Annotated in this window: 46 protein-coding genes and 1 other RNA gene (2 of these 47 cut by a window edge); 24 read left to right on the plus strand and 23 right to left on the minus strand. The window is 42.6% G+C overall.

The genetic code is table 11. The annotated features are described in order from the left end of the window. From ACUNWA_RS05240 to ACUNWA_RS05280, 9 genes are all read left to right on the plus strand, one after another. On the plus strand, positions 1–393 hold the end of the coding sequence (locus tag ACUNWA_RS05240) for an AAA family ATPase (protein WP_445590834.1). The gene continues 603 nt to the left of window position 1, outside the view; only the last 393 of its 996 coding nucleotides appear in the window; its start codon lies off the left edge, out of view; it ends in the stop codon at positions 391–393. An 82-nt stretch (positions 394–475) separates the two neighbouring features. Continuing rightward, a complete protein-coding gene (locus ACUNWA_RS05245; RefSeq protein ID WP_445590835.1) occupies positions 476–1,357 on the plus strand; it encodes a DUF58 domain-containing protein in 882 nt (293 codons plus the stop codon). A 4-nt stretch (positions 1,358–1,361) separates the two neighbouring features. Continuing rightward, a complete protein-coding gene (locus ACUNWA_RS05250) occupies positions 1,362–2,354 on the plus strand; it encodes a hypothetical protein (protein WP_445590836.1) in 993 nt (330 codons plus the stop codon). A gap of 9 nt (positions 2,355–2,363) precedes the next feature. Further along, entirely contained in the window at positions 2,364–3,356 is a 993-nt protein-coding gene (locus ACUNWA_RS05255) for a vWA domain-containing protein (RefSeq protein ID WP_445590837.1), read from the plus strand. An 11-nt stretch (positions 3,357–3,367) separates the two neighbouring features. After that, positions 3,368–4,399 carry a vWA domain-containing protein gene (locus ACUNWA_RS05260; RefSeq protein ID WP_445590838.1) on the plus strand — a complete coding sequence of 344 codons (1,032 nt, stop codon included), beginning with the start codon at positions 3,368–3,370 and terminating at the stop codon, positions 4,397–4,399. Continuing rightward, a complete protein-coding gene (locus ACUNWA_RS05265) occupies positions 4,399–5,217 on the plus strand; it encodes a tetratricopeptide repeat protein (RefSeq protein ID WP_445590839.1) in 819 nt (272 codons plus the stop codon). The genes ACUNWA_RS05260 and ACUNWA_RS05265 overlap by 1 nt, the downstream gene beginning before the upstream one ends. A 53-nt stretch (positions 5,218–5,270) precedes the next feature. Then, on the plus strand, positions 5,271–7,085 hold the full coding sequence (locus tag ACUNWA_RS05270; RefSeq protein ID WP_445590840.1) for a BatD family protein: 1,815 nt from the start codon (positions 5,271–5,273) through the stop codon (positions 7,083–7,085). 11 nt (positions 7,086–7,096) lie between these two features. Continuing rightward, on the plus strand, positions 7,097–7,846 hold the full coding sequence (locus ACUNWA_RS05275; protein ID WP_445590841.1) for a tetratricopeptide repeat protein: 750 nt from the start codon (positions 7,097–7,099) through the stop codon (positions 7,844–7,846). A 91-nt stretch (positions 7,847–7,937) separates the two neighbouring features. Next, on the plus strand, positions 7,938–8,804 hold the full coding sequence (locus tag ACUNWA_RS05280) for an enoyl-ACP reductase FabI (protein WP_445590842.1): 867 nt from the start codon (positions 7,938–7,940) through the stop codon (positions 8,802–8,804). Between the two features lie 78 nt (positions 8,805–8,882). Here the strand turns inward: ACUNWA_RS05280 and ACUNWA_RS05285 are convergent, their stop codons facing one another. Both ACUNWA_RS05285 and ACUNWA_RS05290 read right to left on the minus strand, forming a co-directional pair. Then, positions 8,883–9,359: a hypothetical protein gene (locus ACUNWA_RS05285; protein ID WP_445590843.1), complete on the minus strand. Its 477-nt coding sequence runs from the start codon at positions 9,357–9,359 to the stop codon at positions 8,883–8,885. 56 nt (positions 9,360–9,415) lie between these two features. Beyond that, positions 9,416–10,411: a metallophosphoesterase family protein gene (locus ACUNWA_RS05290; protein WP_445590844.1), complete on the minus strand. Its 996-nt coding sequence runs from the start codon at positions 10,409–10,411 to the stop codon at positions 9,416–9,418. Positions 10,412–10,568: 157 nt separating this feature from the next. On the opposite strand from ACUNWA_RS05290, the gene ACUNWA_RS05295 reads away from it, so the two are divergent. Further along, positions 10,569–10,958: a VanZ family protein gene (locus tag ACUNWA_RS05295; RefSeq protein ID WP_445590845.1), complete on the plus strand. Its 390-nt coding sequence runs from the start codon at positions 10,569–10,571 to the stop codon at positions 10,956–10,958. On the opposite strand, the gene ACUNWA_RS05300 is transcribed toward ACUNWA_RS05295, so the two are convergent. Beyond that, complete coding sequence (locus tag ACUNWA_RS05300) at positions 10,955–11,479, minus strand: UpxY family transcription antiterminator (protein ID WP_445590846.1); 525 nt, start codon at positions 11,477–11,479, stop codon at positions 10,955–10,957. The genes ACUNWA_RS05295 and ACUNWA_RS05300 overlap by 4 nt on opposite strands. Before the next feature lie 327 nt (positions 11,480–11,806). Between ACUNWA_RS05300 and ACUNWA_RS05305 the strand changes: the two genes are divergently transcribed. Then, positions 11,807–12,976, plus strand: a complete 1,170-nt coding sequence (locus ACUNWA_RS05305) for a glycosyltransferase family 4 protein (protein WP_445590847.1) — start codon at positions 11,807–11,809, stop codon at positions 12,974–12,976. A 388-nt stretch (positions 12,977–13,364) separates the two neighbouring features. Here the strand turns inward: ACUNWA_RS05305 and ACUNWA_RS05310 are convergent, their stop codons facing one another. The 3 genes from ACUNWA_RS05310 to ACUNWA_RS05320 all read right to left on the minus strand — a co-directional run bounded on the left by ACUNWA_RS05310 (position 13,365) and on the right by ACUNWA_RS05320 (position 16,356). Beyond that, a complete protein-coding gene (locus ACUNWA_RS05310) occupies positions 13,365–14,783 on the minus strand; it encodes a capsule assembly Wzi family protein (RefSeq protein WP_445590848.1) in 1,419 nt (472 codons plus the stop codon). Positions 14,784–14,884: 101 nt separating this feature from the next. After that, positions 14,885–15,271, minus strand: an RNA gene (rnpB, locus tag ACUNWA_RS05315) — RNase P RNA component class A. 44 nt (positions 15,272–15,315) lie between these two features. Next, on the minus strand, positions 15,316–16,356 hold the full coding sequence (locus tag ACUNWA_RS05320) for a DUF2027 domain-containing protein (RefSeq protein ID WP_445590849.1): 1,041 nt from the start codon (positions 16,354–16,356) through the stop codon (positions 15,316–15,318). A gap of 71 nt (positions 16,357–16,427) precedes the next feature. On the opposite strand from ACUNWA_RS05320, the gene ACUNWA_RS05325 reads away from it, so the two are divergent. From ACUNWA_RS05325 to ACUNWA_RS05340, 4 genes are all read left to right on the plus strand, one after another. Next, positions 16,428–17,663, plus strand: coding sequence for an S-adenosylmethionine:tRNA ribosyltransferase-isomerase (locus ACUNWA_RS05325; RefSeq protein ID WP_445590850.1), 1,236 nt, complete (start codon positions 16,428–16,430; stop codon positions 17,661–17,663). A 930-nt stretch (positions 17,664–18,593) separates the two neighbouring features. After that, a complete protein-coding gene (locus ACUNWA_RS05330; RefSeq protein ID WP_445590851.1) occupies positions 18,594–19,061 on the plus strand; it encodes a hypothetical protein in 468 nt (155 codons plus the stop codon). A 795-nt stretch (positions 19,062–19,856) separates the two neighbouring features. Beyond that, positions 19,857–23,219 carry a TM0106 family RecB-like putative nuclease gene (locus ACUNWA_RS05335; protein WP_445590852.1) on the plus strand — a complete coding sequence of 1,121 codons (3,363 nt, stop codon included), beginning with the start codon at positions 19,857–19,859 and terminating at the stop codon, positions 23,217–23,219. 197 nt (positions 23,220–23,416) lie between these two features. After that, positions 23,417–24,721: a hypothetical protein gene (locus ACUNWA_RS05340; RefSeq protein WP_445590853.1), complete on the plus strand. Its 1,305-nt coding sequence runs from the start codon at positions 23,417–23,419 to the stop codon at positions 24,719–24,721. A 216-nt stretch (positions 24,722–24,937) separates the two neighbouring features. On the opposite strand, the gene ACUNWA_RS05345 is transcribed toward ACUNWA_RS05340, so the two are convergent. The 3 genes from ACUNWA_RS05345 to glyA all read right to left on the minus strand — a co-directional run bounded on the left by ACUNWA_RS05345 (position 24,938) and on the right by glyA (position 28,855). Beyond that, on the minus strand, positions 24,938–25,390 hold the full coding sequence (locus ACUNWA_RS05345) for an OsmC family protein (protein WP_445590854.1): 453 nt from the start codon (positions 25,388–25,390) through the stop codon (positions 24,938–24,940). A gap of 297 nt (positions 25,391–25,687) precedes the next feature. After that, complete coding sequence (locus ACUNWA_RS05350; protein ID WP_445590855.1) at positions 25,688–26,890, minus strand: metallophosphoesterase; 1,203 nt, start codon at positions 26,888–26,890, stop codon at positions 25,688–25,690. A gap of 684 nt (positions 26,891–27,574) precedes the next feature. Beyond that, positions 27,575–28,855: a serine hydroxymethyltransferase gene (gene glyA / locus ACUNWA_RS05355; protein ID WP_445590856.1), complete on the minus strand. Its 1,281-nt coding sequence runs from the start codon at positions 28,853–28,855 to the stop codon at positions 27,575–27,577. Positions 28,856–29,339: 484 nt separating this feature from the next. On the opposite strand from glyA, the gene ACUNWA_RS05360 reads away from it, so the two are divergent. Together ACUNWA_RS05360 and ACUNWA_RS05365 are read left to right on the plus strand one after the other, a co-directional pair. Further along, positions 29,340–29,813 (plus strand): aminoacyl-tRNA deacylase, encoded by a 474-nt coding sequence (locus ACUNWA_RS05360; protein WP_445590857.1) that lies wholly within the window; start codon positions 29,340–29,342, stop codon positions 29,811–29,813. A 185-nt stretch (positions 29,814–29,998) separates the two neighbouring features. Further along, the gene (locus ACUNWA_RS05365; RefSeq protein ID WP_445590858.1) at positions 29,999–30,397 is read left to right on the plus strand and encodes a hypothetical protein; all 399 of its coding nucleotides are present in this window, start codon (positions 29,999–30,001) and stop codon (positions 30,395–30,397) included. 66 nt (positions 30,398–30,463) lie between these two features. Here ACUNWA_RS05365 and ACUNWA_RS05370 read toward each other — a convergent pair whose 3' ends face one another. From ACUNWA_RS05370 to ACUNWA_RS05390, 5 genes are all read right to left on the minus strand, one after another. Beyond that, positions 30,464–31,549 carry a fatty acid desaturase family protein gene (locus tag ACUNWA_RS05370; protein ID WP_445590859.1) on the minus strand — a complete coding sequence of 362 codons (1,086 nt, stop codon included), beginning with the start codon at positions 31,547–31,549 and terminating at the stop codon, positions 30,464–30,466. 256 nt (positions 31,550–31,805) lie between these two features. Further along, positions 31,806–32,663 (minus strand): LytR/AlgR family response regulator transcription factor, encoded by an 858-nt coding sequence (locus ACUNWA_RS05375; RefSeq protein WP_445590860.1) that lies wholly within the window; start codon positions 32,661–32,663, stop codon positions 31,806–31,808. 144 nt (positions 32,664–32,807) lie between these two features. Next, complete coding sequence (locus ACUNWA_RS05380; RefSeq protein WP_445590861.1) at positions 32,808–34,577, minus strand: chloride channel protein; 1,770 nt, start codon at positions 34,575–34,577, stop codon at positions 32,808–32,810. A gap of 16 nt (positions 34,578–34,593) precedes the next feature. Beyond that, positions 34,594–36,375, minus strand: coding sequence for a chloride channel protein (locus ACUNWA_RS05385; RefSeq protein WP_445590862.1), 1,782 nt, complete (start codon positions 36,373–36,375; stop codon positions 34,594–34,596). 44 nt (positions 36,376–36,419) lie between these two features. Then, positions 36,420–38,813 (minus strand): penicillin-binding protein 1A, encoded by a 2,394-nt coding sequence (locus tag ACUNWA_RS05390; protein WP_445590863.1) that lies wholly within the window; start codon positions 38,811–38,813, stop codon positions 36,420–36,422. Between the two features lie 128 nt (positions 38,814–38,941). Here ACUNWA_RS05390 and ACUNWA_RS05395 point away from each other — a divergent pair, with 128 nt between their 5' ends. Next, the gene (locus ACUNWA_RS05395; RefSeq protein ID WP_445590864.1) at positions 38,942–39,805 is read left to right on the plus strand and encodes a TIGR01777 family oxidoreductase; all 864 of its coding nucleotides are present in this window, start codon (positions 38,942–38,944) and stop codon (positions 39,803–39,805) included. Positions 39,806–39,879: 74 nt separating this feature from the next. On the opposite strand, the gene pckA is transcribed toward ACUNWA_RS05395, so the two are convergent. Together pckA and xerD are read right to left on the minus strand one after the other, a co-directional pair. Then, a complete protein-coding gene (gene pckA, locus ACUNWA_RS05400) occupies positions 39,880–41,481 on the minus strand; it encodes a phosphoenolpyruvate carboxykinase (ATP) (protein WP_445590865.1) in 1,602 nt (533 codons plus the stop codon). A gap of 233 nt (positions 41,482–41,714) precedes the next feature. Then, on the minus strand, positions 41,715–42,614 hold the full coding sequence (gene xerD, locus ACUNWA_RS05405) for a site-specific tyrosine recombinase XerD (RefSeq protein WP_445590866.1): 900 nt from the start codon (positions 42,612–42,614) through the stop codon (positions 41,715–41,717). 166 nt (positions 42,615–42,780) lie between these two features. On the opposite strand from xerD, the gene aroQ reads away from it, so the two are divergent. From aroQ to ACUNWA_RS05435, 6 genes are all read left to right on the plus strand, one after another. After that, entirely contained in the window at positions 42,781–43,194 is a 414-nt protein-coding gene (gene aroQ, locus ACUNWA_RS05410; RefSeq protein ID WP_445590867.1) for a type II 3-dehydroquinate dehydratase, read from the plus strand. A 100-nt stretch (positions 43,195–43,294) separates the two neighbouring features. Further along, entirely contained in the window at positions 43,295–44,716 is a 1,422-nt protein-coding gene (gene pyk / locus ACUNWA_RS05415; RefSeq protein WP_445590868.1) for a pyruvate kinase, read from the plus strand. Positions 44,717–44,963: 247 nt separating this feature from the next. After that, complete coding sequence (porQ, locus tag ACUNWA_RS05420; protein ID WP_445590869.1) at positions 44,964–45,986, plus strand: type IX secretion system protein PorQ; 1,023 nt, start codon at positions 44,964–44,966, stop codon at positions 45,984–45,986. A 211-nt stretch (positions 45,987–46,197) separates the two neighbouring features. Continuing rightward, on the plus strand, positions 46,198–46,905 hold the full coding sequence (cmk, locus tag ACUNWA_RS05425) for a (d)CMP kinase (RefSeq protein WP_445590870.1): 708 nt from the start codon (positions 46,198–46,200) through the stop codon (positions 46,903–46,905). Between the two features lie 20 nt (positions 46,906–46,925). After that, positions 46,926–47,777, plus strand: coding sequence for a 4-hydroxy-3-methylbut-2-enyl diphosphate reductase (locus ACUNWA_RS05430; protein ID WP_445590871.1), 852 nt, complete (start codon positions 46,926–46,928; stop codon positions 47,775–47,777). Between the two features lie 230 nt (positions 47,778–48,007). Then, entirely contained in the window at positions 48,008–48,139 is a 132-nt protein-coding gene (locus tag ACUNWA_RS05435; RefSeq protein WP_445590872.1) for a 6-phosphofructokinase, read from the plus strand. 94 nt (positions 48,140–48,233) lie between these two features. Here the strand turns inward: ACUNWA_RS05435 and ACUNWA_RS05440 are convergent, their stop codons facing one another. The 7 genes from ACUNWA_RS05440 to ACUNWA_RS05470 all read right to left on the minus strand — a co-directional run. Next, positions 48,234–48,377: a hypothetical protein gene (locus ACUNWA_RS05440; RefSeq protein ID WP_445590873.1), complete on the minus strand. Its 144-nt coding sequence runs from the start codon at positions 48,375–48,377 to the stop codon at positions 48,234–48,236. A gap of 28 nt (positions 48,378–48,405) precedes the next feature. Continuing rightward, on the minus strand, positions 48,406–48,642 hold the full coding sequence (locus ACUNWA_RS05445; protein ID WP_445590874.1) for a DUF5110 domain-containing protein: 237 nt from the start codon (positions 48,640–48,642) through the stop codon (positions 48,406–48,408). A 150-nt stretch (positions 48,643–48,792) separates the two neighbouring features. After that, positions 48,793–50,145 carry an alpha-L-fucosidase gene (locus ACUNWA_RS05450; RefSeq protein ID WP_445590875.1) on the minus strand — a complete coding sequence of 451 codons (1,353 nt, stop codon included), beginning with the start codon at positions 50,143–50,145 and terminating at the stop codon, positions 48,793–48,795. A gap of 8 nt (positions 50,146–50,153) precedes the next feature. After that, a complete protein-coding gene (locus ACUNWA_RS05455; protein WP_445590876.1) occupies positions 50,154–52,298 on the minus strand; it encodes a TIM-barrel domain-containing protein in 2,145 nt (714 codons plus the stop codon). 234 nt (positions 52,299–52,532) lie between these two features. After that, complete coding sequence (locus tag ACUNWA_RS05460; protein ID WP_445590877.1) at positions 52,533–55,334, minus strand: ligand-binding sensor domain-containing protein; 2,802 nt, start codon at positions 55,332–55,334, stop codon at positions 52,533–52,535. A gap of 244 nt (positions 55,335–55,578) precedes the next feature. Continuing rightward, positions 55,579–57,348, minus strand: a complete 1,770-nt coding sequence (locus ACUNWA_RS05465; protein WP_445590878.1) for a SusD/RagB family nutrient-binding outer membrane lipoprotein — start codon at positions 57,346–57,348, stop codon at positions 55,579–55,581. Positions 57,349–57,378: 30 nt separating this feature from the next. Next, positions 57,379–57,671 carry the 3' portion of a SusC/RagA family TonB-linked outer membrane protein gene (locus ACUNWA_RS05470; RefSeq protein WP_445590879.1) on the minus strand. 2,998 nt of this gene lie beyond the right edge of the window, so only the last 293 of its 3,291 coding nucleotides appear in the window; its start codon lies off the right edge, out of view — the gene reads right to left on this strand; its stop codon occupies positions 57,379–57,381.

The raw sequence follows: 57,671 nt of genomic DNA on the forward strand, positions 1-57,671 counted from the left end.
CTGAAGCAGTTTCCGAAAGCAACAACCATTCTTCAGCCACAAGATATTCTAAATGCCCGCGACGTCGTGAAAGACGTTTACCTGGATGAAAAAATCAGCAAATACATTGTCGATATTGTTTTCGCGACCCGCGAACCCAAGGAATACAAGCTTGAAAAATATGCCGACATGATCTCGTATGGTGGTTCGCCACGTGCCAGTATCAGCCTAGCGCAAGCAGCCAAAGCTTATGCCTTCATTAAGCGCCGTGGCTATGTGGTTCCGGAAGATGTTCGTGCCGTTAGTCACGATGTGATGCGCCACCGAATTGGATTAAGCTACGAAGCCGAAGCCAACAACATCACCTCAGAAGAGATTATCACGGATATTTTAAATACGGTTGAAGTTCCCTAAAACGAGTTATGAGTTACGAGTTATGGGTTGCGAGTTGGGCAACTTGAAACGTTAAACTTTGAACTTTCACAAACTTGTAAATATGGAACATACAGAGCTATTAAAAAAGGTACGGAAGATTGAAATTAAGACACGGGGGCTGAGCCGGAATATTTTTGCCGGCGAGTACCACTCGGCGTTTAAAGGGCGTGGAATGGCTTTCAGCGAAGTGCGCGAGTACCAGTTTGGCGACGACATTCGAAGCATCGACTGGAACGTGACCGCCCGCTACAACAAACCGTACATCAAAGTTTTTGAGGAAGAGCGTGAGCTAACTGTCATGCTGCTGATTGATGTCAGTGGATCGCGTGATTTTGGCTCGCTGGATGTGTTTAAGAAAAATGTCATTACCGAAATTTCGGCTATCCTTTCATTTTCGGCCATTCAAAACAACGATAAAATTGGAGTCATTTTCTTTTCTGAAAAAATTGAAAAGTTTATTCCACCCAAAAAAGGAAAATCGCATATTCTGCGAATTATCCGGGAGCTGATTGATTTTGAACCGGAAAACAAAGGGACCAACATTACCGAAGCTATTCGCTACCTGACGAACGCTATCAAGAAGCGATGCACGAGTTTCATTATTTCCGACTTTCTGCATAACGAGCCGGACTTTGACAAAGCACTGAACATTGCCAACAACAAACACGATATTGTGGCCCTGCGCATTTACGATGAGCGGGAAACCCAATTGCCGCCGATTGGCATGATCAAGCTAAAAGATGCGGAAACCAACGAATACATTTGGGTAGACAGCAGCAGTAAAAAAGTGCGTGACACCTATGCTAAATGGTGGCGCGACACCAGTCAGGAGCTGGATACCTCCTTCAAAAAATGTGGAGTGGATTATGCAGACATCAATACCAATGAAGACTATGTGAAATCGTTGATGACACTTTTCAAAAAGCGAGGGTTAAAAGCATAACAGCATGAAAGGACTAAAAATTACTGGCATTGGATTGGCCCTGCTTTTATTTCAGGCTCCAATTGCTCAGGCACAAAAAATACAAGCACGCGCCGTGATCGATTCCACCAACATCTTGATTGGTGACCAGATTAACCTGCGCATAGAATTGGATCAACCCAACAATGTGAACATTGAATTTCCGGTGATCGGTGATTCTCTTTCAACAACTGTTGAAGTCGTTGAGCAATCACCGCTGGACACGTTTCAACTGGATGCAGAAAATCAAATCAAAATCATCCAAAACCTGACGATAACCTCTTTTGACAGTGGGCGGCAGGCGGTTCCCCCCTTCTATTTCCTATTGAAATATGATGAGTTGTACGACACCATTGAAACATTGCCTGCCGAGTTTTTTGTACACAGCATGCCCATCGACACCACCAAAGGGCCGGTTGACATCAAGAGCCCCTACGGCGCTCCGGTAACCTTAAAAGAAGTTTCGCCATACATTTTGGGGGTTATTCTGATTGGCGCCCTACTTTTCTTCTTGTTCTACTACATTGAGCGCAAACGCAAAAACAAACCAATTTTTGCTAAGCCCGAAAAGCCTAAAGAACCGGCGCACATTGTTGCCCTGCGTGAATTGGACCGGATCAAAGAAGAGAAATTGTGGCAAACCGAAGAGATTAAGAGCTATTACAGTTTGGTTTCAGATACGCTGCGAACCTACATTGAAGATCGTTTCCGTATTCAAGCCATGGAGTACACTACCGATGAAACCCTTCGGGCTTTTGAGAACCATAAAAACTTGGTTTCGCCCAAATCATTGGAAGAATTAAAAAACATTCTCAGTCTGTCGGATCTTGTGAAATTTGCCAAGTACCATCCACTGCCGGATGACCATAACCTGACCTTGATGAATGCATACTTTTTTGTGAATCAAACCAAACTGGAAGACAAAAAAAAGAGCCAACCGAAAGATGAACGGGAAGGCGAAGAAGTCGAGTTTAAATAAGGAGAAACAATGAACGGAGTAAGCTATAAAAATCCGGAGTTTTTTTACCTGCTGCTGGTACTGATCCCCATGATTGCATGGTATGTTTTCATGTACCGAAAAGCAGGAGCAAGCATCCGGTATTCAACCCTAAAAGGATTTCGAGGCTTATCAAGAAGCTGGAAACATTACCTGCGCCATTTGCCCTTTGTTTTGCAACTGGCAGGCATCGGATTGCTCACCGTGGCCTTGGCCCGCCCGCAATCGTCTAACAGCTGGCAGGATGTGACTACCGAAGGAATTGACATTGTCATTGCCCTCGATATTTCCAGTTCGATGCTGGCCCGCGACTTTCAGCCCAACCGCCTGGAAGCAGCAAAAAATGTAGCCACCGAGTTTATCTCAGGCCGCCGCGATGACAAAATGGGACTGGTTGTTTTTTCGGGCGAAAGTTTTACGCAATGTCCGCTAACTACTGACCATGCCGTGCTGATCAACCTTTTCAAAGACATTGAAAGTGGGATGATCGAAGATGGAACCGCCATCGGGAACGGGCTGGCCACCTCGGTAGCACGACTGAAAGAAAGCGACGCCATCAGTAAAGTCATCATTCTGCTAACGGATGGTGAAAATAACCGCGGAGAAATTGCACCGGAAACAGCTGCAGAGCTGGCCAAAACATTTGGCATACGTGTATACACCGTCGGCGTTGGAACCATCGGAACAGCCCCCTACCCGATGCAAACTCCTTTCGGAACGCAAATGCGCGATGTGGAAGTTAAGATTGACGAGGAAACCTTACAAAAAATTGCTGACATTACAGATGGGCGCTATTTCCGTGCTACCAACAACGATAAGCTGGTTCAGATTTATCAGGAAATTGATCAATTGGAGAAATCCAAAATGGAAGTGAAAGAATACAGCCGCAAAGATGAAGAATTTAGCCGGTATGCGATGCTGGCCGGAGTTATTCTCTTATTGGGCTTATTCTTAAAAACAACTTTATTTAGAAACATTCCTTAATGGAGCAGACTATGGAAATGTTCAGATTTGCACAGATAGAATACTTATACGCACTGGCAATTATTCCGGTGCTCATCCTGCTTTTTGTTATTACACGCCGAAGCCGACGAAAGGCACTGGAACGTTTTGGACAAAAAGAAACAGTCAGCCAACTGATGCCCAACGTGAGCAAATCACGACCAGTTATCAAGTTCATTATTTGGCTGTTGGCCATCAGCGCACTGATTGTAGCTCTTGCCCGCCCCCAATTTGGAAGTAAACTCAAAACGATCAAACGCGAAGGCGTCGAGTTGATTATTGGTTTGGATGTGTCCAACTCCATGTTAGCCGAAGATATTCAGCCAAATCGACTGGAACGAGCCAAGCGGGCTATTTCGCGTTTAATTGAAAACCTGAATGATGATAAAATCGGGCTGATTGTGTTTGCCGGCGATGCTTATACCCAATTGCCCATTACTACCGACTACCCATCAGCCAAATTGTTTCTGAATTCAGTTAGTACAGACATTGTTCCCCGGCAAGGAACGGCCATTGGCGCAGCCATTGAGCTGGCCCAGGTGTCTTTCAGTCCCCAGTTTGAAGGCAACAAAGCCATCATCATCATTACCGACGGTGAAAACCATGAAGATGACGCGATTGGAGCAGCTAAAGCAGCCGCTGAAAATGGCATCGTCGTGCATACCATTGGTATGGGATTGCCGCAGGGAGGCCCCATTCCGGTTTCCCGCAACGGACAAGGTGACTACCGAAAAGACAAGGAAGGCAACGTGGTTATTACCAAACTGAATGAAGAAATGCTGCAACAAATTGCGGCAGGCGGAAGTGGGATCTATGTTCGTGCCAATAATGCACAAGTCGGTCTGAATACCCTATTCAACGAAATAGACAAAATGGAAGAAGCGGAAATGGAATCGCTGGTTTATTCCGATTATGAAGACCAGTTTCAATGGTTTTTGGGATTTGCCATCCTGATGCTTCTATTTGATTTCCTGATTTTAGAACGGAAAAACAAATATTTGAAAAACATCAAATTATTTGGATAATGAAGAAACAATTGATAATACATACCGGATTTTTAGTTTTCATATTGCTGCTAGGATTGAGTGCTCAGGGACAAAACGAACGAAAGTTTGTTCGGCATGGAAACGAGATCTTTGAGCAAGCCTTGCAAGACACGAGTAAGATAGATACCACGGCTTTCAGCCAGGCAGAAACAGCCTACCGCAAAGCCTTGGACAAACGTCCGGATGATCTGAAGTGGAACTTCAATTTAGGTGATGCTTTGTACAAACAAATGAAGTTTGAAGAAGCAACCGCCAAGTTTGAAGAAATTGCAGAAAAAAGTGAAGACAAGATTGAGAAAGCCCGGGCCTTCCACAATCTCGGCAATTCGATGATGATGCAAAACAAGCTGGATGAGAGTATTGACGCCTACAAAAAAGCGCTGCGCAACAATCCGGAGGACTTGGAGAGCAAGTACAACCTGGTTTATGCCATGAACCTGAAAAAGCAGCAGGAACAACAACAGCAGCAACAAGACCAGAATAAGGACCAAAATAAAGATCAAGACAAAAATCAGGATCAGAACAAGGATCAGCAGCAAAACAAAGACCAGCAAGATCAAAATAAGGATCAGAACAAAGACCAAAATAAAGATCAACAAAACCAGGATCAGAAAAAGCAGAATCAAGATCAGAAAAAGCAAGACCAGCAGCAACAACCTCAGCAACAGAAGATTTCGAAAGAAAACGCGGAACGGTTGTTGCAGGCGCTGCAAAACGATGAAGAAAAAATTCAGGAAAAAGTAAAAAAAGCTCAGGCTGCAAAAGCGCAACAGCGCCAAACAGACAAAGATTGGTAGTTGAATATTTCTTACTTTTGCACCGAATTTTAATCAAAGCATAATTAAGCACAATGGTTAAAAAACTTATAGTAACACTATTATTTCTTATTCCGGCCTTTTTTGCCGATGCCGACAGCGTGAAATTCACCATGTCGGGGCCCAATGTGGTTTCTGTAGGCGAACAGTTTCGTTTATCGTTTACGCTGAATGAACGAGGATCGAATCTGCAATTGTCCGAGATATCCAATTTTGATGTATTGATGGGGCCATCCACTTCGCAAAGTTCCAGCATTCAAATTATCAATGGGAAGACGACCCAGACCGTTAGTTTTTCCTACATCTTCATTTTGCGAGCTAAAGAGGAAGGAACCTTTACCATCCGCCCAGCATCGATCCAGGTCGATGGCAAAGTCTACGAATCCAATGAGCTCAAAATTCAGGTCGTCAAAGGCCAGAAACCGCAAAACCCCTCGGGCAGTCAGCAGCAACAGCAATCGGCATCTGCTGCAGCAAACATTAGCAAAGAGGATCTGTTTGTGAAAGTTGATCTGGACAAACGCAACGTTTTCAAAGGCGAGCAGATTATTGCCACCGTGAAAATTTTTGTGGCTCCAGAGGTTCCAATCACCAGCTTCGACGATGTAAAACTCCCCTCCTACGCTGGATTCTGGACTCAGGAAATCGAAATTCCGAATCAGATCAGCTTCTCAAGAGAAGTGTTCAACAATAAAATTTATCAGGTTGGGGTATTGAAAAAAACCATTCTATTTCCACAACAAATCGGGAAAATAACCATTGACCCGTTCGAAATCAAGTGCCTGGTGCGGCAGCGCATTCGGCAACAGCGGAGTTTTTTCGATGACTTTTTTGACAACTACCGCACCATTCAGGCTAAAGTTGTCAGCGAGCCGGTAAACATCAATGTGAAAGAGTTGCCATCGCCACCAGCCAGTTTTGCAGGCGGAGTAGGCAAACTGAATTTTTCAGCTTCGATCGACAAACAACAACTAAAATCAAACGAAGCAGCCACCTTAAAAATCACCATTTCAGGAAATGGAAACCTTCGCCTGATTGATGCTCCCAAGGTCGAATTTCCGGCTGACTTTGAAGTATATGACCCCAAAACCAATGAACGCTTAAAAGCCTCGACGAATGGGCTAAGCGGAAGTAAAACCTTTGAATACCTTTTCATTCCTCGCTTTGCAGGTGAGTACAGCATTCCGCCCATCAAATTCGCCACCTTTAATCCAGCCACAGGTAAATACAGCTACGAGCAATCGAAAGAATTTGTCCTCCAAGTTGCAAAAGGAAGCGAAGATCAAAATACAACGGTTACCAGCGCCTATTCGAAAGAAGATGTTCGGTTTATCGGGAAAGACATTCGCTTCATCAAGCAGGGTCAGTATAAACTAAAAACCAAGGAATCCTCGTTCTTTGGAAGTCTGGCCTTCTACCTCATATACCTCGGAGCCTTAGTGCTTTTCGCCATCGTTGTGTTGGTATATCGTAAAAAACTGAAAGAGAATGCCAATGTATTACTAGTCAAAAACAAAAAGGCAAACAAAATTGCACGTAAACGATTGAAACTGGCCGCCACACATTTGAAACAGAATCATGACGAAGCATTCTACGAGGCAGTATTGAGAGCGTTCTGGGGTTATCTTAGCGACAAGTTAAGCATTCCGGCAGCCGACCTGAACCGGGAAAATGCCGCTGAATCATTAAAAAGGAGGCAGGTTAATCCTGAAGCCATTAATGAATTCATCCATATTGTTGACACCTGTGAGTATGCCCGCTACGCGCCAAGTGCAGTTGAGGGAACCAAAGAGGACCTTTACCAAAAAGCAGCCGAAGTAATGGGAAAACTGGAAAAACAAATTCGTTAACACCTGAAACAATGAAAACAATTTTTCAAATCATAGTAATATCACTCTTTTCCTTAAGCACAATTGCTCAAAACAGCTTACTGGAAAAGTCCAATGATCATTATACCAAGCAAGAATACGAAGAGGCCATTGCCGGTTATCAGGAAGTTCTGAATGGGAATCAGGAATCGGCTGAAGTGTATTACAACCTGGGAAATGCATACTACAAAAGCGGTCAGGTTACGCAAGCCATCATTAGTTACGAACGTGCCAAGCTGTTGGCGCCAAACGATGAGGACATTCAATTTAACCTTGAATTGGCTAACCAGCATGTAGTTGACGCCATTGATCCGCTACCGCAGGTCTTTTTTCTACGCTGGTGGCACAACATCGCCAATAAGTATTCGGCAGACGGATGGGCAAAAATAAGCGTCATCTCCTTTATTTTGGTACTCTCCCTTGCCGGATTATTCTTTTTTACCCGAACAATCGCAGTCAAACGACTTTCCTTTTGGTTTGGAATATTAATCGTAGCCATTTCCATTTTTAGTTTTAACTTTGCCGCGCGGCAGAAAAAACGCATGACTAGCCATAACTTTGCCATAATAACTCAACCTAGTGTAACCGTTAAAAGCTCTCCTTCCGAGAGCGGAACGGAACTGTTTTTGATTCATGAAGGCCTAAAAGTCGAAATAAAAGACAGTTTAGGAGGTTGGAGAGAAATCCGGATTGCTGATGGAAACCAAGGATGGTTACCTGAAAACAGCATTGAAAAAATATAGGAAATCGCCGGCTGCTGCCGGTTTTTTTATTGTTTGATAATTTTTAACAACCATTTTAAAAGAGAGTTGTTTTACTCATAAATTTAAAACCATGGCTTATAATTTACTTAAAGGTAAAAAAGGAATTATTTTCGGAGCACTAAATGCAGATTCCATTGCATGGAAAGTTGCAGAACGCGCTCATGAAGAAGGAGCAACCTTCACATTAACTAATACTTCCGTTGCCCTGCGTATGGGGAACACCGCTGAACTAGCTGAGAAATGCGGTGCAGAGCTTATTGCAGCTGATGCAACTAATGTTGAAGACCTGGAGAACCTGGTCAAAAAATCGATGGAAGTACTGGGAGGAAAGATCGATTTTATCCTCCATTCCATTGGCATGTCACCTAACGTCCGCAAAGGACGTCACTACAGTGATCTGGATTACAAATCGCTGGATAAAACGTTGGACATTTCGGCTGTTTCTTTCCACAAAGTATTGCAAGTAGCACGCAAACTGGATGCGATTAACGAATGGGGTTCTGTTGTTGCTTTATCATACGTTGCCGCACAGCGTACATTTTATGGCTACAACGACATGGCTGATGCCAAAGCATTACTCGAATCAATTGCACGTAGTTTCGGCTATATTTACGGACGTGAGCGCAATGTGCGTATCAATACCATTTCGCAATCGCCAACGGTTACTACGGCTGGTAGTGGGGTAAAAGGAATAGACAAGCTGCTCGATTTTGGCGAACGGATGTCACCTCTTGGAAATGCAACAGGCGATGAGTGTGCGGACTACTGTATAACCTTATTCTCTGATCTAACCAAAAAAGTGACCATGCAGAACCTGTTCCACGATGGAGGATTCTCGTCAATGGGAATGAGCCTGAGAGCACTAGAACAGTATGAAAAAGGATTAGAATGCGACTGTGACTGTGATAGCGAAGGAGAAGATCATCAATACGATTAATTACCTGATAGCAAATCATAAAAAAAAACGAAGCAGAATTCCTGCTTCGTTTTTTTTTATTACCTCTAATTTCGTCTGTTAAGCTTTCAAAAACAGCAAATCATCCTGATAATCAATCTGAATATCCTCATGTAACTTATTCAATCCAGTTTGAATTTTAGCGACTTGCCGGGCATACATATTTTGCAAGGCAACACTTCGGGATAGCGGAATTTTTGTAGTTCTTACTTTTCGGCAGAAATGAATAAGTAAATCCAATTCGGTCGTTTTAATCCCTGAATACTTGATGTACTTATTCGTGTCTTTTAAGATTTTGCGCAAGCTCTTCTTTATCAGATAAGTATTTTTCATGTTCATCGTTTCAAAACCCGAATCAATCTCCTCTTTCACCGACTGAATATAGCCCTGCTCATCGTCCGACTCAAATAGCAGATAAGTGAGTAACTCCTTGTTTTCCTTTTTGTATTTAGCCAGCCTGATGCACAACGCCTGCAATTGCTCTGGCGGATACATTTTTAGCTCGTCGCGTAATTCTTTTAATGATGAAGTTTTCATAGGATTTACTTCTTTCGGTTCAGCCTTCAGGCATACAACCACCGTTCGTACACAGTCTATTTTTCCCTTACAAAATCAGCAGGAAACTCAATTGGCAAGAGCTTCTCACCCGATCCAGTCCGGATCCAGCTGTCAAAAGCCCGTTCGCCTTCTTTTAATAGAATAACTCGTGCGCCATTGGGCAAATCACCATAAGTGGTCTTGCCTCCGGAAAAGCGCCCATACGTTAGGGCTATCCCACGGTAGTAGGACATATAATCATTCACATGGTCGTGCCCAACAAAGGTGCCCATAACATCGCCAGACTGCAACATCGCTGCAAACATGCCTGTGTTGATCTTCGGAGCACATTCGTCTTCAAGACGAACGCCAATCGCCGGATTCTTTTCATTCCGGTAGGCGTCACGGTATTCGGGCAACGGAATATGAAAAAAAGCTAAAGCTGGCAAAACAGCTCCATTCTTTCCCTGTTGGTTCTGGCTCTGTTTCTGATACCAAGCGACCTGACTTAAATCGAACCAACCATAGCCATCAACGCCTTCAAGCGTGCTGTAAGCATTGGAATCCATGCAATAAAGCAATGCGGCATTTCCATCTGACTCAGCCGATTTTACTTCCAGCACATAATTCCCATAGCCATGCACATCTTTCACTTTAGCTTGTAGTAAACTGTATGGAATTTGGCTTATCATTTCTGTCAGTTCCTCACGCGAAACACCATTTTCGTCATCATGATTTCCAAAGACCACCGCAAACGGGATTTCCCTTTCCACACAGGGATTTAAAACTAACTCCCAGCCTTTATTTACGGGTTTACCAGTAACAATATCGCCTGTATAAACTACTAAATCAGGCTTTTCCTGATCCAGTATTTTTACCATCGTTTCAAAGGCCGCTTCAGAAGCCGGATGCCTCGCCTTGATATGCATGTCAGTAAACTGAATAATCTTAAATGTTTGATCAGCATTAAACTGCAAATTAACTTCCTGACTCCACGTTGGAGTTGTTACCATCAATAAAATAATGAGTATTAAATTCGAGTGTTTTTTCATGAGCTAGCTATTTATCTTTACTTTTGTTCTTTCCAAATTACAGAATTCCGCCTTCATTAAACAAATAATATTGGAATTATCATTTTGAAACTGTTTTATCAAAAATGCGAAACCTGTTGACTACAACAAAACTGTACCCGAGACGTTTATAACAGACATGAAAAAAATATTCAATCACATTCCATTTCAGGTAAAAGTTACGGTCACCTTTCTATATTTAGGTATTATTGTGCTTCTATCACTGCTTCCCGTTAAGGATTTACCCAAGGTTCCTTTATTTCCAGGAGCCGATAAACTCATTCATGCCGGAATGTATTTTGTACTTTCCATTCTTATTTTGTGGAGTTTTCACACCAGCAAGGTTGCACGCTGGAAATTGTATGGTTTTGTTATTGGCTGGGGCTTACTGATGGAAATTTTGCAGATTCTGATGCGTTCTGGCCGACAGTTCTCCTTACTCGACATCATCGCGAATGCAACCGGAGTGGTCTTAGGAATTGCGCTATATAAAGTTCTGAATACCCAACTAAAGCTGCAACAAACCTAACACTCCAGGGGTTCTACTTTTTCAACTAAATCGATGGAAACATCAGCAGAAACAACGCATCCCAGGCTTTCAAAACGCAAAATAATTCTCTTCTTTCCTCGTACTTCTGAAATCTCCCCTTCAACGCCTTCGAGCACACCTCCTACCACTTTTACTTTTTGACCTCTCGCAACGGCCTCACTGGTAACACATACTGATGCATTGATTTTATCCAGAAATAACCTTAAATCATTGATTTGCTTTTCGGGAATTTCGGCAGCCACACCACCAAAAGCAACATAAGCGACAACACCGCTGGTTCGAAGCACATCGGCATACTCCGCTTGGCTGACGTTTACAAACAGGTACCCTTTCAAAAGAGGCTCCTCAACCATCTTAACGCGATCGCTCCACTTCTTTTTCTGAATTTGAAGTGGTAAATACGCTTCGATGCCTTTATAGCGTAAATCCTCCAACGCCCGTTTCTCTGTCCGAGATTTGACATAAACGGCATGCCATTTGCATACTTCCTTCTTGATCATATTTTAAAAATTAAGGTCTTGACGCAACCATTGTTAAAAAAATCCATCAACTAAAGAACTAAAACAGGGTTACCATTTTCGTTTTTTCGGAATTCATTATAAGTGAATATATAAATTCGTTGAACAAAGGTATACTTTTCAATGGACCGTTTTATGGCAAAAACAGGCATTGCAACCGAATTCAGTGAAATGATTCAATGAAAGCGAAACAAGAAGATTGATTTCCAAGGAAATCGTTAAGAAATATAAACTAAACGTTTTAATAACACTAAAATCTGTTAAAAAACATATTGCAGATTTATCTTTGCAATATTCAAATCTACTCTTATGACCGATTACTTATTAAATGCTTTTGCTGCCATCACAGCAAGCTTTTTACTTACATATATATCAATTCCAGCCATTGTACGCATTTCAAATGAGAAACACTTGTTTGATGAGCCGAATTCACGGAAATTGAATAAAACAGCAGTTCCTACACTTGGAGGGGTAAGTATTTTCATCGGCATCAGTCTGGGTGCCACTTTGTTTCTTGGAAGTCTAAGATTCCTGGAGCTTCGCTATATCTTTGCAGCCCTGATCATGCTGTTCTTCATCGGGCTAAAAGATGACATTCTGGTTATTTCTGCCCGCAAAAAATTGATGGTTCAAATGGCAGCAGCGGCCATATTAGTCGGTTTAGGCAACGTTCAGATTACAAGTCTTTCAAACTTATTTTTCTTGAATCAAATGAGTATTTGGATGAGTATCCCACTCTCGTTCATGCTTTTGCTGTTCATTATTAACGCCATGAACCTGATTGACGGGATTGATGGACTGGCATCTGGCATTGCTGTTTTGGTTTCTGGTGTTTTAGGAAGCTGGTTCTTTGTTTCAGGGCACATTCAGTATGCTTTGTTAAGCTTTGCTATCGCTGGGAGTTTGTTGGCTTTTCTTCGTTTTAACCTTTGGGGAGGCGATAATAAAATTTTTATGGGTGATACCGGATCTCTGATTCTGGGCGGCCTATTGGGAGTTCTGATTATCCAATTTCTCAATTTCAATGTAGCAGCCCCTACCCTAATAAAGATGCAGAATGCACCAGCCTTTGTATTGGCTTTGTTAATCGTTCCGGTCACAGACACATTACGAGTATTTACCATCCGGATTTATCAAAAGAGATCACCATTTTCGCCAGACATGAATCATATTCATCACCTGCTGATCCGGTCGGGACTGAAGCACATTCAAGCTAGTTCATTTTTGGTTTTGTATACCGCCTTTTTTGCTTCGTTTGCATTGGCGACCAGTCCTTACCTATCGAGTACTTTAAGTTTTATTCTCGTGCTAGGGATGAGCTTTGGCGCCATTGCAATTCTAAAGAAAAGAGCAGATAAAATTAAATACAAAAGAGACCAGCAGATCAAGCTTACCCGCAAGATTCTGTCTACCGGAATTCCTTTACAAGAAGATCCTTTCCGTTTTTTGGAGGCCAAGAAAAAGATCTATCAAAACTAGTCCTTCTAAAGCGGTAGCTCAGTTTACGACTTCATCAGCACAGCTTGCTTGGCTTAGTCGACTCGACAATGGGATGTAAACAAGATCCTTTCGTTCGTTAGATAAAAAGACACCGAGGAAACGATAAAAGTAGCTGAAATTGATGGAAAGCAATGCCTTGCCCAAGATCAGCTGACTCCTGCTTACGACATGCCTGAAGACGATACGCCATAAAAAGAAGGAATTCCGTTGAAGTAAGAACGAAGGCTGTGTTGGGGTGCTAAGCACAAAAAAACAGACCAATGCAGAATTGACGTTTTCATATGGCAATAAACATCAGGGATTCATCGTCTCCATCCAACGGTCATGCAATTAAGATTAGCTTCTGAAACGATCAAATGAATTTTGCCTACTTCAGAGTAAACAGCACACGAAATTCAGCGCCAAAACCCGAGTCAAGCACCGTTCCATCATCATAAGCCAGTTTCAAGGAAAAAGCTAAGGGCTTGTTGGAAAGAAAATAATCGATTTGTGCAGCCAGCGACAACAATTCTTTTGGACTGGCATATTCAGCGCCATGCTGCCCATTGTGCTTGGAGTAAGTCAGCAGAGTTTTCCAGCTAAAGTCGTTCGATAACCATCCACTCATTCCTTGGTGAACAGCCCACAGACGGGTGTTGGGAAATCCACGGGAAACACCATCCGCATTGAATCCGGGAATAAAAAGCGGCAAGCCAATCATGCGGTCGTAGCTAACAAAGCCCGACTGATAAACACTGTTGTTAAAATAATTATCGCGACCATTTCCCATTACTTCTCCGGGCTTATCCGGATTGGGTGCTTTGTGGTATTTTCCACTTTGATGGCGTGTGTTGACATACTCAACAACCATTGCTTCCAGAGGCTGGTGATGCTTGTGCTGTTTCCAGGAAACGCCCCAGAGTCCATCGGGCATATTTTCGAAACGCGTGCCCGAACCATCTTCCCAGGGATGTTGCCAGTAAAGTTCAACCGAGCTGTTTTCGGCTTCGCGGGTAAGCGAAAACGCATAATTACCCAATTGGTTTCCCGCAACGTTATTCCGATCGGTCTCCGGTGCATTTTCGCTTCCGGTATGTCCCAGAACGTACCTCAGGTAATCTTCAAATCCCGGTAGTTTTCCGTGCGTTGGTGAGGTTCCTCCCCAGAAAACCCAATGATCCAGGCCAAGAGACAAACGCCATCCTTCAGCAATCGTATAAATCATATCCAATCGCTTGTGGTGCAAATTCGCATCGGCCACAATCCGGTCATCCAGCAAAAAATATTCGTTGTACTCGAAGTCGAAGGCAAAACGACTAAGCCATCCCGAACGAAACAGCTGAAAGTTGGTCGTTCCGAAGCCCACACGCGGCATGGGCCGCGCATTGTTCGACAAATATAGATTTCCATTGGTCATGCTCAAGCCATTGGCAAAAACCGGCTCCGCTTTGGCTCCCGCGTGAAAGTACCATCCTTTATAGTGCACCCGCCCCCAATATTCATTGGGTTGAAGCACGGCATGTTCCGACAAACGTCCCGCCACATTCAGACCATACGAAAACTGCCATTGGTCAGGATCGAGTACCTGGGGTTGCTGCAACAAATGCAGGACAACGAGTTGTTGAAAAGCATCCGAGCCATCAACCATGCCCAGCTGGTTCATCTGCATCCAAAAAGGAAGCTGATTACCGGTAGAAACAAGCGTTCTTGACTCCAGACTTAAAGCGGGTTTGTTTGCTGTGTTTTGAGCCAGCAAACCCAAGGATAACAATAAAGGAAATACGAGTGTGACTATTTTCTGTACCATGGAATTGTAATGCTTTTGACACCATGCAGCGATGCCCTAAAACTAAACAAACTATTTGCACACAAAAGTTATGCGAATAGTTTGTTCGTTTGTTTTTAATTTAAAAAAGCAGACCTATAAGCCGGGTTCTGTATCCTCCGTCAGAAGACGAAGAACCTCTATCATTTATCTGGCCGCAGCATCACTGCTACGATCTAGCAACCTACCCCTCACGACTTTCAACCAAGTTGAAATGGAACGGGCCGCCCCTGGTCGTGATATATTTGGTCTTGCAACCCATGAGGTGTACGGCTTCCGAAGTTACCTCCGAAACCGGTGAGCTCTTACCTCACCTTTTCACCCTTTCCCCGACGAATCGAGGTGGTCATTTTCTGTTACACTACTGCAAGCTTTCGCCCGCCTTCCCATTAAGAAACATGGTGCCCTGTGTTGCCCGGACTTTCCTCCTTCCCCGATTGCTCAGGAAAAGCGATAGAGCGGTCTGCCCGGCAAAATTATGAAAAATGCTGTAATTCCAACGCTCCGATGAATTTTATTTTCTTAAAATAACCATGGTTGCGCCATAGCCATATTCCTGAAAACTGGCATCTTGAAAGGCATATCGTTTGTACTTGTGCGACAACTCTCGCCGTAGCTCTTGTTTCAGTGTTCCATTGCCCAGTCCATGAATGAAAACCACCTTCTTAACCTGCTTTTTGATGGCCTCGTCGAGCTTCTCGTGAAAATGCTTCATCTGCAAATCCAGCATTTCCTTATTGCTTAATCCTGTTGTATCATCAATTAGCTCATGAATGTGCAAATCAACCTCCAGCAAGTCGGTATTTTCGACTACCGGCTTTACTTTGCGTGCCGGTTCCTTTTGCCGAACCACTTTCTTGACTTCCTTTTCCGTTAAGTTTTCCACCGCCTTTTCCATCAGTGATTGATTCAACTTAACCAGCATCGCTTTTTCGGTAAAAAAATCGTTGGACACAAAACTACCTGATTTGTAAAACTTGACCGGATTGACTTTCACCGAAGCTTCCACTGGCCGCTCCAGCCGACTGGACTTTTCGCGGAAACAAATCAATTGAAAAAAGTACTCCGGCAAGCCTGCAATATCCACCTGGGCAATCGAATCGAGCCACAACTTGGTGTTGGGTTCCAACTCCCCGGCTTCCTTGCTGATGTATTCATTGTCCTTAAACTCTGAAAAATGATAGAGCACGGAGAAATTACTATCGTTGATTAAATACAATTTGATCGATCCTTCCAGCGGATTCCGGCTGTTGTCTGGCACAAAAGCCAATTGAAAATTGGGCTCATCATTACCTTCAATCAGCATGGGGGCTTCTTTAGCTGGTTCTGCTACCGGAGCTTGTTTTTCCGGCTTAGCCTGGGCTACAAACTGCTCAACAGAAGGTTTCTGACCAACATGCAGTTCTTCATTCACCACAACTAATTCCGCCACCAAAGTCGGAATTTCAAAACCATCGTCATTTTCAACATGAACCAACGATTTGCTAATCACTTTAGTGACGATGCCACCACCGACATCATTCATAAACTTTACCCGATCGCCTACTTTTATCATTTCGTTCTATTTTTACTACAAAATTAAGAACAATTTTAACCGAAAATAATTATTCCGTACTTTTGCGGCCCATGAATGAAAAATCAGCCATAAAACCCGTTTTCAATCAGAGTGCTCAGGCGTTGAATTATGAGTTACCCGATGATCGAATTGCCAAATATCCGTTGGACGAACGGGATGCTTCGAAACTATTGGTTTGGAAGAATGGTGAAATCCTCGACAGCAGCTTTGGCACAATTGCCGATCATCTGCCTGAAAGAAGCCTGCTGGTTTTCAACAACACCAAAGTCATTCGTGCACGCTTGCCTTTTCAGAAAAAAACCGGAGCCCAGATTGAGATCTTTTGCCTCGATCCGGAGTCACCAGCTGATTACCAGGTCGCTTTTCAGCAAACCCAAAAGTGCAGCTGGAACTGCATGGTGGGCAACCTGAAAAAATGGAAAAACGAACCACTCGAGAAACAGGTTCTGGTAGATGGACGAAACGTTACGCTAATTGCAAATAAGTTAAGCCAAACCCGGGCTAATGTGGTGGTTGAATTTTGCTGGGACGATGCCACTGTTGATTTTGCTTCCTTAATTGAAGCCAGCGGCATATTGCCCATTCCACCCTACCTGCATCGCGATACAGAGGAAAGTGACCTGGAGCGTTACCAAACCATTTACTCGAAAATAAAAGGATCGGTGGCCGCGCCGACCGCCGGGCTACACTTTACCGATTCGGTTTTTGAAACGCTGAAGAAGAAATCCATTTCATTGGCCGAAGTGACGCTGCACGTTGGTGCCGGCACCTTTAAGCCCGTGAAAGCAGCCACCATTGCCGAGCACGAAATGCATGCCGAAAAGATCGTGGTTTCCCGTCCGTTCATCGAGCAACTCTTACAGCACGAAGGTCAGTTGATTGCCGTTGGAACAACCTCCATCCGTACCCTGGAAAGTATTTACTGGCTGGGAGTTTCAATTCTTGAAGACAAAAGCCTCTCTCCCGAAAACCTCACCGTTGAGCAATGGTCGCCTTACCGCAAGGAGGAAAAACCGGCTGTAAAAACGGTGCTGAATGCCTTACTGGCTTACCTGGATGAAAACCAACGGAGTCACCTGGTGGCATCCACCCAAATCATTATTGTTCCGGGCTATGATTTTCAACTGGTAGATGGCATGATTACCAACTTTCACCAACCCCAAAGCACACTTCTCTTGCTCATTTCAGCCTATTTGGGCGACGACTGGCAGCGGGTTTACCAGCACGCGCTGAACAACAACTACCGCTTTTTGAGTTACGGCGACAGCAATTTGTATTTGAAGTGATAGTCAGTTGGCGGTTGACGGTTGTCGGTATATCAATGCCTAAATAAGGTTGAACGTTTGGGGGCTGCTTCTTTCTACTAAGGTTTATTGGAAAATAAGGTTTATTGGATTCTTCCTTTAACCTTTTCAATTCTCTTCGCGTCTTTGCGGTTAGAAAGGAGTGTCCTCAGTTATCTGTTTTCAGTTGTCGGTTTTCAGTTGACAGTAGTTCCTGAGTTCGTGCCCTCGTGCGTTCACACGTTCGTGCCCTCGTACCTTCGTGTCCTCTCCCTTCTCCCTGCTGCCTGGCTCATCTGCTCACTTCTCCTTAACCCATCCGTCCCGGTTCCCGGGACACCTTCCCTTCGAGAATGGAAGGAAATCCAACCACTAGCGTAAGGTGCGTTTCATAAAACCTTAGTAGCACCATTCAATTTTTCACAAAGCAAACCTTATTACCTTATCCAAAGAGGATATCTACTATTATCAAATACGAATTAAGTCGGATTAAAATAAGGGAATAAGGTTGATCTTTTGGGGGCTGCTTCTTTCTACTAAGGTTTAATGAAAAATAAGGTTTATTGGATTCTTCTTTTAACCTTTCTCCTTGATTCTTTAACCTTTTCAATTCTCTTCGCGTCTTTGCGGTTAGAAAACTGTTGTCAGTTGACAGTAGTTCCTGAGTTCGTACCCTCGTGCGTTCTTGACTTCGTGCGCTCTTCTTACACAATTCTCACGACTCAACGACTGTTTTGATGGATAACTCAGTAAAAATGCCCCTGAAAACCAGTGTTTTTTGCTGCAGTTTGATGTTCCAAAATGTTCGTTCATGAGTCGGGAGGGCTCATTATGGGCTTAAAATGGTCAGTTCATGAAATTTATGGTAAATTCTTAGGAGAGATGAAAAAGAACATTTAACTTTTAGTCACTAATCATTTAATACCTAAACAGATGGAAAATAAAATCAATTATCAGTTACCCGACACAGTAGCCGAAGAAGCGGCAAACCACATTAATGAAGCCGTTACTTTGCTGAAACCTTACCTGATTGCCTTAAATGCCGAAGAGCGGCAGTCGCTACCCAAAATGAGCGATGGCACCGCTCCGTTTGTCGAGAAATGCCTGGATTATTCCAACAGCGATCCTCAATTTGCACCTCCTTTTATGGATGTGGATGGCTTTAAAAATGACATGAATACCTGGGAAAAACTCATGGCGGTTTTGCGCCCGGTGCAGCAGTTGGTGTTGAACCTGGATGACACCACCACGCAGGCCGGATCGGAAAGCTACACCGCAGCACTTACTTATTACAACTCGGTGAAACAGGCCGCCAAACTCAGTATTCCCGGCTCAAAAGCCATTTACGAGGATTTGCGGAAACGATTTGCCAGCAATGGGCCAAGGAGTTCGGCCGAGTAGAACGAACCAACAGCAGGGAGAGCCAAACAGCAAGCCAATTCCGGTTTGCTGTTTTAGCTTCGCTTCAAAAGAGCGCCAGTAAGCTTGCCCCCGGTTAAAACCAAGTGCATTCAGCTTGCGACCGAACTGCCGGAGCTAAAAACCGCTTTCAAGGAGCTTTTGGGTGCGCGGGTTCGGTTCCGACCTGCTCTAATTCACCTTTTTGCCGAATCAATTCACCTCAGACCCGAATGAGTTTGGTTCAGACCCGAATTAATTCATGTTTTACCCAAACTAATTCACCTCCAAGGGAACTGAATTCGGTTTTGACCCTCGCGAGTTCACGTTCGACCTCCGCGAGTTCGGTTTGGAGGTGGGGGGGGGTACTTCGGAAGTACCCCCCTGAGGTGTTAAATAGAAAATGCTCCATAAAGATTATCAGTGATTTAGAACGAAAATAAAAAGGAGCTTATTCGTACATACATTTTGTAAATTTTTATAACTTAATCGACGAAATCGAAAACAACTAAACTTTAAACGATGAATTTAAACACCAGCCCTCCTACCCCTTTTCAAGCCGGCATCGCAAAACGATCATCAAAAGTGTAAAAATCGTTTTAATGAACTCAATTTTATAAAAGAAACGAACTGCACCTAAAGCAGGAAATAACAATTTATCAAATAACTTTAGTGGACGAACAACTGGAGTTAGACACAATTTTAAATGAAATTGGAAGATCATATTTTATTAGAATCCCTGACTATTTTATTAAGTCGCAATAATTATTTCAAAGAATATCTTTTCATCAATTTTATATGAAATACAAGAACAACCAGATAATTTACTCCCCTTCCGACCTCTCTTCTCACAGCAGCTGCAAGCATCTCTCACAGCTCAATAAGCAACATGCAAGAGGAGAAATCACGGATCCTGAAGTATACACCAACAAAGTGTTGATGATGCTTCAAGAAAAGGGTAATGAGTTTGAAGCAAGTCATCTACAGGAGATCAAAAATCAAGGAAAAACTATTGCAGAAATCAGCAATGAAAACCCCCATTCTGAAAAACACACGATTGAGGCAATGCAAGCTGGCGTTGATGTGATCTACCAAGCACGGTTAAAAGAAGATGGTAAATGGAGTGGCTGGGCTGATTTTCTTAAAAAGGTTGATAAACCTAGTAATTTTGGCAACTGGTCTTATGAGGTTTGGGATACCAAGTTGGCAAATGAAACCAAGGCTGGAACAATATTGCAGATTGGTCTTTATTCCGAGCGTGTGGCTCAAGTCCAAGGGATTACTCCGGAGTATATGGGAGTGATAAAGCCAGAAGGAGAAGAGCGTTATCGCTATGATGAACATGCGGCTTATATCCGATTGGTAAAACGAAACCTTGAGGATGCCATTGTCAATGAATACAAAACTTATCCAGAACCTGTTAGCCATTGCGACATCTGCAAGTGGTGGAAGAAATGTAATGCTGTAAGAAGAAATGATGACCACCTTACTTTTGTTGCCGGAATGGGTTCATCTCAGATAAAGGAATTTAAATTGCATGATGTTGACACCCTAGAAAAACTTGCCAACCTTGATTTGCCAGTGCCTTTTGATCCGTCTAAAGGAGTAAAAGAGACATACAACAAACTACGTGAACAGGCACGTGTGCAGAATGAAAGCCGACATGCTGGAGGTAAACCGATTTATGAAACCTTAGAAATTAAAGAAGACAAAGGATTAAACAAACTGCCAGCGCCTTCTATGAATGATATCTACCTCGATTTTGAAGGCGACCGTATGGTTGAACCCGATGGTCTTGAGTACATGATTGGCTATGTACACAAAGGTGTATACCATGCTTTATGGGCTAATAGCGAAGCGGAAGAAAAAGAAATTTTTGAGCAATTCATTGACTTTGCCTTTCAACTAAAACAAGAAGATCCCACACTCCACATATACCATTATGCTCCATATGAAGTCACGGCCTTTAAGCGGCTGATGGGTAAATACGCATCACACGAAAATGAAATTGACACATTCTTAAGGTCAAACACTTTTGTGGATCTCTATAATGTTGTCCGGCAATCTCTACGAGCTAGCGTTGAAAAATACTCAATCAAGGACTTGGAGATCTTCTTTGGCTATGAACGTAAAATGGATTTGCGTGAACTATCAAGTCACAAATCACAATTGGAGTTGATGCTTCAAACTGGGAACATTGATAAACTGGATAAGGAAACAAAAGATGCCGTCCAGCTCTACAATCAAGATGACTGCGAATCACTGGTTCGCCTTCAAGGATGGTTAGAAGAGATTCGAGTAAGTCTTATCAATGAAGGCGAGAACATTGCACGGCCTGAAGATGGGGATGGTAATGCCAGTGATAACATTACAGCTCATCAAGCTCGAATTCAGCCCATTATGAATGCTTTGCTCGACGGTGTGCCTGCTATAAAGGCTGAAAGAAACGATGTAGAACAAGCTCGGTTTATTCTCGCCCATATGCTGGATTGGTATCGCAGAGAGAAAAAGTCATTTTGGTGGGAGTTTTTCCGATTGAAAGAGCTTCCTGAAGATGAACTCTTGGAAGAGCGAAAAGCCATATCTTATCTTCAGTATACCGGGAATCGAGATTCCGTAAAAAAAAGTGTAGTTGATTCATATATAGTTCCACCTCAGGAATGTGATTTGCGTCCAGGTCATTCTTTAGAGGATCAAGAAGGTAATAAGCTGGGCACTATTCATGAGATTGATATTGATGCGGGTATACTCCAAATCAAAAAAGGTCCATCTAAAATCAATCTACCTCACCCTGTTTCTGTCATGAGTTTGGAAAACGTTAATTCCAGCACCAAGGAAGAAGCCATTATCAGGCTGGCAGAATGGGTTGTGGACAATGGCATAGACAGTGCAGATGAAACATACAGAGCTGCACGACAATTACTCATGAATGCTCCACCTAGTTTAACAGAAGTCTCGATTGAAAATGAAGATATTCTAGAAAGAACCTTTGATTTTGCAGCCAAACTTGACAATAGTTATTTGCCGGTACAAGGTCCCCCCGGTGCGGGTAAGAGTTTTACAGGAAGCCACCTTATTGTTCGTTTGGTTCTGCAAGGCAAGAAAATTGGTATTACTGCTCTAAGCCATAAGGTCATCACGAACTTGCTTACCAAGGTTTGGGAGGTAGCTAAAGAGGAAGGAGTTTCGATTCAAATGCTACAGAAAACCGAGCCAAATCCAGATACCCCTTCCCCTTGGACGGTAAGCAATGATGAAAATGCTATCCTAGCCACTATAGGGAATATGGATGTTATTGCCGGAACGTCTTTTATGTGGAGCAAACCGTCTTATGCAGATAGTATAGATTATCTCTTTGTAGATGAAGCCGGTCAGCTGTCTTTGATCGATACACTTGCTGTTTCACACTCCTGCTCCAACCTTGTACTGCTGGGCGATCCTCAACAATTGAAACAACCACAACAAGGTGTTCACCCAGATGGTACTGAAGTTTCTGCTCTGGAACACGTATTGCAGGGGGAGAAAACCATTTCTGATAAGCGTGGTGTATTTTTGGCTGATACATGGCGTATGCATTCGCATATCAATACGTTTATATCTGAGCTTTTCTATGAGAACCGGTTACAATCAAAAGAGCATCTTGATCATCAGCAGATAATAGGCTCAAAGTATGCTGGAGCTGGACTGTATCTTGAAGAGGTTGAGCATACAGGAAATACCAATTCATCATCCGAAGAGGTTGAGATGGTGGCGGAAATTGTAGCGAACTTGACCGGTGGAGATGTTGAATTCGTCAATGAAAAGGGTGTAAAAGCTCCCCTGACTGTCAGTGACATTAAAATCATTACTCCGTACAACGCACAAGTTCAGGCCATCAAACAACGCTGCCCAAATTTAGAAGTTGGCACGGTTGACAAATTCCAGGGTCAGGAAGCTCCAGTAATTATCTACTCTGCGGCTACTTCCAGCATAGAAGAAGCCCCTCGCGGCGTGGATTTTCTGTTTAGTCCAAACCGCTTTAACGTAGCCGTATCTAGAGCACGCATTTGTTTTATTATGGTAGCCAACCCTGCTATTTTTGAAACAGAATGCAAAAGCCCATACCAAATAAAGTTAGCTAATGCCTTTTGTAGGTTTAAGGAACTTTCACAATGGACTTAAGCCCTTGCTGGCGCGGTTTTTCAAATCCTGCCTTGCTGGTAAAAGCAAGAAGTTAATAGCCTTAAAGGGCAAGGCACAAATTGCCAATTGGCACCAGCGGAGGTATACGAAGCTGGTGCATTGAAGCGCATTTTTTAATATCTTTTTTATTATAACCGAATAGGTTACGTCCTGCTTAACTTAACCTACCACTGCTTATGAAACGGAAAAAGAAAAACAATGCCATTCAAAACAAACAAGAGCGTCAGCACCGCCAAAACGAGTTTTTTAAAAAGCTGAAACAAATCATGGCGCTACTGGGCGATGATTCGGCCTTTGATTTACTCAACAAAAGAAGACGCTTGATGATTTACCACACCCGCATTCGTCCTTTTAAGGTCATTAACCCAACCGAAGGGAAGCGGGCATCGAAAGCAGCCTTGCAGATGCTGAATAACAACTTAACTCGCTTATTGCAGCACACCAAGGTTGAGCTGGACAAGCACCAAATCAAGATGAGCTTGTACGATTTTTCAATCTATGCCGAAACCCTGTTCCTATTTTGGCGCAATGTGGCCCGGCAGGAGCCCGATGTTGGCGAACGGTTTTATGCGTGTTTTCCGATTTTTGAAGAAGAGGAGTTTGATGCACAACGCCTCAAAGTATTTAATACGGTTGAACGCCGGTTAGAGAATCTAGCCTGGCTGTTTTCCGATTTTACAAGCAGTACGACCCGTTTTGTTAAAGAAAAGCTGGAGGATAACCGCCCCCCCCTCGATTTATCGCCTTTCTACAACAACTATGTGGTGGAACAAAAAGAGGTCGAAACCGAGTTACTGGAAATTGGCGGGCACCGTCGCACCGTTTTTCGGGTGTGTCTAAATACGCAACAAAAATTTATCCCTTTCACGCTCACCCCCGAAAAACTGGGGCTGAAAGGAGTGATGCAAAAGTTTCCGTTAAAGGTATTTATTCAAAAGCATGCCTTGGTGCGTATGGAAGAACGGCTCGGAAAAGCTTTCGTTCATTTAAGCTATTTGTATATCGTTACGGCCTTGCTGCAAGCACCGCTTCCGGCAGGTAAACCCAACAGCTTTCTGTTCCCAATGACTGAGGGCGACATCCGGCTGGGTTATCTGAAAGCCGATATCATTGGTGATAAGCTGGTGGTTCGTACCTTCCTTTTTGTAACCAACAATGGAACACCCGAAGGGAAAAAGCTTCAAGAGCTGGCCGGCCTGGCCAAACTGGATAAAGCTTACCTGGGAATTGACCGTCTCCACACGTTTATTGCATCCGATATTAAAGAGCATCAGCAACTAAGAGAACTTTTTAACCAAGTCGGATGTGGCGGCTTGTTGCAGTTAAACTATTCCTGGATGCTTAAAGCAAATAAAAAGCAAGGAGCTTGCGCCGATCGACTGGCTTGTTACCTGGGTCTGCAACAGGCGGCAGGTAGCCAGGAAGCAAACAAGCACGAAGAAGCTCCCGTCAACATGGAGCAGCCAGTGGAATCGTCCTAGCAATCGTTTATTTGTTCTAACACTGCTCCCGCGTGCATCCTTTCGCATGGTGAGATAAAACAAAAAAGCAATGAAGCTGTCCAAAAAGAATAGTTCTTCGTCATTGCGAAGGAGGAACGACTGAAGCAATCTTTTGAATAGCAGATTGCTTCGTTTCACTCGCAATGACGGTTTTTCGAGCGAAAGTGACTTATGGGACAGCTTCATTGCAACTATTTAAACACTTACTTCTTCATGAACCAAATTAAAGGTCAAAGGAGTAACATTAGCCAGGTTATCATTAATTGGACAACGATCTTTGATTAGCTTAATCCATTGATTGACTTGCTCGGGCTCGGCATCCGTAATGGGCGAAAACTTGACATTAATTTGCTTAAATCCGGCCCGCTCGGCATCTGCCTGCCCCATCAGGCGGGCAGGATTCAGGTTACCGCTTACCTCAATACCCAATTTTTCAACCTGAATTCCCAATTCTTTTGCTGTAAGATGGGCAACAACATTGATACATCCGGCATAGCTGGCCAGTAGGTATTCAACGGGGTTTGCTCCAAGGTCATCTCCTCCAAGCGCCGGGGGCTCATCAATTACAATCGTAAACTGCCGTGCACCTGCAACAAATCGCGCTCCTGTTTGAGCTTCACCTTCAATTTTAAAATTTAAATCTGCCATTCTTTTTTGAATTTTTAGTAAAAAAAAAGCCCTTCACAAAACTGTGAAGGGCTGAAACCTATTTTATATTTAAGTATCCTATAATTTATAGAAGCACAGCATCACCCTCCACATGTTTGAAAAACATACAGCAACACATATTCGTCATGTTGATGATGGAAAATGATAAATTCATTAATTCTTTTTTACGCTGTGCGATTAATAGCCTGCAATGATACAACTTAAATCCCGAATTTGAAAATTCAGTCCGAATCTGGTGCAAGAAATATTTATCTCCGGTCCAATTGGCATCTCCTCTTAGAAATAAAAATCGCCCAGTTCAGCACCATCGTAGCCAATCATTTTCAGGTGCAGCGAATTGCCGGTTTTGGTCAGAACCATCACCGTAGCGTTGTTGGCACTGTAGCCGCCGCCAATCACTACCGGGTAATCATTACCCAGGCTTTCCGCTTCATGGTAAGCAGAGCTGTGGGTATGCCCGTTTATGGCAACGGCAAACCGGCCCTTATTTAAGGTTTCGCTCCACAGCTCGGCACATGGCAGGTAGTATTTCTCATCCATGCCATACAAAGGAATATGGTGAATCAGCACCCGCTTGGCAGCCTTTTTAAAGGCCTTACTCTTGGTTTCATGGCGAAGAAAATCCAACTGATCGTTTCGCAATTGCTCAAAACTGTTCAAGCCATAATAAACCGGATGGCTGTCGGGTTTGTCCTCGCCGCAATCCAGCATTACAAAACGGGTGTCGCCCCAGTTAAAGGCGCCATAGGTTTTTCCCCCCACATAATCAAAAAGCTGGTTGAATTCAACCGAATAGGCGCCTCTTATTTCATGATTTCCGCGGATGTAAAACACAGGCTTTTCGGCCGCATTAACCTGCTCATTGGAAAAGGTCAAAAAATCAAGCACCTGATCTTCACTACGCGGGTCATCAATGCAGTCGCCGTTGTAAAGCACAAAATCATAGTTCACCCCTTCAAGCTGTGTCATCAGTTGCTGCAGGGTTTGCTTCTTCTGGTGCAAATCGTTAAAAATAATGGCGGTGAAATCGGGGCTCTTCATATCGGGCAGTGTAAACTGGAAGGTCTCACTGTAGTCCACCTCTCCGAATTCTTTTTTGTAGGCTCCATAAGTCAGCACCTCCCTGGAACAAACCCGGTAATAGTAGGTTTGTCCCGGCTGAAGTCCATCCAAACGCACCTTGTGCTGTTTCACATTAGCCACAACCTGTCCCGCAATCAGGGTTTCCATTTTAGTGCCCAGACTTTCGTCCGCACCAAATTCCACCCATCCATGCGTTGGCACATTGGTGAACCACGATACGGTAATTCCTCCACCAATCGGATTTTGCAAAAAGGGTTTGGTACGAAAGACCGACTGAGCTTCAACCGGCTCTTCCCGAGTAGTTTGGGGGCCAGCACTTGCCGATGCCAGGCTTATTTGAGTAGCTAACAGCACTAAAAGCATTAGGCGAATGAGATTGTTCGATTTGATATGCATACGTTTTCGTTTAGTAGTAATTGAACAGCTAATATAAAAAACCATTCGATGATCCGGAAATCGTCCGCCAAAAACGCGCCTCTCCCCTCGTCTTGTGCCAGGATGAAACCAATTACCATGTGGGCACATCCCCGGAACAAAAGGCACTGAAAGCATTCAACCGTATGACTCCACAGACTTCAAGCAAAGCAATAACTCTCGAACCAGGCCGAATGGGCACAACAAAACACATGATTTATGAGGATCAGCAACAGAAATGAAAGTCAACTAAAAGGAGGGAATCCTAATTAAAGTTTAATTAGGAGCAGATGGGCCCATTTTTATCAAGGCCGAAATCAAACTGAAAGCTTAGTGCAAACGAGAAGTTCCGACAAAGGAGGAAATCACTCGTTGAACTTAGCTTTTAGAAAGATAGCGGGTGAAGATAAAAATCAGCCTTAAAAAGCACGTTTAAGTGAAGGCAGCATCCAAGCCTGCTTGGTTCTGCTGAACGTAGTGCTTTCTGAAATTTTCTGTTTACTCTTTGTTTCAAGACGGCAGCGTAAAATCCGTCTGATAAGACTTCATGGATTTATAATGATCAAGTACATTATCAAATTTTGGAGTCCTAATAGAAAAAGACTTTCAAAAAAAAGGTACTCCAAAATGGAATACCTTTTTCAATATGCTTTAATCCGAAAGCGACTACCAGGCAAATAAAGGCAGGTCTTTCATCATTTTATTCACTTTTTCGCGAACTGAAGTGATTACGGCTTCATTTTCCACATCGCTCAGCACTTCGTCAATCAAGTCAACGATAATGGCCATTTGGTCTTCTTTCAAACCACGCGTGGTAATGGCTGGCGTACCTACACGCAATCCTGAAGTGGTGAATGGCGAACGGCTATCGAAAGGCACCATATTTTTGTTGATGGTAATATCAGCTTTCACCAAGGTGTTTTCAGCCACTTTACCAGTCAGTTCAGGGAATTTGGTACGCAAGTCGATCAACATGCTGTGGTTGTCGGTTCCTCCGGAAATAACTTTGTATCCTTTGTCTACAAAAGCCTGCGCCATAACAGCAGCATTCTTTTTCACCTGAGTTTGGTATTCTTTGTAAGAAGGATCAAGCGCTTCGCCAAAAGAAATGGCTTTGGAAGCAATCACGTGCTCCAGCGGGCCACCTTGTTGTCCGGGGAATACCGCAAAATCCAATACGGCTGACATCATTTTCGTTACCCCCTTAGGTGTCTTAAATCCAAATGGGTTCTCAAAATCTTCACCCATCAAGATGATTCCGCCACGAGGACCACGCAATGTTTTGTGTGTTGTTGAAGTTACAATGTGCGCATGTTTAACCGGGTTTTCCAGCAAACCAGCAGCAATCAATCCTGCAGGGTGAGCCATATCAACCATAAACATTGCCCCTACTTCGTCGGCAATCTTACGCATACGGGCATAATCCCACTCGCGCGAGTATGCCGATGCTCCACCAATGATTAATTTGGGCTGATGCTCACGTGCCAAAGCTTCCATCTCATCGTAATCCACCAAACCGGTATCTTCTTTCACGTGATAAGCAATTGGGTGATATAAAATACCCGAAGAGTTAACCGGAGAACCATGTGACAAGTGACCACCGTGAGAGAGATCAAGTCCCAAAAATTTATCGCCAGGCTTAAGAATCACACTTAATACGGCAGCGTTGGCCTGCGCTCCTGAGTGAGGCTGCACGTTGGCATAAGCTGCACCAAATAGTTCTTTTAAACGGTCAATCGCCAGCTGCTCGGTCAAATCGACAAACTGACATCCACCATAGTAGCGTTTACCTGGGTAGCCTTCAGCATATTTATTGGTCATTACAGAACCCATCGCATCCATCACCTGCTCGCTCACGAAGTTTTCCGATGCAATTAATTCAATTCCGCTCAACTGACGCTGGCGTTCTTTTTCAATAATGTCAAATACAAGTTGATCTCTTTTCATGTGCTTATAATTGTTTATTTTATACCCTGACACATGGAACTCACCACCACTTTGCTTTCGGCGAAAACCGTTCTGATGGCGTGTTTCATCTGATGTTTTTTCGAAAAATGAATTAAAGCGTAAAGGTAAAATATTTTACGTCGACCGAAAGCGAATAGAAATGAACAAAGGGCAGTTTTTTTTTACGCTTAACATTCCGCCTGTAATGCGTGCCGCGCCTCTCCATTGGCACTTGCCCCGACATGCCCGCGAAAAGCGGCATGAAACCTGTTAAACATCGTGCTTTTGGTAACAAAAGTTGAATGGATCAGTAGAATTGAATACGTCTGTTGGTATTATTCATTGAATACCCAATTATGCTCTGATTAAAAACTAACCAAAAATCATTTCTTTTCTCACAAGATGCTTTCGCGATGGTTTTTGAGTTAAGTGCTATGTGATGTATGCCAAACATCTGTGATTTACGGTAGTAAAATGAAACATTATGCCTATTAAAAAATTAAAAGACTATCTGGACAAAAACGACATTGAGTACATTACCATCCGCCACTCACTGGCATTTAACGCACAACAAATTGCTGCCACAACGCATATTCCTGGTAAGGAATTGGCCAAAACAGTAATGATTAAAATCGATGGTAAAATGGCGATGGCTGTTCTCCCAGCATCGTATCTGGTTAAGTTGGATGTGTTAAAAGAATTAATTGGCGCCAAAAAAGTTGAATTGGCCAATGAGATGGAATTCAAGCACCTGTTTCCCGATTGCGAAATCGGGGCAATGCCTCCTTTTGGCAACCTGTACGATATGGAAGTTTTTGTTGCACAGAGCCTGGCTGAAGATGAAGAAATTGCCTTCAATGCCGGCACTCATGTTGAACTCATCCGAATGGCCTATGCCGATTTTGAACGATTGGTACAGCCCGTAGTTCTGGCTTTTTCCACAGCCCGGGTCATTTAGTCCGTGCACACTCCTCCTTCTGCAAGCCGGAACAAACGCGCACGATGTTTAAGGAAACCTCATTGCCCTGAGGTTTCTTTTTTTTTGAGTCTGCCCATCACGACCCTTAAAGCGAAATCTTCAGCTGCCCGATTCTATTTTAAGACAGAAATGAATACTTTTGAGCCGAACCAGAAAAAGTTATCATGAAGCAAGACCGCGAAAATCAACCGCTCTTATTTGTATCCACCACCCTGCTAAGCCTGCTTGGAAGCGGACTTGGCGTACTGGTGTTTGGTTTTGTCGCACTCGTTTTTGGGCCATCCAAAAACTGGATCATCAGCGTAACCAACAGCACCAGCATGGACCATTTTACTCCGGTTTACTTTATGCTGCTGATGGCTGTTTCGTTGCTTTCATTGATCGGCGCAATTAAAATCCGAAAATGGCAAAAAGCAGGATTCTTCTTTTACCTGGGAGCACAACTGGCACTGCTGTTTATGCCCGTGCTCTGGCTTGGATGGAGCGCTTTCTCGGTCATCAATTTCATTTTCACCTCCCTGTTTTTGCTGATCTACCTGTCGTTTTACAAACGGATGAGCTAAAAAGCAAGAACCTTTGAAATAGACCAAAGGCATCAGCTCCAAAATTAAAGCGAAGAAGAACTTAGCTTAGCGCCCCAACATCCGAAGCATTTTAAAATGACTGCCAATAGCTTGAAAAAAGCTTGACTCCACACGGTAAGGTAAATTGTATTTCCGGGCCGTTTGCTTGACCAAAGACGCAATTTTCTGATAATGGACATGACAAATCGCCGGAAACAAATGGTGTTCAACCTGAAAATTTAATCCTCCAACAAACCAGGAGAACAAACTATTTCCAGGCGCATAATCTGTGGTTGTCAGCAATTGATGAATGGCCCAATTATTCTCAACCGTTCCACTTTCGTCCGGAACCGGGTATTGAGCACCGGGCATCACATGCGCTGTTTGAAAAATAACAGTTAATATAAATCCACAGATCAAGTGCATACTCAAATAAAACAGAAGGACCATCCACCACGCAACGGGTAGGACCAAAATCGGAATTAGCAAAATGTAGCTGTAATAAAATACTTTGGACACTATTAATTCCATCAGCAACTTTCCATAAGTGCTTTTACGACCCAATAGCACCCCTTCTTTCGAATAACGGTATAACTGTTTAAAATCCTTGCTGGTTGTCCACATCAAGGTCATCAAGCTATAAAGAAACCAGGCATAAAAATGCTGAAACCGATGGAATTTATACCGTGGTTTATTAGGAGAAAGGCGCAATGCCTTTCCTGCATCAATATCCTCATCATGTCCTTCAATGTTTGTATAATGATGGTGCAGCGTATTGTGCTGGTATTTCCAGGTAGACGAAAATCCCCCCAAAAGATTCAGAGAATAAGACAACACTTTATTCACTGTCTGATTTTTTGAATACGAATTATGATTGGCATCGTGCATAACCGACAGGCCAATACCAGCCATTCCAAAGCCCATGGTAACCCATAGGAAAAACAGAATCAGTGGGTTTGTAACAACCGAAAAGATCATTAGGAAATAGGGAGCCAAGTACAAGCTAAACATGAAGGCGGTTTTCAAAAACATGGTGCTGTTACCATACTTCGAAATATTATTCTCTTCAAAATAATCGAAAATGCGTTTTCGGAGTTCAAGAACAAACTCTTGCTGACTGGTATTGGGGAATTGAATTGCTGGTGTTTTCATGGTAGTCATTCTTTAATAAAATAGCCTGTCTGTAAACCTGTAAACAGTAGCGACAAGCCGATGATCAGATCTCCTGATCGCAAACAGCCCTGCTTGTCAAACAGAATGTCTTTCAAGTATGGAGTAACGCTCTGAAAGACTTTACAAAGATACCTCCAATAAACTGCTGCGAAACAGAAAAGGGATTAACGGCTATTGAAAGCACGAATTTCAAAATATTTTGGGACGAGTTTAAAAAAGGAAAGGTGAATACCATTCACCCCATAACCGAAATAACTTCTTTTATTTTCAGTAAATACTGGCGGGAAACGGGTACAGGCTCATCCATATTTTTCATCTTGAGCCAATAGCTATTTCCCTCATGGTTCAGCTTTTCAATATGAAACACATTAACAATGCTGCTTCTGTGGCAACGCACAAAACCAGAAAATGACTTAATCTGCTGCTCGATTGCTTTTAAAGTGTTCCTGATTAACTTTCTTTTCAGCTTGGAGCCTTCCCGGTAAGTGATCTCGACATAGTTGTCAGCCGAACGCAGAAGAAGCAAGTCTGCAACCAATACATTCAGGTGATCAGCATGGTGTTCCGAAATCAGTTCAAGCGATTGATTTTGGTAGTCTTCCTGATAGTGCCTGATCTCTTTTTGAATATTCTCCTTCTCCTGGATCTCGAGTTCAAGCTGCTTTTTCAGACTTGAAAAGGCATCGTAAATCGTAGAAAGTACTGGCGAGACAAGGCAAACAAATATGACCTTAAACACCAGGTGAAAAGTTATGGTTACAGCCCCCACATAGCGCAGGTAAAAAGCAATTGCCAAAGAGCTCAAAATCGTAATTAAAAAAATGCTGGCATAGGAAAACAACAGTAATTCATCCTTACTAAAACGAGACTGGGGCAGGAAACTGCGAAGCAGCCCACGAATCAACACCTGAAAAAAGAAGATAATGGCCACAAAACCAGCGGCAAATAAAAGCCTGTTGTTAAAATCAAACTGATCAAACGGAATAGGTTGAAAGAAAAGAAGAAATAAATAAATGCCTAAGGCAATGCTAAGTAAGAATTTCAAGTCTTCTTTCAAGAGGGTAATTAATCTATCTAATCTTATTGAGCCCATGAGCAAGGAAACTGTAAAATACCTCTTACTCAAAGTTACTCCATTTTTTTGAATTTAAATTCTCCGTTTTCCCAAACCATTATTCAGGATTACCTATTCCGAAAGCGGCACTCTTGCATCTTTCGGAATAGGTGAGCAGGAAGGTTACTCCTGTGAGAAAGTACGAACCGTATCGCGGTAGATTGAGAAAACAGTAGCTCGTGAAATAAACCCGATGTATTTGCCATTATCAATCACAGCGAGGTTATAGCGTCCGCTGGTTTCAAATTTTTCCGCCACTTTATGCATCGAATCCTTCGGCGAAATAAAAAACTCAGGCATATACATCAAATCTTTAACCAGCACTTCGTCATACAACTCCTGGTTAAACACAATATCCCGGATATCATTCATTTTCACCATTCCTTTCAGCATACCATCGGCATCAACAACCGGGAACAAATCACGTTTCGAGCGTGAGATAGCCCTCACCAAATCCCTCAGCGTCGCTTCAGGATCAACCATTTCCAGATCAGTTTCAATCAATTCCTCCACTTCCATAAAGTGAAGCGCGGCCTTGTCCTTATGGTGAGTCACCAATTTGCCATCCATCGCCAGTCGCTTGGTGTAAATGGAGTGAGGCTCAAAACGCATAATGGTGATGTAGGCTGCCAAAGCAGAAATAATTAAAGGAAACAGAAGTTCATAGCCACCCGTAATTTCAGCTGTTAGAAAAATCCCCAGCAAGGGGGCATGCATCACCCCGGCCATCATGGCTCCCATGCCTGCCAAAGCAAAATTATCCAAAGGCAAATTCACGTCAAAAACCAGGTTTAACAGATATGCAAAGAAATATCCGCCTATGGACCCGACAAACAAGGTTGGTGCAAAAATACCTCCAATACCCCCGGTAGCCGTGGTTACCGACATGGCTATCACTTTGAAAAAAAGAAGAGCTATCAGAAACGTCACAAAAAACCAGGGATTGGTGCGAAATTCATAGAACATGGAATTATCGAGAAGGTTAAGCCCCATGTCGTTAAAAACCTTATTAATTGAAGTATATCCTTCACCCCATAGCGGCGGAAAGACAAAAATAAGAACCCCTAAAATTACACCTCCGTAAATTAATCGCGTCGACTGCTTGCCAATGCCTTTCATTTTACGTTCAACCCACATGGTAGCTCGGGTGAAATATAAGGAGAAAAAACCAGCAACAATACCAAGCACAATGTAATAGAGAATATGCTTTGCCTCGAACGAATGAATGACATTGAACTTAAACAAAACAGCATCGCCCATAAAGAAAAAAGCAATAACTGCAGCGGTAATTCCGGAAATCAACAGCGGAACGAGCGATGCCATGGTCAATTCAAGCATCAGCACTTCAAGGGTGAAAACAATACCGGCAATGGGTGCCTTAAAGATACCGGCAATAGCGCCGGTTGCTCCACAACCAATCATCAGCATAATATCGGCCTGATCGAGCTTAAAAAAACGTCCCAGATTTGAACCAATCGAAGCTCCAGTTAAAACGACCGGAGCCTCAGCCCCTACCGATCCGCCAAAACCAATGGTAAAACTACTGGTAATCATGGATGAGAAGGAGTTGTGTGGCTTAATCTTACCCTTCTTCAAGGAAATAGCGGACAAAATCTTCGAGACCCCGTGCCCCAAATCATCCTTTATAAAAAACCGAATAATTAAAACGGTGATGACAATACCAATAAGCGGGAACGCCAGGAACCAATAATTTTCGCTGGTAATGACAAAATGCCCGACCAGGTTATTTCCAATAAAGTGAATCAGATTCTTCAGAATCAACGCTGCCACTCCGCTCACTACTCCAATTATAAAACTGATCCAATACAGTTTTTTTGTCCCCATCAGCTGCTTGGCCAATGAACTCATTTTTGAATGATCTATACCCAACATGTCTATTACTTAATTCTTAATCGTGTGAAAAGTCTGCCATTTTTCTCCGGTAAATAGAAAAAACACGGGCCCTTGAGATAAACCCAATGTATTTCCCATTGTCGATAACAGCCAAGTTGTACCTACCACTCGATTCAAATTTTTCGATGACCTGTTCCATCGAATCAAGGGTCGAAATGGAATGCTCCGGCAAATACATCAAATGGCTCACATGAACTTTATCATAGAGTTCTTGTCTGAAAATAAGATGTCTTATATCGTCCATTTTCACCATGCCCTTCAAATACCCCTTTTCGTCAACAATGGGGAAAAGGTTACGATGTGCTTTGGAGATGGCTTGCGTCAGATCTCTGAGGGTCGCATCCGGGTGCAGAACTTGGAAATCGGTTTCCACCAGTTTCTTAACCTCCATCATCCGGATAATATTCAGGTCTTTATCATGAGTCATCAGCTCTTTGCGCTTAGCCAGCTGAATATGGTAAACCGAATTGGACGTAAATGCTTTTACGGTGAGATAGGCAAAGGTTGCCACAATCATCAACGGAACAAACAATTTATAGCCTCCGGAAATATCCGCAATCAAAAAGATGCCGGTCAAAGGAGCATGCAGTACACCGGCAAGCAATCCGGCCATACCTATTAAGGCAAAATTATTGACACTTAAATGTTTCAAGCCAGTCATATTAATAAACTGGGCGAACAACATGCCTGTGTTTACCCCCATAAAAAGGGTTGGCGCAAAAATTCCGCCAATACCACCTGCTCCAAAGGTAAAAGTAGTGGCTACAATTTTTAACAGGATAACAGCAGCAAGCAAAACAAAAACACTCCAATACTCATCTTGCAAGCTGTGAAAAACGGAATTGTCGTACAGATAAGTCATGTCGCCCTCCAGGCACATGTTGATTGCTTCATAGCCTTCACCATAAAGTGAGGGAAAAAAGAAAATGAGAATACCCAAGCCAATACCTCCAACAGCCAGGCGAGTGCGCTTCCGCTTGAATCCTTCAAATATATTCTCGACATACAAATACATTTTGGAAAAATACGCTGAAACCAGGCCCGTTAAAATCCCTAGTAAAATGTAATATGGTAGGTCATTCATTTCGAAGCTAGTCTCCACCGAAAACGGATACAAGACATCCTGCCCCATAAAAAAATAGGAGGTTAGCACGGCCGTTGAAGAAGCCAGCAACAACGGGATTAATGAAAAAACCGTTAAGTCAATCATAATGACCTCAACGGCGAAAACAATTGCTGCAATGGGAGCTTTGAAAATGGCAGCCATAGCCCCTGCCGCAGCACAGGCCAGCATTAAAATAGTGTTTTTATAACTCAACCGCAGTAGTTTGGCAAGCCAGGAACCATAAGAAGCACCTGTAGCTACGGTCGGCCCCTCCAACCCCACCGAGCCTCCAAAGCCAACGGTAAAAGCTGAAGTAACGATCGAAGAAAACAGATTATGCCTGCTCAATTCGCCCCTGCGCATAGAAAGACTATGCAGAACATTGGGTATCCCATGTCGCACAGGACTCTTAATAATGTAGTTAATAAATAAAACAGCGATAAGAATCCCAATAACGGGTAATATGAAATAACTGTAATGTTCTAGATCCTTCCCAGCGGTCAGTGTATGAACCAATCGCTCGGTTAACCAAACAGCATTTTTAATCAGTGTGGCAGCAAGTCCGGCAAGAATACCAATCACTCCACTTAAGATTACGACAAAGCGGCGTTCGCTTAAATGCCTTAAACGCCAACGGTGAAAACGAACAACTATCGGCAGCTTATTTTCCATTTGAGCGCAAAAGTAATAAAAGGGTATCGATTTCCAGATTGAATCTATTTTTTCTTTTTGAAAATACCTTTAATCACTTCCCAAACTTTTTTCTTCTCCTTTTTTTGTGAAGGATCTTGTATTTCTTTCAATTTCTCTTCTTTCGATTTCCCTGCAAATAACCGATCAATAAAATTGTCCTCGGCATCCAGCTCAATCATTTCCCTATATGGTGGAATATCCAAATCGGCAAGCAACTTATTACCCAGGCGAGGAAAAGAGGCATACTGCATTTTACGATAGCGCGAGTCGCGATACAACTTGTTATAGAACTTTCCAACAATGGGAAGTGCCATGTAGGCTCCTTGACCATAGCGGATAGTCCTGAAGTGCACCCCTGGATCTTCAGCACCAACCCAACAGCCGGTAACCAGTTCAGGAGTCAGTCCGACAAACCAGCCATCGGAATGATTCTGCGTAGTTCCCGTTTTTCCGGCAAATTCACCTGGTATTTTATAGACGGAACGAATAGATCTGCCACTTCCCTGATCCACAACCGACTCCATCATATGCGTGATAATTCGACAGTTCACCCCATTCAGGTTCGTGGGTTGTGCCGGCACCCGGCTAAATTTATCCAGTGTTTTTCCTTGGGCGTCCTTAATCGAAACAAGGTAATTGGGTTCTATGCGCACGCCTCCATTCAGAAGAGTAGAATAGGCATAAAGCATATCTTTCAGACTAATTGAAGCAACTCCCAGTGCCAAGGACGGAAACTCTGGCAGGTCCGAATCCAGCCCCAGTTTACGGCATGTTTCAATCGTTTCATCAATCCCTGTTTTTACCATAACATCCACTGCAACAGTATTAAGCGACTGTGCCAACGCACCCTCCATGGAATAAAAGCCCTTGTATTCGCCGTGTGAATTACTGGGCGACCAATCCTGATAGTCTTTATAAACCTTTTTCTCATTCGGGAAATAATCAAACGGGCTGAGTCCGTTCTCCAGCGCTGCCAGGTACACAAAGGGTTTAAAGGTAGAACCAACCTGCCGGGCAGACATCACATGGTCGTATTTAAAGAACCGGAAATCAATTCCTCCGACCCAGGCTTTTAAGGATCCACTCGACGGTTCAATGGCTAAAAAGCCCGAATTCAGGAATCGCAGGTAATGCTTGACCGAGTCCATCGGACTTGTTTCTACCTGTTTTAAGCCGTCCCACGTAAAGAGCGTTGTTTTTATCTTTTGCTTGAATGCCGTTTCGATCTCCTTCTCTGATTTTCCATTAGACCGCATCGCCTTATAGCGCTCCGAGCGCTTAATTGCTCGCTGCAAAATACTGGCATTTCCGCGCCAGGGATCAGCATTTTTCCAATGGTTGTCAAACACCTGTTGAAGATTTTCCATGTACTCCAGCACCGACTGTCTGGCATAGTACTGAAAGTCGTAGTTTATGGTTGTGGAAACTCGCAAGCCATCGGTATATAAATTGTAAGGTTCGCCATTTTCTTTGGAATGACTAGCACACCAATCGAGCAATTCAGGTTTCAGCATTTCCAGAAAGTACGGTGCCGGGCCTTCATTGTATGAAATTCGGCGGTACCTAACCCCCAAAGGTTTCGCACTGAAAACATCACCTTCAGCATCCGATAAAAAACCATTGTTTACCATCTGGCTAATCACCACATTGCGACGTTCTTTCGATTTATCGGGATTGATGCGGGGATTGAAAGTATAATTAGCCTTCAGCATGCCAACAAGAACAGCGGCCTCATCAACTGTTAAATCCCTCGGACTTTTACTAAAAAAACGCTCAGCAGCTACTTCAATTCCAAAAATATTTTCGCCAAAAGGTACCGTATTCAGGTATAAAGTCAGAATTTCCTCCTTCGAATAAATCCGTTCGAGCCGATACGCGATAATGGCCTCACGCAATTTATTAACCGGCATGCTAAACACCCACAAGTCATTACGTGGAAATAAATTTTTGGCGATTTGCTGACTCAGCGTACTCCCTCCCCCTGCACGGCGATCCTGCATTAAGATGGTCTTAAAAAAGACACGCATCAGAGCAATCTCATCAATGCCACGATGTTCATAAAACCGAGCATCCTCGGTAGCCACCAAGGCATTGATCACATTGGGTGAAATTTCGTCAAAACGAACATTACTTCGATTTTCCACATAATACCGCCCGAGGAGTTTGCCATCTTCGGAAAAAACCTCTGATGCTTGTGGATTCTTGATTTCATTAAGCTGAGCCGAGCTAGGCACATGCCCGGTAAAGCCCAGATAAACAATCATAAAGAAAATAGAAAACAAAATTACACCAACCGCAAACAGCTGAAGTAGGATAAGCCAAAAACTACGTTTAGCTTGTTTCTTTCTATTTTTATTTCGCTTTTTTGCAGGCTTTCGTTTCGTTGTTTGTATCTTTCTATAGCTCTTTGAAGTCATTTCAATCTGGATTAAAAAACAAAATTAGATAAATAAAACGGAAACAGGAGCTCAATTTAGTACTTACAATTAAGAACTTTTCTGTTAGCAACTTTGTCTATAGAAAGAATATTAAGATTTATACCTGAATGAAAGTAGTTATAACTGGCGCCAGTGGCTATCTCGGTAAAAACATAATAGACGCCTTGCGCCACCAAGGGGTAGAGATTAAATCCCTAAAACGAAACCTTCTTTATGGCGATCCAAAACAACTGGCGCATCAGTTGGCACAGGCTGATGTAGTCATCAATCTGGCCGGAGCTCCTATACTTAAGCGCTGGACATCAAAAAATAAGACTATCATATACAACAGCCGGGTAGTTACGACCAAACACCTTTGTGAGGCAATCAACCTGCTCCCCGACCATCAGCAGCCCAAAGCCTTTCTCTCTGCCTCAGCCGTTGGTATCTACCGAAATAACATGAGCCATGATGAAACAAGCTCGAAGTTTGCCAACCATTTTGCTGCCCGTGTTATTGATGACTGGGAGGATGCCTTAATTGGGCTTCCGGACACCACGCGACAAGTAATCTTTCGCATTGGCATTGTTCTAGGAAAGAATTCTCAATTTATGAGCCGCTTATTGCCCGTTTTCAAAATGGGTTTCGGAGGCAAGATAAGCCACGGACAGCAAGCTTTGCCGTTCATTCACATTGACGATTTGACCAATGCCTTTGTGCAGGCAGTTTTTAATAAAAGCTATTTTGGCATCTACAACCTGGTTGCACCCGAACAAACAAGCAATATAACCTTCACCCAGCTTCTAGCCAAGAAGCTCAATCGCCCAGCTATTTTTCAGGTTCCTGCTTTCGTATTAAAACTTATTTTTGGCAAGGCATCAACATTAATTTTAGACAATCCGGTTGTATTGCCTAATCGGCTCAAAGCACAAAATTTCAACTATCAACACCCCACCCTCGAATCGTGCCTAGATGAAATTATAGAGAAATAGCCACTCTCAACCTGACTTTAGCGCAAAAAAAAGCCCTGCAAAAGCAGGGCTTAAATATGATTGCATTCGTGAGATTACAATTGAGGACCAGCAGCGACCAATGCCTTACCTTCTTCGTTATCAGTGTATTTTTCGAAATTTTTGATAAAACGACCACCCAAGTCTTGAGCTTTTGTTTCCCACTCTTTAACGTCAGCATAAGTATCGCGTGGGTCAAGAATGTTAGAATCAACTCCTGGCAATGCAGTAGGAACTTCCAAGTTGAAAACAGGAACAACTTTAGTTTCTGCTTTTTCAATTGAACCATCCAAGATTGCGTTGATGATACCACGAGTATCTTTAATAGAAATACGTTTTCCTGAACCATTCCATCCTGTGTTCACCAAGTAAGCTTCAGCTCCGTGCTCTTCCATCTTTTTCACTAACTCAGCACCATATTGTGTTGGGTGAAGTGTCAAGAAAGCAGCTCCGAAACAAGCAGAGAAAGTTGGCTGAGGAGCAGTTACACCACGCTCAGTACCCGCTAATTTAGCAGTAAATCCTGAAAGGAAGTGGTATTTAGTTTGCTCTGGAGTCAGTTTTGAAACTGGAGGCAATACACCAAAAGCATCAGCTGAAAGGAAAATAACTTTCTTAGCGTGACCAGCTTTTGAAGGAACTGCAATATTCTCAATGTGGTTGATTGGGTAAGATACACGTGTGTTCTGAGTTACAGAACCGTCAGTGAAATCAATTTTACCATCAGCATCAACAGTTACATTTTCTAACAATGCATTACGTTTGATAGCACCAAAAATTTCTGGTTCAGCATCTTTATCCAAGTTGATTGTTTTTGCGTAACATCCACCTTCGAAGTTGAAGATACCTTGATCATCCCAACCGTGCTCATCATCACCGATCAATTGACGGCTTGAGTCAGTTGAAAGTGTAGTTTTACCAGTACCTGAAAGACCGAAGAAGATAGCAACATCACCTTCTTTACCTACGTTGGCAGAACAGTGCATTGAAGCCATACCGCGCAATGGCAAGTAGTAGTTCATCATCGCGAACATACCTTTTTTCATCTCACCACCGTACCAAGTACCACCAATAACCTGCATTTTTTCAGTCATGTTGAATACAGTGTAAACTTCTGAATTCAAACCATGCTCTTTAAACTTGGCATTTGATGTTTTTGAACCGTTCATTACAACGAAATCAGGCTCTCCGTAGTTGGCCAATTCTTCTGCCGTTGGGCGCAAGAACATGTTAGTTACAAAGTGTGCTTGCCATGCTACTTCCATGATGAAACGAACTTTCAAGCGTGAATCTTCGTTTGCTCCACAGAATGTATCAACAACAAACAGTCTTTTCCCAGAAAGCTGATCAGTAGTTGTTTTCTTCAAATCAGCCCATACTTCAGGAGAAATTGGTTTGTTATCATTTGGTGATTCTGGAGATGTCCACCACATCGTATCTTTAGTTACATCGTCTTCTACAATGTATTTGTCCTTTGGAGAACGACCTGTGAATTCTCCAGTCATTACATTAACAGCGTCAAGCTCTGTTAACTGACCTTTTTCGAATCCTTCCAACGCAGGATTCATTTCTTCGTCAAATAACTGTTCGTAAGATGGGTTATGTACGATTTCTTTTACATCAACAATGCCGTACTTTGATAAATCTAAATTTTTCATATTCAACAATTAAAAATTAATAGTTCCAACAAAACCTATTTTCTTCTCGGAAGACAAAAATAATTTTTTTTTCCGATGCAGCTGAGGCTAGAAATTTAATTTGGAAGAAGTTCATATTTTATTAACAAAAAAAAGACAGCGCATTTACCAATGAGCTGTCTTTGAGTGCTATAAAGACCAGAAACTTACAAACTTAAAATGTTAAGAAATCATTAACAGAACCAGGTAATTTCTTAAGATCTTGGATGGAATTGACTAATTGTTGATTTTAAATAATCACGATCCAGATGGGTGTAAATTTCCGTCGTTAAAATAGATTCGTGCCCAAGCATTTCCTGAACGGCTCTTAAATCTGCTCCTCCGGAAATTAAATGGGTTGCAAAAGAGTGACGAAAAGTGTGTGGACTAATCTTCTTATCCATCCCAACTTTTTGTGCCAGGTTTTTAATAATTGTAAAAATCATCACACGACTTAATTTCTTACCCCTTCTGTTCAGGAATAATACATTCTCACTTTCGGGACTAATCTTTAAAGTTTTACGATACCCTCCCAGGTATTTATTAATTTCAACAACCGCTTTTTCGCTTACCGGAACCAAACGCTCCTTCTCTGATTTTCCTTCAACTTTGATAAATCCTTGCTCAAAGAACAAGTTTGTTACTTTCAAGTTGACCAGTTCAGATACGCGCAAGCCGCAGCTGTACAAAGTCTCCAGCATCGCCTTATTGCGCTGACCTTCCGGCTTATCCAAATCAACGGCATCAATAATGGTATCAATCTCTTCCATCGTTAATACATCCGGAAGCTTACGCCCAATTTTGGGTGATTCCAGAAGTGTTGTAGGATCGCCTTGTATTTTGCCTTCGATCAGCAAATACTTAAAAAATGATTTAATACCCGAGATTGTACGCGCTTGCGTCCGAGGTGACACACCTCGATCGTTTAAGTGCTCGACAAAACTTCTTAAGTGATTTAATTTCACCTTCTCTGGTGCCAGTTTTTTAAAACTTCCTTCCAGAAAAACCATCAGCTTATTAATGTCATTGACATAAGCTGCGATGGAATTCTGAGATAATGATTTCTCCAATCGCAAGAAATTTTCAAAACCTTTTTTACTATCTTCCCATTTCATAATTAAAAGCATTTAAATTTGTTCTCAAATCAATTTTTGTAATTTTGGTTCTGCCGCCTAAGAACGTATTAATTAGTATATAGCTTCTTCCCCAAGAATACATAATTTTAAATACGCCCCTAGGCCTGCTAAAGTTACTAAAATTTTAAATTAAAATACAATAAAAATGAAAATATTGTTAATCAATGGGCCCAATTTAAATCTATTAGGAAAACGAGAAAAGAATATTTATGGTGATTTGTCCTTTGATGACTACTTCAAAACCCTCCAAAATAAATACCCACAACTGGACTTAAGCTATTTCCAATCAAATATTGAGGGCGAATTGATCAATAAACTCCACGAAGTTGGATTTGACTATGATGGAATCATCATTAATGCTGGTGCCTATACACATACCTCTGTGGCAATTCGCGACGCGATAGCCGGCATTACTGCTCCTGTTATTGAGGTGCATATCTCAAACATCCTCACACGTGAAAATTTCCGACACGAATCGCTCATCGGACCGGTTTGTATTGGAAGTATTATGGGATTTGGTCTTGATTCATACCGACTAGGCATCGAAAGTATACTCTAACGTTAAGTTTCGAATCATTTAACGGAATGGTGAGGCTATTTTCTTCGCCCTAAAAAGAAAAAAGCGTAATTTTGCAGCCCTTAATTTTTAAATAACAAAGATGAAACACACCAAAATTGTCGCTTCAATATCAGATCGAAGGTGCGAGCCTGAATTCGTAAAGGCTTTATTTCAAGCAGGGATGAATGTTGCAAGGCTTAACACAGCCCACATTACCGAGGAAACAGCTTTGATGATGGTCAATAATATCCGCTCAGTTTCAGACAAGATTGCGATCTTGATCGATACTAAAGGACCAGAAATCAGAACAGGCGCACTGGAAGACCCAATTGATATAGCTGAAGGCGAACTGATAGAAGTATCAGGAATAGAGCGCAAAAGCGAAAAGGGACGAACAGTCCTTACGGTGTCTTATAATGCCTTCCATACTGAGATTCCGGCAGATGGAACTATCTTAATTGACGACGGAGAATTGGAACTATCCGTTCAGGAAAAACACGACGATTATGTCTTATGTCGGGTTGAAAACTCAGGCCAGCTCAAAAGCAAGAAAAGTATCAACACTCCGGGCTTTAGCGTAAACCTGCCTTCAATAACTGAAAAAGACAGAAAATTCATCGAATTTGCAGCCAAAAACGATCTGGACTTTATTGCCCACTCATTTGTCCGCAATAAAGATGATGTACAAAAAGTTCAGGAACAATTGGACAAATTCAACAGTCCGATCGAAATCATCGCCAAAATTGAGAACCTGGATGGCGTCAATAACATCGACGAAATCTTGGATCACTCCTATGGTATCATGGTTGCTCGTGGTGACTTGGGAATTGAAATTGCTGCAGAAAAGATTCCGGGAATTCAGCGTCTTCTAATTAAAAAAGCTGTTCAGCGGAAAAAACCAGTTATCATTGCGACCCAAATGCTACACAGCATGATCGAAAACCCAAGGCCTACACGTGCTGAGGTGAGCGATGTAGCTAATGCGATCTACTCCAGAACCGATGCAGTCATGCTTAGCGGTGAAACGGCCTACGGCGATTATCCGGTTGAAGCTGTTGCAACCATGCAACGGATAGCAAACCAAGTTGAAGGAAGTAAAGATAAGCGGAATGACATTACCTTGCCTGCGGTAAACAATGAAGTAGCGGCCTACCTGGCTGAAGCGGCAATCCAAGCCTCTGAAGAGCTAAACACCAAAGCGATTGTCACCAATACCCTTACAGGAAAGACAGCACGTTATTTAGCTGCATTCAGGGGTAACAATCCAGTTTATGCCAGTTGCTATGAAATGAGAGTCATTCGCAAGTTGGCCTTATCTTATGGTGTTCGTCCAATCTTAATTGAGCCTAAAAAGGACAAATTTAAAATTGTACGCTCCTCTTTGAAAGCACTGGAGAAAATGGAACGTCTAGCCAAAGATGACATGGTTGTTTATGTCGGAGGAAGCTTCGGTATTGGCGGTGGATCCACATTCATGGAAATATCTACCGTTGATCGCCTGACGTATAAGGAATCAAAATAAAAGATACGAAATAAACTTACATAACAGAGGCTGCCCTTAATAGAGCAGCCTCTGTTATTTTAATCTCTCCTCCTTGCACCTGAAGCCAAACAACAAATCCAGGCTAAAATTAGAAACTTCCAACCTAATTCCTTTGAAGAAAGGGAATCAAAATTATCGCCACTCCCAGGGAAAATCCCACGAACCCATCTCCTTATCAAAATAAAAAAATATCTTTGGCATTTGATGCATAAACCAGCCCAAAGGGATGAAGACCAGACGACTCATTTTTATTTTTCTATTTTTTGCTACTTTTCAGGTTAACGCCCAAATTGGAGGAGAAAACACTTACGAGTTCCTGAACCTGCCCAACTCAGCCCGCATGGCAGCACTTGGAGGCAACCAGGTAGCCATCAACGACTCGACAGACTTGAACGTGGCATACAACAACCCTGCCCTACTTCATAGCCAAATGGAGAACAAACTACTGCTGAACTACATCAGCTACTTCGACGACATTCAATTTGGCTACGTATCCTATGCAAAAGACTATGGTGACCTTGGCGTATTTGCCCTGGGCATGCATTACATTAACTATGGCAAGTTTGTGTATGCCGATGAATTTGGAGAACGCGGTGGAACATTCAACGCGGCGGAGTATGCATTGAACATTCTCTGGTCAAGATCATTTAACCAAATTCAGGTAGGCGCTACGCTGAAGCCCATTTTATCATCGTTCGAGGCCTACCAATCCTTAGGAATTGCACTGGATCTGGGAGTAAGTTACGCCAGCACCAATCAGCTAACCAATGCCGGTTTGGTTTTGAGGAACATTGGAAGTCAAATCACAACTTACTACGAAGGAGCTGAACGTGAATCCATTCCTTTCGACATTCAACTAGGGCTCTCCAAGCGTCTGGAACATGCGCCGTTACGCCTATTGGCCACCCTACAGCACTTGCAAAAGTGGAAACTGGCTCAGCCCGAAAAGGTAGATAACGGTTTCGAAACCACCATCCAGAAAGATAGTTTTGGGAAGCAGTTCATGCGTCATCTTTTGTTAGGAATTGAGTTACTTCCTTCGGAAAACCTAACGCTAAGAGCAGGCTACAACTATCAACGCCGTCAGGAACTTCTATTTGACAATAAAGCCTCGACGGTTGGTTTTTCTTGGGGATTTGGATTTAAAATCAAGCGATTTCACTTCAACTACGGATCGGCCCGCTATCATATAGCGGGCAGCAGCAACCACGTTTCTGTCGCCATCAACCTGAATGAGAGCTTTCATTAATAGTAAAGCGCAAGTCAATATTGCATAGTCGTCCATACAAACCCTGCCCCCAACAAATCAACGGCATCGTGCCACACAAAGAATGAATGTTGTTTTTTTTCACTCATAATGATTGAAAATACATGCCAAGCAGAAAGCAAAACCACCACGACAAATGATTTGTTTGATCCAGTTTTCCATAACTTCCAGAGAAAACAATATATTTGCGAGAATGAATCAGACAAAGAATAAAAAAATTGTTATTGCTATTGACGGGCACTCGTCATGCGGAAAGAGTACCGTTGCTAAGCAACTAGCTAAACAATTGGGATACCTGTACCTGGACAGCGGCGCCATGTACCGTGCGGTTACTTTGTATGCCTTGCGCAACCAGCTGGCCAATAATGGAACAGTTAATGAGCAAGCGTTGGTTGATCGTCTGGAAAAAATCAGGATTGAATTTCGCTGGAACGAAACCACCCAGCAAAACGAGACCTATCTGAATGATGAAAATGTTGAAGAAGAAATTCGACAATTGCCGGTAGCCAACCATGTCAGCCCGGTGGCCACCATCAAGGACGTGCGCCAAGCAATGGTCAGACAGCAGCAGAAACTGGGAGAGAACAAAGGCATCGTGATGGATGGACGCGACATTGGCACCGTAGTTTTTCCACAAGCCGAATTGAAAATATTCATGACAGCCAGTCCCGAAGTACGTGCCCAACGAAGATACGATGAACTGACAGCCAAAGGCCAGCAAGTTCGTTTTGACGAAATTTTGAAAAACGTGGAGGATCGGGATCGCATTGATTCAGGCCGAAAAGAAAGCCCCTTAAGACAAGCTGATGATGCCTTAATTCTGGACAACAGCTACCTTAACCGGGAAGACCAACTGAAATGGGCTATGGAAAAAGCCAAAGAACGAATTGAGGACTGTTAACTGACAACTGAAAAGCTACCGTGAAAGTAGAGATCGACCATAAATCAGGTTTTTGTTTTGGGGTTGTTAATGCCATCAACAAAGCCGAAGAAACACTCAATAAAGGAACTGCCCTTTTTTGCTTGGGCGATATTGTGCACAATGGAATGGAAATCGAACGATTAGAGTCTCTTGGGCTAAAAACCATTGATCGCGAGAAATATTTCACCCTAAAAAACTGTCAGGTCTTACTTCGCGCTCACGGCGAACCACCCGAGACATACGCTTACGCCAAGGCCAATAACATTGAACTGATTGATGCAACCTGCCCTGTTGTACTCAAACTTCAGCAGCGGGTAAAAGAAGCATTCGAGGACATGGAGCAAAAGGATGGACAAGTCATCATCTTTGGAAAAAAAGGGCATGCTGAAGTAATCGGCCTCAACGGACAAACCAACAACCAATCCATCATTATTGAAGATGAAGCTGATTTATCGAAAATCACACACAACAAACCGGCTTATCTGTTTGCACAAACCACAAAACCAGTCGATCAATTTTATAATCTGGCCGGCAAGATTGAAGCAAAATCATCCGGAAAACTTGTTATCAAAGACACCATCTGCCGCCAGGTAGCTAACCGGGTGCCACGTATGAAAGAATTTGCCGCTCAGCATGACGTGCTGATTTTTGTGGGTGGAAAGAAAAGCTCCAACGCGAAATTTCTATTCGAAGTCTGTCTAAAAGTCAATCCCGACAGCCATTTTGTGTCATCGCCCGCCGAGTTGAATTCAAGCTGGTTTGCCGGGAAAAACTCCACAGGCATTTGTGGAGCAACCTCTACCCCTCAATGGCTGATGGAAAAAATTGCCCGGCAAATCGAAACCATGTAAACTGCTATACGCCAAAAAGAAAGTAGAAGCGAGCTGCTCACTCACTCTCCCAAATATCGTCCAGAACAGTCCCTTCCTAATTTTTACAGTGCGCGAAGAGTTCCCCCTTAATCATTAATTATTGGGCGCTGAATGGTCAATTTGCCGCTGCATCTCTTTAATCCAAGAATTCTATGTCTTAGAAAAAAACAAATGATAAATCTTCGCGAAAACTAAAGAAGATTGGCATATTGACTTCCGGAGGAGACGCCCCTAAGATGAATGCAGCTATTCGTGCGATAACACGTGTCGCAATATATCATGAGCCAGAAGTCGTTAGTATTAACCATGGCAACAAAGGAATGGTTGAAGCCGATTTTTGACCGCTTATTTCGCGCGATGTCAGCGGGATTCTTCAGCAAGGAGGAACGATTTTAAAAACAGCCCGCAACCAAGAGTTCCGAACAAAAGAAGGTCTTACCAATCATATTCCGGTTCATACACATGAATATCGAAATGAATGATAGCACCAATTTCACAATCGCCCCATTCGCCTTGCTCTTTAGTGAGTTTTGGAAGCTGAGCAAACACATTCCCAATCCAGCCAGAAATGAAAATCATGATTAAACTATTTTCATCTCTGGCTGATTTATTTAGTCATAAATTTCCATTTCATCGTATAGTCAGCATTCCCCTTCCTATTGGTGGCTATTCCTTCTCCGTTTTTTACAGAAAGGTCAACTAAGGCATATTCACCTTCTTCGTAATGGTAAATTTTACCATCGTCATTATAAAGTTGGAATGTTCCATCTTCTTTTCCGTAAACACGTAACTCAATCGGGAAATCATCCGTCCCCTCCGATGCCTGCCTTATTTTTGGAATCATAGGAAGTATCGCCTCATTTTTAGCCCCGAGGTTTGAAAATCCTTTTGAGCCGACGCCATCATGGCAATTAATGCAAACAACACGAATACAATTTTTTCATATAGAAACGAATTAAATTGTCTTTAGAAAGAGATTGAACTAACGTATGCGTTACTGGATATTATAAACTGAGAAATCACGTATCATAGGCTTCTCGACTGACTCTTTCACCACTAATTTAACCGCCGACAATTCCATTCTATCAAACTGGTGAATGTATTTGTGCCCTATACAACTGCCTTCTCCCAACGAAATCCAGCTACCCGCCTTTTTGCCCAAAATTTCAAATTTACGAACACGCTCCCCTTTGGAAATATCCTCCATTAAAACCACATGATTTATAGCCTGCGCACCGTGAAAACTCAAAGCAAGATCATTCCCTTTGCCTTTTGTTTGCGCAATTGGATGATTAAATCTCTTTTTGATTTCATCACCAAACTCTTTCATGCGTTTTACATCTACCTCAGGAACCAAGCCGCGTGGATCAACGACCACGCCAATTAACATGTTGGTATTGCGTCCGGCAGTTGTATTATATTTATCGATCAGGGTTTCCAACGACATTAGATGCTTGGTATTTTCGGAATGGTAAAACCAACCGCCTTGCCAGCCTCCATGGCGGATAGGAAAGTCGGCTTCTCCGGGGCACCAAAGTGGACCATCGGCACTCCCATGAAGCCGATCTATTTCAACATCCCCCCCACTGGAAGTGCCTGTATGGGTCGTACTCCAGCATGGATAGGGAGCCACGCCACGTTCATTTCCAACCCATCGGATCAACGAATTAGTTCCTTCGGGGCCCTGAAAAACAACTGCTTGTGATTGGTACTTATGCAATAGCGTAACAATATCAGGCCCTCCTTTTTCAGGAGCGAGGCAGCCACCGTCAAACCATATTTCAAAGAATTTTCCATATTGGGAATAGATCTCGGTTAACTGCTGCTCAACCATGGCATTATATTCTTTTTGCGCTACCGGATCATTTCCTCTCACCAAGCCCGGGTTGTCTACTTTTTTGTAGCCATTGGCCGCAGCGCTGTAATAAACACCGGGACGCACATCGTACTTTTTACATGATTGAATGAATTCGGCAAGAATATCGCCCTGTCCATTTTTCCATGGTGAGCTTTTAATACTGTATTCATGTGCCTCAGTAGGCCATAAGCAAAAACCGGTACAGTGTTTTACAACTAAAACAGCATATTCACCCCCCATATCTTTAACCGCTTTTACCCATTGATCGGTATCCAGCTCTTCCGGGTTGAAAATCTTTGGATCGGGATTATAGTCCCATTGTCCACGCCACTCATATTCCGGCTCGTACACATTAATGTCGAAATGGATGATAGCTCCAATTTCGCAATCGGCCCACTCTACTTGCTCTTTTGTAGGTTTTGGAAGCTGGGCCGATAAGCTACCCAGCCATCCCAATACAATCAGTGTAATCAAAAGATATTTCATCATTTGTTGAATTATTTAGTCATAAATTTCCATTTCATCGTATAATCGGCATTCCCCTTCCTTTTTATGGCGGTTCCTTTTCCACCTTTTACCGAAAGGTCAACCAAGGTATATTCACCTTCTTCATAATTGTAAGTCTTACCGTCGTCATTATAAAGTTGGAATGTTCCATCTTCTTTTCCATAAACACGCAATTCAATCGGTAAATCATTCGTCCACTCCGAGGCCTGTCTTATTTTCGGAATCATCGGTAGAATTGCTCCATCTTTTACAAATAGAGGTATTTTATCCAGGCTTGCTTTCACGGTAACGATTTCTCCGTTTCCAACATATTCTCCCGTGTAAAAATTATACCAGTTGCCTTGCGGAAGAACCACTTCTCGCTCGTCTTCCATACTAAATAACGGTGCAACCAAAATAAAGTCTCCCATCATGTATTGATCTTTCACCTCCTTTTTTACAGCCTCAGCATACGGATTAGCCGTAGCGTCCAGTTGTCCTTTCACCTCTTGTTGATTTACCAGATAACCATCCACCAGTTCCATGGCACGAAATGGCGGCTTACCTTCAAAATAATATTGTGCAAAAGTGGAGTAAATATATGGCAGCAACTGCATGCGTAAGAAAGCCACATCCTGACACGCCGGATACACATCAGGAAACGACCATGGCTTGGTGCCATCGGCCCAGGCATTAATCATGGCTATGGGCGAAAAACAAACCGTTTGCATGCGTCGTACCCATTCTTCTGATGAATTACTGGCACGCACTTCCGGTGTCCAAAGCAAACCGCTAAAGCCAGCGTTAATTAAGGCTGTAATAAAATCCTGGTGACTGTAATAGTCATTGTAAATAACATAGGGATACGATACAGATCCGGCATTGGCTGCCCGAATCAAGCCATAGGACCGCTGATTCCTTTCGCGATAAATCTGATCAGTAAGCTCCATCATTTGCGTACCATACGTCTGCCGCATTTGTTCGCCATCGTGTCCCGATGGAAAAGTAGCATTATCGGGCCAAACCCAAACATCAAAACCATCCACTTCGTCAATCTTAAAACCACTAACACCAACATCCAGCTGATGCTTTTTTAGGTGATCCTGCATAATGGTTTTTGCTTTTGGCATCGTAAAATCGGGCACTGTTCCACACCACACGGTATGCGACCCCGTGTATGGTTTCATTTTTTTATCCAGCTCTGAATCCGGCCATAAATAGGGATTGCACCAAAGGTTTAGGTTAATACCTTTCTGAGCCATTTCCTGTGCAAACCCTTTGGGATCAGGGTAGCGACTTTTATCCCATTCGAATGTACAAGGGTAAGCTTTGCTATGCCAACCGGGTTCAAGTCCAATTACATCCAGAGGGAAATTTTTGTTTTCAAAACCTTCCACTTCTTTTCGAATGTCGTTATCCGAATAAAGCGTTGGTGTGCGCTGCCAAAAACCCAGCCCCCACTTGGGAGGGATAAAACCACCGCCACAATAAAGGTTGAATCGCTGCACTACTTCCATCATATTTTTGCCAGTAAACATGATTAACTCTACGCCTTCTTCTGGAATTATAAACTCCAGATTGTCGGAATACGGACGCGAAGACCATGAATGATTGGTGTTGCGGTCAGTAGGAATAGCCTGATTTTTACTATCTTTACGCACGCCTGTTCCAGCATAAACATCGATATAACGGGCTGCATTAATCAATACACCATAACCACGGTCGGAAACAAAAAATGGAACCGGGGCATGAGTGCGGCCATCATCTTTCCCTCCATAGTGATCTACATGCAGTCTCATAATTCGACCACGCTGACGAACCGTTTTAAAGTTTAAACCGAAACCATACAATTGCTCTTCTTTTTTAAGCGGGAAGCGCAAATAAGTACGTCCGTTTTTTGTGAAAGCCGTAATTTCATTTTGATCAACCGGGATTGGAGCATCAGCAAGCATTTCAATAGCCTCAACTCTGGGCTTTTTACTACTAACCGATAATAGGTTAAAGTCAGCGGGATTATTGACTGTTGATTTCCAAACGCCTGAATATTGTTTTTCCCAAACCGGAGAACTTGGCTTGTCGTTAACCGGATTGGAAGAATTACAAGCTGCCAGCAAAGCCAGCCCAATAATTCCTGATAAGATTCTGTTGTGTTTCATACATAGTGGGTTTAGATGTTAATGTAGCTTTAGTTATGCCTGATTTGTTTCAGCATCTCTTTAGGTTATTAATAAACCACGAAACAAGTACGGATAACTTTTTAAATAGTATATTATCACCTAGCAAACTTATCCATCCTCCACATCAAATACGACTTCTTAGAATCAAAGGTACCAATCCACCGTTCTTTTGAATAAAAGTACTTGTAAGGCACTACATTTCAGACACAAAGACTAAGTGTGTCTTTTCTGAAATTCGGAAGGTGTGATCCCGGTATTTATCTTGAAGACTCGGTTAAATGCTGACTTGGAATTAAATCCGCATTCCCAGGCAATGGCCAAAATCGTTTTCTTTTTCTCTGATGGATCCATCAAACGACGTTTTACCTCTTCAATCCGGAATTCATTTACATAGTCGTAAAAAGGCTGACCTATCTGCTCGTTTAACAAAGCTGAAAGTTGGTTCGGACTAACGCATAACTCCTCTGCAAGATCAGTTAATCCTAGTTTGCAGTTCAGGTAGGGTTTATTGGCAGACATCAGTGAATTTAGTCGATCAATCAACTGCTGATCTTCATTAGAAATTGCGATGCGACTATGCTTTCTTTGGTTGGCGTCCCTTTTTCTTCTGAAAAAGACAAGTAAGCCAAACGTGCTCAACATCAAAATAACAGCACCGATAACGGAAGCCATTATGACTTGGGTACCCGAACTTACAACCACAACCATTTTTGCAGGTAAGTTGGTCCATACTCCATCGTTATTGGCTGCTTTTATACTAAGCCGATAATTCCCCGAAGGCAATGCAGTATAAATGGCTTTTGGATTTCCCCCTTCGTAGTTATGCCATTCCGTTTGGTAATCATTAAGTCTCCACTGGTATTTGTTTCGCTTTGGACTCGTAAAGGACATGGCAGAGAACTGTACTTCGAAACGGTTGGTCTTCTTCGGAAGAATTAATTTTAGAATCCCCGAATCATCCCGGGTTAACAGTAATTGACCATCTAAGCTGTCATTCTCAAAATATTGCTGCCCATCAATAAAAACTCCGGTTATTTGAGGCGTTGGAGGTATCTGGTTTTTCGGGAAGTGGGTTGAGTTAAATATATTCACGCCAGCTGCACCACCAAAAAACATGGTTCCGTCGTGATCTTTCCATGCCGCATTTTTACGGAATTTACCTTTAAGCACCCCATCATATTCGGTATAATTAACAAAGCTCTCATCATCCGGATTAAATTTCGAAAGCCCCTTATTGGTTGAGATCCATAAATTGCCAAAATCATCTTCAAGGATGGCATTTACTTCATTGTCCGACAAACCGTCCTTCTCCTGATAGGATTTAAACCAAAATTTTGAGTCTCCACCTATTCCGGTTTCTTCGTATACCCTATTGAAACCGTTCAATGAAGTTCCCACCCACAGACGACGTTTACTGTCTTCAAAAACAACAAAAACCTCGTTATTACTAATACTTCGGGGGTTGTTGGATTGATGCATAAATCGTTCGAACTGTATTTCGCCATTCGGCTTTTCATGCATCAAATTTAAGCCTCCATTAGTCGTGCCCAACCAAATCCGTCCTTGCGAATCTTCAAAAAGCTTAAATACAGCTTTGTTACTAAGCGATAATGAATCGTCTTTTTGATGTCGGTAATTTTGAAAATGATAACCACCCTTTACATTTTCTTGTAATCGGCTTAAACCATTCAATGTACCAATCCATATCCTTCCTCTACGATCCTCTAAAACCGAAATAACCTGATTACCTGCAATGCTTTGGGGATCGTTAATACTGTGCTGAAAATTAATCCACTCCTCCGATTCTGGTTGTTTCAGATTTAAACCACCTCCCCAGGAAGCCACCCAAAAACGGCCTTTTGAATCCTCCAGCATTCCGGCTATATATTCTCCATTTACTCCGTCATCTTTTTGTTTGTGAGAAATATGCTCAAACTCCGGATTTTCTTCAATTTTATTTCCCTTTAAACGTTCGAGTCCATTATCTCGTGTCCCTAGCCAAAGTTGATTATCCTGGTCGCGGTAAATCGCTTGAATAAAACCATTGCTCAATCCATTCCGATTTTCAGGATCATGTTTCCATTTCAAAAAACGCTGTCTCGACCAATCATAAACATCTAGTCCTTCTTGAGTGCCGATCCAAACGACACCGGCATTATCCGAATAAATATCGTAAACATCATTACTGCTTAAAGCATCTTTTTGATTAGGGTGGGCAATTAAGTGACTTATAGAATTGTCCTTCGGATCATATAGCGTAACTCCGCCACCATAAACGCCCAGCAATAATCGTCCATCCCTGTCTTCAGCAATGGAACTAAAGCCACCTTTTAAAGCGGGCTTAACCTTGGGAAGCAGCTCAAAATCTGTTTTGTCGGGCATGTAACGATAAAGTCCTTTGGCTCCAACGCCCCATAAAACACCAAACCGGTCGGTGTACAATTTATAAATCGGGTGCGGATACGTTTTGATTATTTTATCCGTTTCCCTACTATATTTACTTAGTACCTGATCGTGACAAATCCAGAAAATACCTTCCCTGCTTTCATAATAGTTAACGACATTTTTTCCACTGAGCACCTGCTCCATTGTTTGATGATGAACAGAATACCTGAAATTACCAGAACTAGCTGCGATCCAGAGATAACCGGAACGATCCTCAAACAACGATGTTATAAAAGCACTGGCTAGCCTGTTCTTTATTTTAAAGGTATCGGGGAAAGCCACCGAATTACCTATTGAAGGGTTCAGTGCGCACAAGCCAACGGTTGTTCCAACCCAAACCTTCCCTGTTGTTGATGTTTCGAGGGCATAAATTTTATCACTGCAAAGCGAGTTCGGATTAGTCTTGTCGTGCTTATATACTGTAAACCTGTAACCATCGAACGACGACAACCCATTTTGTGTACCCAGCCAAAGCATCCCATTATTGGCTTTTCGTATAAGCCTAATTTCATTGTGAAACAAACCATCTTCAGTCGTGTAATGATGAAGGATGGATTTTCTATTTCCCAAAGCGACAAGGGAAAAAAGGTAAAGGATTGCGAATATTAAGTTAGACTTGAGCATGGTTTAAAGTTGAAACAAAATTAACATTCCTGCTGATTGCTGAAAATAATTGTGAATGCATTTGTTTCAAAACGCTTATCATCAAGTCAAAATATTGTACTTCAATAATCGTAAGGTTGTGACGATTAATATAAAAATAAAACTACCCCACTGAAAAACAGTGAGGTAATAATTATATCAGCATTGGAGTTTACTCATTTTCCCACCAGAACATCGTTGTCCAGTGGTTATCATACCATGCTTTAAAATTTGCTTGACCAGGATACTCTTCATTTGATTTAAGAGGTTCTTGAAATGTAGGCATTTCAAGCGATGGACTGGCATTATTATTCAACAGCCACATCCTTGCTTCATTCCGGTTATCGTCTCCGGTAATTGGTATGTCGAAACCTGTTGCGCGGGCATTGTTATAGGCAGCTGTATTTTCAGCTTCTTCGCTGTCTGGGTATGCAGTTCTTGAGGGAAACTGAGTTCCTGAACCCGAAGATTCATAATTCGCAGAACGATGAGATGCTCTCAGTTCTGGTAACATTGTGCGTCGATGATCGAAATAAGACTCGAATCCAACATACAGCATTGAGATCCATTTCTGTTCAGCAATCAAAACAAGATGATCGCGCCCTGCATCCCAATTTACATGATCCTGCGCAAGATATTCTGAAACACTGCTTAAGCCCTGATCGGCATATGCTCCGTCGTATTTTGGATTTCCACTAAATTCACAATTATACATATCGAATGAAGCCCGTACACCTTCTTCGTAATATTGTTTAGCTGCTGCATCTCCTCCGGAAATAATCCCTTTCGTGGCAGCTTCGGCCATGTTAAACAATAATTCAGCATAAGTTCCATAAATTGCAGGATGATTGGCACAATCTGAGGTGGCCTGCATATTTTCATCTACGGTAATAAACCAGTCGCCAATTCTTGAACAGTATTCCATTCCACCGTTCCACGAACTAGCATCACCATTCCCGGTTGTAATGCCGTACAAATGGCCAATATATTTATCTGGTCCCGGGTTTGTAGGTAAAACATTGGCTTCTGGATTATCATGAACTTTTTGTACCGGTTTGGCATAGACGTATAACCGTGGATCTTTTAATGAAATTAAACGTTCAATCAGGATATTACTCATTGTATTTTCCTTTAATTGCCAGTCTCCGAAACTATACCAACGTGATATTCGATCAACTCCATCGTAATGGATAGCAAAATTATCATCATTCGATTCAAAAACAGGATAGGTATTCGGATCTGCAACTATTTCCTGCATAATTGATTTGGCTGTTTCCGGAGCGGCATTGTACATATACATAGCCATTCGGAAACGAAGCGTATTGGCCAGTTTTTTCCACTTATGAATATCACCAGCATACACATAATCACTTTTCTGATCAATATTTACATCTGAATCTTTAATTAACAATCCTGCCGTTTTTAATTTTTCAAGAATGGCTGGATAAATGTTTTCTTGTGGATCATAATTAATTAGATATTTTACTTCATCGCTGTCATCTATTACATCGAAATACGGAACTGGGCCGTCAATGGTGCAAATGGTGTACATCACGTAGCTTTCCCATATTTCAGCTACGGCCAAGTACCTATCGTCTTCTGAGGCAATTGCCGCTCTTCTCAGGTTTTTGACATTCCGGATACTTGAATAGGCAGGTCCCCAAATGTTTCCATCCAAATCGTGCCACGAACGGTGACGGTTCCCCTGGCTAAGACTCCTTTGCTTACCTGTGTATTCCGAGACAGGAGGCATAACATTCATTACTGTTTCATTAAAGCCAAAAGATGCGTGAATCATTGGGCCAACAAAAAATGAAGGATGGATCGAATTCGACTCCGTGATTTGCGGATTGTTTATATTTGTATTGAAATCTTCATCCCAGGTACGGCAAGCACTAATAGCTATCAATAAAAGGAAGAAGTATATGATTCTATTTTTCATTTCTTTTAATTTTTTATTAATTAATGTTGCCTAGAAGCGCAATCTTAAATTAAGAGTAAACGTGCGTGCGGAAGGCACACCTCCCACTTTTACAATACCAGGAATTGAGCCAGCACTAGAATTGGTAAAAGTTTCCGGGTCAACATGTTTAACTTTAGTCCAGAGTGCCAGATTACGCCCAGTTAAAGAAACCTTTACATCCTTAAAGAAAGTGTTATTGATTAATTTTCTGGGAACGGAATACCCAATACTAACCTCTTTAAGTTTTAAGAATGAGCCATCTTCAATCCAGATATCATTAATCTCTCCGTCAGTCATAAAAT

This window comes from Sunxiuqinia sp. sy24 (genome assembly GCF_052677165.1).

What these genes read in the sequence shown, in the direction of transcription:
- ACUNWA_RS05245 (WP_445590835.1), top strand. Translation starts at nt 476, where the DNA reads ATGGAACATACAGAGCTATTAAAAAAGGTACGGAAGATTGAAATTAAG.
- ACUNWA_RS05250 (WP_445590836.1), top strand. Translation starts at nt 1,362, where the DNA reads ATGAAAGGACTAAAAATTACTGGCATTGGATTGGCCCTGCTTTTATTT.
- ACUNWA_RS05255 (WP_445590837.1), top strand. Translation starts at nt 2,364, where the DNA reads ATGAACGGAGTAAGCTATAAAAATCCGGAGTTTTTTTACCTGCTGCTG.
- ACUNWA_RS05260 (WP_445590838.1), top strand. Translation starts at nt 3,368, where the DNA reads ATGGAAATGTTCAGATTTGCACAGATAGAATACTTATACGCACTGGCA.
- ACUNWA_RS05265 (WP_445590839.1), top strand. Translation starts at nt 4,399, where the DNA reads ATGAAGAAACAATTGATAATACATACCGGATTTTTAGTTTTCATATTG.
- ACUNWA_RS05270 (WP_445590840.1), top strand. Translation starts at nt 5,271, where the DNA reads ATGGTTAAAAAACTTATAGTAACACTATTATTTCTTATTCCGGCCTTT.
- ACUNWA_RS05275 (WP_445590841.1), top strand. Translation starts at nt 7,097, where the DNA reads ATGAAAACAATTTTTCAAATCATAGTAATATCACTCTTTTCCTTAAGC.
- ACUNWA_RS05280 (WP_445590842.1), top strand. Translation starts at nt 7,938, where the DNA reads ATGGCTTATAATTTACTTAAAGGTAAAAAAGGAATTATTTTCGGAGCA.
- ACUNWA_RS05285 (WP_445590843.1), bottom strand. Translation starts at nt 9,359, where the DNA reads ATGAAAACTTCATCATTAAAAGAATTACGCGACGAGCTAAAAATGTAT.
- ACUNWA_RS05290 (WP_445590844.1), bottom strand. Translation starts at nt 10,411, where the DNA reads ATGAAAAAACACTCGAATTTAATACTCATTATTTTATTGATGGTAACA.
- ACUNWA_RS05295 (WP_445590845.1), top strand. Translation starts at nt 10,569, where the DNA reads ATGAAAAAAATATTCAATCACATTCCATTTCAGGTAAAAGTTACGGTC.
- ACUNWA_RS05300 (WP_445590846.1), bottom strand. Translation starts at nt 11,479, where the DNA reads ATGATCAAGAAGGAAGTATGCAAATGGCATGCCGTTTATGTCAAATCT.
- ACUNWA_RS05305 (WP_445590847.1), top strand. Translation starts at nt 11,807, where the DNA reads ATGACCGATTACTTATTAAATGCTTTTGCTGCCATCACAGCAAGCTTT.
- ACUNWA_RS05310 (WP_445590848.1), bottom strand. Translation starts at nt 14,783, where the DNA reads ATGGTACAGAAAATAGTCACACTCGTATTTCCTTTATTGTTATCCTTG.
- ACUNWA_RS05320 (WP_445590849.1), bottom strand. Translation starts at nt 16,356, where the DNA reads ATGATAAAAGTAGGCGATCGGGTAAAGTTTATGAATGATGTCGGTGGT.
- ACUNWA_RS05325 (WP_445590850.1), top strand. Translation starts at nt 16,428, where the DNA reads ATGAATGAAAAATCAGCCATAAAACCCGTTTTCAATCAGAGTGCTCAG.
- ACUNWA_RS05330 (WP_445590851.1), top strand. Translation starts at nt 18,594, where the DNA reads ATGGAAAATAAAATCAATTATCAGTTACCCGACACAGTAGCCGAAGAA.
- ACUNWA_RS05335 (WP_445590852.1), top strand. Translation starts at nt 19,857, where the DNA reads ATGAAATACAAGAACAACCAGATAATTTACTCCCCTTCCGACCTCTCT.
- ACUNWA_RS05340 (WP_445590853.1), top strand. Translation starts at nt 23,417, where the DNA reads ATGAAACGGAAAAAGAAAAACAATGCCATTCAAAACAAACAAGAGCGT.
- ACUNWA_RS05345 (WP_445590854.1), bottom strand. Translation starts at nt 25,390, where the DNA reads ATGGCAGATTTAAATTTTAAAATTGAAGGTGAAGCTCAAACAGGAGCG.
- ACUNWA_RS05350 (WP_445590855.1), bottom strand. Translation starts at nt 26,890, where the DNA reads ATGCATATCAAATCGAACAATCTCATTCGCCTAATGCTTTTAGTGCTG.
- glyA (WP_445590856.1), bottom strand. Translation starts at nt 28,855, where the DNA reads ATGAAAAGAGATCAACTTGTATTTGACATTATTGAAAAAGAACGCCAG.
- ACUNWA_RS05360 (WP_445590857.1), top strand. Translation starts at nt 29,340, where the DNA reads ATGCCTATTAAAAAATTAAAAGACTATCTGGACAAAAACGACATTGAG.
- ACUNWA_RS05365 (WP_445590858.1), top strand. Translation starts at nt 29,999, where the DNA reads ATGAAGCAAGACCGCGAAAATCAACCGCTCTTATTTGTATCCACCACC.
- ACUNWA_RS05370 (WP_445590859.1), bottom strand. Translation starts at nt 31,549, where the DNA reads ATGAAAACACCAGCAATTCAATTCCCCAATACCAGTCAGCAAGAGTTT.
- ACUNWA_RS05375 (WP_445590860.1), bottom strand. Translation starts at nt 32,663, where the DNA reads ATGGGCTCAATAAGATTAGATAGATTAATTACCCTCTTGAAAGAAGAC.
- ACUNWA_RS05380 (WP_445590861.1), bottom strand. Translation starts at nt 34,577, where the DNA reads ATGTTGGGTATAGATCATTCAAAAATGAGTTCATTGGCCAAGCAGCTG.
- ACUNWA_RS05385 (WP_445590862.1), bottom strand. Translation starts at nt 36,375, where the DNA reads ATGGAAAATAAGCTGCCGATAGTTGTTCGTTTTCACCGTTGGCGTTTA.
- ACUNWA_RS05390 (WP_445590863.1), bottom strand. Translation starts at nt 38,813, where the DNA reads ATGACTTCAAAGAGCTATAGAAAGATACAAACAACGAAACGAAAGCCT.
- ACUNWA_RS05395 (WP_445590864.1), top strand. Translation starts at nt 38,942, where the DNA reads ATGAAAGTAGTTATAACTGGCGCCAGTGGCTATCTCGGTAAAAACATA.
- pckA (WP_445590865.1), bottom strand. Translation starts at nt 41,481, where the DNA reads ATGAAAAATTTAGATTTATCAAAGTACGGCATTGTTGATGTAAAAGAA.
- xerD (WP_445590866.1), bottom strand. Translation starts at nt 42,614, where the DNA reads ATGAAATGGGAAGATAGTAAAAAAGGTTTTGAAAATTTCTTGCGATTG.
- aroQ (WP_445590867.1), top strand. Translation starts at nt 42,781, where the DNA reads ATGAAAATATTGTTAATCAATGGGCCCAATTTAAATCTATTAGGAAAA.
- pyk (WP_445590868.1), top strand. Translation starts at nt 43,295, where the DNA reads ATGAAACACACCAAAATTGTCGCTTCAATATCAGATCGAAGGTGCGAG.
- porQ (WP_445590869.1), top strand. Translation starts at nt 44,964, where the DNA reads ATGAAGACCAGACGACTCATTTTTATTTTTCTATTTTTTGCTACTTTT.
- cmk (WP_445590870.1), top strand. Translation starts at nt 46,198, where the DNA reads ATGAATCAGACAAAGAATAAAAAAATTGTTATTGCTATTGACGGGCAC.
- ACUNWA_RS05440 (WP_445590873.1), bottom strand. Translation starts at nt 48,377, where the DNA reads ATGATTTTCATTTCTGGCTGGATTGGGAATGTGTTTGCTCAGCTTCCA.
- ACUNWA_RS05445 (WP_445590874.1), bottom strand. Translation starts at nt 48,642, where the DNA reads ATGATTCCAAAAATAAGGCAGGCATCGGAGGGGACGGATGATTTCCCG.
- ACUNWA_RS05450 (WP_445590875.1), bottom strand. Translation starts at nt 50,145, where the DNA reads ATGATGAAATATCTTTTGATTACACTGATTGTATTGGGATGGCTGGGT.
- ACUNWA_RS05455 (WP_445590876.1), bottom strand. Translation starts at nt 52,298, where the DNA reads ATGAAACACAACAGAATCTTATCAGGAATTATTGGGCTGGCTTTGCTG.
- ACUNWA_RS05465 (WP_445590878.1), bottom strand. Translation starts at nt 57,348, where the DNA reads ATGAAAAATAGAATCATATACTTCTTCCTTTTATTGATAGCTATTAGT.